General features: G+C 44.6%; 54 protein-coding genes (2 of these 54 running past the window's edge). 19 read left to right on the top strand and 35 right to left on the bottom strand.

What is annotated here, in order from left to right; genetic code table 11:
* From GVN16_RS05430 to GVN16_RS05455, 6 genes are all read left to right on the top strand, one after another.
* On the top strand, positions 1 to 213 hold the 3' end of the coding sequence (locus GVN16_RS05430; protein ID WP_166562830.1) for a sialidase family protein. The gene continues 972 nt to the left of window position 1, outside the view; 213 of the gene's 1,185 nt are visible here — the last part of the coding sequence; its start codon lies off the left edge, out of view; it ends in the stop codon at positions 211 to 213.
* Positions 214 to 336: 123 nt separating this feature from the next.
* The gene (locus tag GVN16_RS05435; protein WP_166562831.1) at positions 337 to 1,839 is read left to right on the top strand and encodes a sulfatase; all 1,503 of its coding nucleotides are present in this window, start codon (positions 337 to 339) and stop codon (positions 1,837 to 1,839) included.
* A gap of 49 nt (positions 1,840 to 1,888) precedes the next feature.
* Positions 1,889 to 3,022 carry an exo-alpha-sialidase gene (locus GVN16_RS05440; protein ID WP_229244060.1) on the top strand — a complete coding sequence of 378 codons (1,134 nt, stop codon included), beginning with the start codon at positions 1,889 to 1,891 and terminating at the stop codon, positions 3,020 to 3,022.
* 123 nt (positions 3,023 to 3,145) lie between these two features.
* Complete coding sequence (locus GVN16_RS05445) at positions 3,146 to 4,411, top strand: DUF3748 domain-containing protein (RefSeq protein ID WP_166562832.1); 1,266 nt, start codon at positions 3,146 to 3,148, stop codon at positions 4,409 to 4,411.
* Positions 4,412 to 4,649: 238 nt separating this feature from the next.
* Positions 4,650 to 5,609 carry a CorA family divalent cation transporter gene (locus GVN16_RS05450; protein WP_166562833.1) on the top strand — a complete coding sequence of 320 codons (960 nt, stop codon included), beginning with the start codon at positions 4,650 to 4,652 and terminating at the stop codon, positions 5,607 to 5,609.
* A 151-nt stretch (positions 5,610 to 5,760) separates the two neighbouring features.
* Positions 5,761 to 6,075, top strand: a complete 315-nt coding sequence (locus GVN16_RS05455; protein WP_166562834.1) for a multidrug efflux SMR transporter — start codon at positions 5,761 to 5,763, stop codon at positions 6,073 to 6,075.
* A gap of 103 nt (positions 6,076 to 6,178) precedes the next feature.
* On the opposite strand, the gene GVN16_RS05460 is transcribed toward GVN16_RS05455, so the two are convergent.
* The 6 genes from GVN16_RS05460 to GVN16_RS05485 form a co-directional block, all read right to left on the bottom strand.
* The gene (locus GVN16_RS05460) at positions 6,179 to 6,895 is read right to left on the bottom strand and encodes a LytTR family DNA-binding domain-containing protein (protein WP_166562835.1); all 717 of its coding nucleotides are present in this window, start codon (positions 6,893 to 6,895) and stop codon (positions 6,179 to 6,181) included.
* Entirely contained in the window at positions 6,892 to 7,920 is a 1,029-nt protein-coding gene (locus tag GVN16_RS05465; protein WP_166562836.1) for a sensor histidine kinase, read from the bottom strand. The genes GVN16_RS05460 and GVN16_RS05465 overlap by 4 nt, the downstream gene beginning before the upstream one ends.
* 13 nt (positions 7,921 to 7,933) lie before the next feature.
* Positions 7,934 to 10,366 (bottom strand): TonB-dependent receptor domain-containing protein, encoded by a 2,433-nt coding sequence (locus GVN16_RS05470; protein ID WP_166562837.1) that lies wholly within the window; start codon positions 10,364 to 10,366, stop codon positions 7,934 to 7,936.
* 134 nt (positions 10,367 to 10,500) lie between these two features.
* Positions 10,501 to 11,343, bottom strand: a complete 843-nt coding sequence (locus tag GVN16_RS05475) for a helix-turn-helix domain-containing protein (protein WP_166562838.1) — start codon at positions 11,341 to 11,343, stop codon at positions 10,501 to 10,503.
* 9 nt (positions 11,344 to 11,352) lie between these two features.
* Entirely contained in the window at positions 11,353 to 11,907 is a 555-nt protein-coding gene (locus GVN16_RS05480; protein ID WP_166562839.1) for a cupin domain-containing protein, read from the bottom strand.
* A 115-nt stretch (positions 11,908 to 12,022) separates the two neighbouring features.
* Complete coding sequence (locus tag GVN16_RS05485; protein WP_166562840.1) at positions 12,023 to 12,739, bottom strand: hypothetical protein; 717 nt, start codon at positions 12,737 to 12,739, stop codon at positions 12,023 to 12,025.
* A gap of 194 nt (positions 12,740 to 12,933) precedes the next feature.
* Here GVN16_RS05485 and GVN16_RS05490 point away from each other — a divergent pair, with 194 nt between their 5' ends.
* On the top strand, positions 12,934 to 13,290 hold the full coding sequence (locus GVN16_RS05490; protein WP_166562841.1) for a glyoxalase superfamily protein: 357 nt from the start codon (positions 12,934 to 12,936) through the stop codon (positions 13,288 to 13,290).
* A 48-nt stretch (positions 13,291 to 13,338) separates the two neighbouring features.
* On the opposite strand, the gene GVN16_RS05495 is transcribed toward GVN16_RS05490, so the two are convergent.
* From GVN16_RS05495 to GVN16_RS05525, 7 genes are all read right to left on the bottom strand, one after another.
* Entirely contained in the window at positions 13,339 to 14,868 is a 1,530-nt protein-coding gene (locus GVN16_RS05495) for a hypothetical protein (protein WP_166562842.1), read from the bottom strand.
* A 348-nt stretch (positions 14,869 to 15,216) separates the two neighbouring features.
* Positions 15,217 to 16,017 carry a lipid II flippase family protein gene (locus GVN16_RS05500; protein ID WP_166562843.1) on the bottom strand — a complete coding sequence of 267 codons (801 nt, stop codon included), beginning with the start codon at positions 16,015 to 16,017 and terminating at the stop codon, positions 15,217 to 15,219.
* Positions 16,014 to 17,153 (bottom strand): nucleotidyltransferase family protein, encoded by a 1,140-nt coding sequence (locus GVN16_RS05505; protein WP_166562844.1) that lies wholly within the window; start codon positions 17,151 to 17,153, stop codon positions 16,014 to 16,016. The genes GVN16_RS05500 and GVN16_RS05505 overlap by 4 nt, the downstream gene beginning before the upstream one ends.
* Positions 17,143 to 17,811, bottom strand: coding sequence for a glycosyltransferase family A protein (locus GVN16_RS05510; RefSeq protein WP_166562845.1), 669 nt, complete (start codon positions 17,809 to 17,811; stop codon positions 17,143 to 17,145). Before GVN16_RS05510 ends, GVN16_RS05505 begins: the two co-directional genes overlap by 11 nt.
* Entirely contained in the window at positions 17,801 to 18,799 is a 999-nt protein-coding gene (locus tag GVN16_RS05515; protein WP_166562846.1) for a hypothetical protein, read from the bottom strand. Before GVN16_RS05515 ends, GVN16_RS05510 begins: the two co-directional genes overlap by 11 nt.
* On the bottom strand, positions 18,783 to 19,220 hold the full coding sequence (locus GVN16_RS05520) for a PqqD family protein (RefSeq protein WP_166562847.1): 438 nt from the start codon (positions 19,218 to 19,220) through the stop codon (positions 18,783 to 18,785). Before GVN16_RS05520 ends, GVN16_RS05515 begins: the two co-directional genes overlap by 17 nt.
* Entirely contained in the window at positions 19,217 to 20,422 is a 1,206-nt protein-coding gene (locus tag GVN16_RS05525) for a sorbosone dehydrogenase family protein (RefSeq protein WP_166562848.1), read from the bottom strand. Before GVN16_RS05525 ends, GVN16_RS05520 begins: the two co-directional genes overlap by 4 nt.
* Positions 20,423 to 20,472: 50 nt before the next feature.
* On the opposite strand from GVN16_RS05525, the gene GVN16_RS05530 reads away from it, so the two are divergent.
* Positions 20,473 to 21,993, top strand: a complete 1,521-nt coding sequence (locus GVN16_RS05530; protein WP_166562849.1) for a DUF6734 family protein — start codon at positions 20,473 to 20,475, stop codon at positions 21,991 to 21,993.
* A gap of 55 nt (positions 21,994 to 22,048) precedes the next feature.
* On the opposite strand, the gene GVN16_RS05535 is transcribed toward GVN16_RS05530, so the two are convergent.
* The 14 genes from GVN16_RS05535 to GVN16_RS05600 form a co-directional block, all read right to left on the bottom strand.
* Complete coding sequence (locus GVN16_RS05535; RefSeq protein ID WP_166562850.1) at positions 22,049 to 22,498, bottom strand: hypothetical protein; 450 nt, start codon at positions 22,496 to 22,498, stop codon at positions 22,049 to 22,051.
* Between the two features lie 68 nt (positions 22,499 to 22,566).
* A complete protein-coding gene (locus tag GVN16_RS05540) occupies positions 22,567 to 24,048 on the bottom strand; it encodes a glycerol kinase GlpK (protein WP_166562851.1) in 1,482 nt (493 codons plus the stop codon).
* Positions 24,049 to 24,073: 25 nt separating this feature from the next.
* Positions 24,074 to 26,425 (bottom strand): ChbG/HpnK family deacetylase, encoded by a 2,352-nt coding sequence (locus tag GVN16_RS05545; protein ID WP_166562852.1) that lies wholly within the window; start codon positions 26,423 to 26,425, stop codon positions 24,074 to 24,076.
* Positions 26,426 to 26,549: 124 nt separating this feature from the next.
* The gene (locus GVN16_RS05550) at positions 26,550 to 27,524 is read right to left on the bottom strand and encodes an ABC transporter permease (RefSeq protein WP_166562853.1); all 975 of its coding nucleotides are present in this window, start codon (positions 27,522 to 27,524) and stop codon (positions 26,550 to 26,552) included.
* Positions 27,525 to 27,528: 4 nt separating this feature from the next.
* Positions 27,529 to 29,019 (bottom strand): sugar ABC transporter ATP-binding protein, encoded by a 1,491-nt coding sequence (locus tag GVN16_RS05555; protein WP_166562854.1) that lies wholly within the window; start codon positions 29,017 to 29,019, stop codon positions 27,529 to 27,531.
* A 2-nt stretch (positions 29,020 to 29,021) separates the two neighbouring features.
* The gene (locus GVN16_RS05560; RefSeq protein WP_166562855.1) at positions 29,022 to 29,636 is read right to left on the bottom strand and encodes a DUF2291 domain-containing protein; all 615 of its coding nucleotides are present in this window, start codon (positions 29,634 to 29,636) and stop codon (positions 29,022 to 29,024) included.
* Positions 29,629 to 30,549: a D-ribose ABC transporter substrate-binding protein gene (locus GVN16_RS05565; RefSeq protein ID WP_166562856.1), complete on the bottom strand. Its 921-nt coding sequence runs from the start codon at positions 30,547 to 30,549 to the stop codon at positions 29,629 to 29,631. Before GVN16_RS05565 ends, GVN16_RS05560 begins: the two co-directional genes overlap by 8 nt.
* An 8-nt stretch (positions 30,550 to 30,557) precedes the next feature.
* Positions 30,558 to 31,961 carry a DUF1593 domain-containing protein gene (locus tag GVN16_RS05570; RefSeq protein ID WP_166562857.1) on the bottom strand — a complete coding sequence of 468 codons (1,404 nt, stop codon included), beginning with the start codon at positions 31,959 to 31,961 and terminating at the stop codon, positions 30,558 to 30,560.
* Between the two features lie 3 nt (positions 31,962 to 31,964).
* Positions 31,965 to 32,930 carry a transketolase family protein gene (locus GVN16_RS05575; RefSeq protein ID WP_166562858.1) on the bottom strand — a complete coding sequence of 322 codons (966 nt, stop codon included), beginning with the start codon at positions 32,928 to 32,930 and terminating at the stop codon, positions 31,965 to 31,967.
* Positions 32,927 to 33,757 carry a transketolase gene (locus GVN16_RS05580; RefSeq protein ID WP_166562859.1) on the bottom strand — a complete coding sequence of 277 codons (831 nt, stop codon included), beginning with the start codon at positions 33,755 to 33,757 and terminating at the stop codon, positions 32,927 to 32,929. Before GVN16_RS05580 ends, GVN16_RS05575 begins: the two co-directional genes overlap by 4 nt.
* Positions 33,758 to 33,767: 10 nt before the next feature.
* Entirely contained in the window at positions 33,768 to 35,177 is a 1,410-nt protein-coding gene (locus GVN16_RS05585) for an L-fucose/L-arabinose isomerase family protein (protein ID WP_166562860.1), read from the bottom strand.
* A 15-nt stretch (positions 35,178 to 35,192) separates the two neighbouring features.
* Entirely contained in the window at positions 35,193 to 35,789 is a 597-nt protein-coding gene (locus GVN16_RS05590) for an HD family hydrolase (protein WP_166562861.1), read from the bottom strand.
* On the bottom strand, positions 35,786 to 36,550 hold the full coding sequence (locus GVN16_RS05595) for a DeoR/GlpR family DNA-binding transcription regulator (RefSeq protein ID WP_166562862.1): 765 nt from the start codon (positions 36,548 to 36,550) through the stop codon (positions 35,786 to 35,788). The genes GVN16_RS05590 and GVN16_RS05595 overlap by 4 nt, the downstream gene beginning before the upstream one ends.
* A 121-nt stretch (positions 36,551 to 36,671) precedes the next feature.
* Positions 36,672 to 37,847, bottom strand: coding sequence for an alpha/beta hydrolase-fold protein (locus GVN16_RS05600; protein WP_166562863.1), 1,176 nt, complete (start codon positions 37,845 to 37,847; stop codon positions 36,672 to 36,674).
* A 206-nt stretch (positions 37,848 to 38,053) separates the two neighbouring features.
* Between GVN16_RS05600 and GVN16_RS05605 the strand changes: the two genes are divergently transcribed.
* Together GVN16_RS05605 and GVN16_RS05610 are read left to right on the top strand one after the other, a co-directional pair.
* Complete coding sequence (locus GVN16_RS05605; protein WP_166562864.1) at positions 38,054 to 39,565, top strand: DUF1593 domain-containing protein; 1,512 nt, start codon at positions 38,054 to 38,056, stop codon at positions 39,563 to 39,565.
* A gap of 36 nt (positions 39,566 to 39,601) precedes the next feature.
* The gene (locus tag GVN16_RS05610; protein ID WP_166562865.1) at positions 39,602 to 41,014 is read left to right on the top strand and encodes a DUF1593 domain-containing protein; all 1,413 of its coding nucleotides are present in this window, start codon (positions 39,602 to 39,604) and stop codon (positions 41,012 to 41,014) included.
* Positions 41,015 to 41,084: 70 nt separating this feature from the next.
* On the opposite strand, the gene GVN16_RS05615 is transcribed toward GVN16_RS05610, so the two are convergent.
* From GVN16_RS05615 to GVN16_RS05625, 3 genes are all read right to left on the bottom strand, one after another.
* Positions 41,085 to 43,538: a TonB-dependent receptor domain-containing protein gene (locus GVN16_RS05615; RefSeq protein ID WP_166562866.1), complete on the bottom strand. Its 2,454-nt coding sequence runs from the start codon at positions 43,536 to 43,538 to the stop codon at positions 41,085 to 41,087.
* Between the two features lie 79 nt (positions 43,539 to 43,617).
* Positions 43,618 to 44,331 carry a LytTR family DNA-binding domain-containing protein gene (locus GVN16_RS26285; RefSeq protein ID WP_166562867.1) on the bottom strand — a complete coding sequence of 238 codons (714 nt, stop codon included), beginning with the start codon at positions 44,329 to 44,331 and terminating at the stop codon, positions 43,618 to 43,620.
* On the bottom strand, positions 44,315 to 45,436 hold the full coding sequence (locus tag GVN16_RS05625; RefSeq protein WP_166562868.1) for a sensor histidine kinase: 1,122 nt from the start codon (positions 45,434 to 45,436) through the stop codon (positions 44,315 to 44,317). Before GVN16_RS05625 ends, GVN16_RS26285 begins: the two co-directional genes overlap by 17 nt.
* Positions 45,437 to 45,689: 253 nt before the next feature.
* Here GVN16_RS05625 and GVN16_RS05630 point away from each other — a divergent pair, with 253 nt between their 5' ends.
* From GVN16_RS05630 to GVN16_RS05655, 6 genes are all read left to right on the top strand, one after another.
* Positions 45,690 to 45,926 carry a hypothetical protein gene (locus GVN16_RS05630; RefSeq protein WP_166562869.1) on the top strand — a complete coding sequence of 79 codons (237 nt, stop codon included), beginning with the start codon at positions 45,690 to 45,692 and terminating at the stop codon, positions 45,924 to 45,926.
* Between the two features lie 226 nt (positions 45,927 to 46,152).
* On the top strand, positions 46,153 to 46,644 hold the full coding sequence (locus GVN16_RS05635; protein ID WP_166562870.1) for a Crp/Fnr family transcriptional regulator: 492 nt from the start codon (positions 46,153 to 46,155) through the stop codon (positions 46,642 to 46,644).
* A gap of 79 nt (positions 46,645 to 46,723) precedes the next feature.
* Complete coding sequence (locus tag GVN16_RS05640) at positions 46,724 to 47,356, top strand: hypothetical protein (protein ID WP_166562871.1); 633 nt, start codon at positions 46,724 to 46,726, stop codon at positions 47,354 to 47,356.
* Between the two features lie 11 nt (positions 47,357 to 47,367).
* Positions 47,368 to 47,928 (top strand): GrpB family protein, encoded by a 561-nt coding sequence (locus tag GVN16_RS05645; RefSeq protein WP_166562872.1) that lies wholly within the window; start codon positions 47,368 to 47,370, stop codon positions 47,926 to 47,928.
* A gap of 376 nt (positions 47,929 to 48,304) precedes the next feature.
* Complete coding sequence (locus GVN16_RS05650; protein ID WP_166562873.1) at positions 48,305 to 50,860, top strand: TonB-dependent receptor domain-containing protein; 2,556 nt, start codon at positions 48,305 to 48,307, stop codon at positions 50,858 to 50,860.
* A gap of 33 nt (positions 50,861 to 50,893) precedes the next feature.
* Positions 50,894 to 51,604: a DUF4292 domain-containing protein gene (locus GVN16_RS05655; RefSeq protein ID WP_166562874.1), complete on the top strand. Its 711-nt coding sequence runs from the start codon at positions 50,894 to 50,896 to the stop codon at positions 51,602 to 51,604.
* 69 nt (positions 51,605 to 51,673) lie between these two features.
* Here the strand turns inward: GVN16_RS05655 and GVN16_RS05660 are convergent, their stop codons facing one another.
* Together GVN16_RS05660 and GVN16_RS05665 are read right to left on the bottom strand one after the other, a co-directional pair.
* The gene (locus tag GVN16_RS05660; protein ID WP_166562875.1) at positions 51,674 to 52,636 is read right to left on the bottom strand and encodes a hypothetical protein; all 963 of its coding nucleotides are present in this window, start codon (positions 52,634 to 52,636) and stop codon (positions 51,674 to 51,676) included.
* Positions 52,629 to 53,093 (bottom strand): DUF6932 family protein, encoded by a 465-nt coding sequence (locus GVN16_RS05665; RefSeq protein ID WP_166562876.1) that lies wholly within the window; start codon positions 53,091 to 53,093, stop codon positions 52,629 to 52,631. The genes GVN16_RS05660 and GVN16_RS05665 overlap by 8 nt, the downstream gene beginning before the upstream one ends.
* A 144-nt stretch (positions 53,094 to 53,237) precedes the next feature.
* On the opposite strand from GVN16_RS05665, the gene GVN16_RS05670 reads away from it, so the two are divergent.
* The gene (locus tag GVN16_RS05670; protein WP_166562877.1) at positions 53,238 to 53,816 is read left to right on the top strand and encodes a DUF4202 domain-containing protein; all 579 of its coding nucleotides are present in this window, start codon (positions 53,238 to 53,240) and stop codon (positions 53,814 to 53,816) included.
* Here GVN16_RS05670 and GVN16_RS05675 read toward each other — a convergent pair whose 3' ends face one another.
* Positions 53,817 to 54,695: an AraC family transcriptional regulator gene (locus GVN16_RS05675; RefSeq protein ID WP_166562878.1), complete on the bottom strand. Its 879-nt coding sequence runs from the start codon at positions 54,693 to 54,695 to the stop codon at positions 53,817 to 53,819.
* Between the two features lie 87 nt (positions 54,696 to 54,782).
* Between GVN16_RS05675 and GVN16_RS05680 the strand changes: the two genes are divergently transcribed.
* Complete coding sequence (locus GVN16_RS05680) at positions 54,783 to 55,124, top strand: DUF983 domain-containing protein (RefSeq protein WP_166562879.1); 342 nt, start codon at positions 54,783 to 54,785, stop codon at positions 55,122 to 55,124.
* Between the two features lie 85 nt (positions 55,125 to 55,209).
* Positions 55,210 to 56,220: a DUF6624 domain-containing protein gene (locus GVN16_RS05685; protein ID WP_166562880.1), complete on the top strand. Its 1,011-nt coding sequence runs from the start codon at positions 55,210 to 55,212 to the stop codon at positions 56,218 to 56,220.
* Between the two features lie 6 nt (positions 56,221 to 56,226).
* Here GVN16_RS05685 and GVN16_RS05690 read toward each other — a convergent pair whose 3' ends face one another.
* Together GVN16_RS05690 and GVN16_RS05695 are read right to left on the bottom strand one after the other, a co-directional pair.
* Positions 56,227 to 56,871 carry a carbohydrate-binding protein gene (locus tag GVN16_RS05690; RefSeq protein WP_166562881.1) on the bottom strand — a complete coding sequence of 215 codons (645 nt, stop codon included), beginning with the start codon at positions 56,869 to 56,871 and terminating at the stop codon, positions 56,227 to 56,229.
* A 202-nt stretch (positions 56,872 to 57,073) separates the two neighbouring features.
* A protein-coding gene (locus tag GVN16_RS05695) for a hypothetical protein (RefSeq protein ID WP_166562882.1) crosses the window boundary here: on the bottom strand, positions 57,074 to 57,671 show its 3' portion. The gene runs 146 nt beyond the window's last position; 598 of the gene's 744 nt are visible here — the last part of the coding sequence; its start codon lies off the right edge, out of view — the gene reads right to left on this strand; the stop codon is at positions 57,074 to 57,076.

Consider the following 57,671-nt stretch of genomic DNA (forward strand, 5'->3'; position numbering starts at 1 on the left):
AAATGGGATGACGTGAAGGTAATTCTGGAGCATGATGATGTGCTTAATCATGGGTTTCAATATGTAGACTGGCAATTTGAAGGCAATGACATCGTGGTACTTTCAAGAACCGCCTATTTTGACGGTAAATCAAATGCCAAAAATAACCATGATGCAAACTATCTCACGTTTCACAGAATCGAGCACTTCAGAAATATAAAAAACAGGAAGTAGATTTTCTGAAAATTTACCCTGATATCATTGGAACAGACCTGATTGCTGCAAACAAGCAGCAATCAGGCTGACCATTGGCAAGGATTAATATGGCTTAAGCTTAATTCAACACTGACAACTGTAATGAATCATTCTGTTTTTTTCAGATCCGGGTTTTGGAGAAGCCTGTTTTTCATTTTTGCAAGCGGCTTGACGGGTTTATATGCCACGGCTCAGACCAAATCCAAAACCAGGCCTAACATTATATTTATTTATGTCGATGACCTGGGATACTCTGATATAGGCTGTTACGGAAACAAATATGGTGCGGATTTTATCGAAACACCGAACATTGACAAGCTGGCAAAGGAATCCATGCTTTTTACTGAGGCTTATGCTGCTGCCCCTTTGTGTTCTCCGTCAAGAGCCGCCTTGCTTACGGGCAAATCTCCGGCCAGGTTGAAGTTTGAGTTTGTAACAAAATACCCCACAGATAGTTTTCGCTGGGATGAAAGTGCCTGGCAGGAAAAATTCAAAGAGTTTCCGTTACTTCCACCACCTTACACATTAAACCTCCCGCTCGAAGAAACCACCATAGCCGAAATGCTGAAATCATTCGGATACGAAACGGGTATGGCCGGAAAATGGCATGTGTCAGCCCACAACAAGGTTTATAACGGATGGGATGAAACCTATGGCCCGAAACAACAGGGTTTTGACTGGGCTGAAGAAACCTTTGGCTCCTGGAAAGAAGTTCCCGGGAATGAAAAACCAGGAAAATTCATTTCGGATGACCTTACCGACAAAGCCATTTCATATATAAAATCAAAACACAGTAGTCCTTTTTTCTTATATCTGAGTCATTATTATGTACATACGCCGCTCAATACGGCTGTGAACTGGCTGGTTGAAAAATACAAAGCCAAATCTGACAAATCAGGTCTGGGATATAGTGAAAAGCGGATCAGGTATGCCGCGTTCGTAGAGACCCTGGATCATTATGTAGGTGAGGTACTTGAAGCTGTAGATCAGGCCGGACTAAGGGAAAATACCATGATTCTATTTACTTCCGACAATGGCGGTATGCCGGAAGTGGCCTTTAACAGACCGTTCAGAGGCAGTAAATGGAATTTGTATGAAGGTGGACTCAGGGTGCCTTTGCTGATCAGGTATCCCGGCGTGATAAAGGAAAACTCTCGGAATGATACTCCGGTAATACAGACAGATTTCTTTCCGACGTTTTATGAGTTGGCCTCGGGCAAGAAGTTTACTCAGCAAGGCATGGATGGTAAATCCATGCTTCCGGTGCTGAACTCAGGTAATGTCAGAGATTTTAAAAACCGTACATTGTACTGGCATTTTCCATATTATCATCCTGAAGGAAACATTGAAAAAGTAAAAAACCTGCCGATAGGCATGGAGGATCAATACATCAGCTTCACAAAACCTCAGGCGGCCATACGCAAAAACAACCATAAACTGATATATTTCTTTGAAGATGAAAGCGTAGAATTGTATAACTTAGCCAAAGACACCGGTGAAAAGACAGATCTGAGTAAAACTGACCCTAAGCTTGCAGAAACATTGAAAAAAGAATTACTGGCCTGTTTAAACAAAGCAGATGCCCGGTTACCCCTGAGGAAATAACCGGCATTCAGATGGCCGTATCGACAATAGCCTGAACCTTAAACAGCAAATGATGAGATATATGTTTAATTTTAATTATGCCGGAAAATGGCTTTTGCTCATTTTCCTGGCCCTGGAAAGCGGAATTATTTCGGCTCAGCAATTTATCATTCCGGAACTTGCCACTACCGGAAAACAAGGGGTGGTGAGTTCAGAACTCGTGTACAGCCTGGAGCAGAAACCTACCGCCCAATGCCATGCTTCCACGATCATTGAAACAAAAGATGGTTTGATGTGTGCCTTTTTTGCCGGAACCAAAGAAAAACACCAGGATGTGGGTATCCGGGTGGCTCATTACAAAAACGGGGCGTGGAGCTGGCCGGTAGAAGTAGCCAATGGCTTCGTTTCTGATTCTGTTAAATATCCGGCATGGAATCCGGTTTTATTCCGGCCGAAGGGCGGCCCGGTTTACCTGTTTTATAAAGTGGGTCCTAATGTAGATACCTGGTGGGGGACTTATATGACCTCTTCCGACGAAGGAAAAAGCTGGTCGAAACCTGTCGTCATGGGCAAACATGCACTGGTGGGTGACTTGTTGGGTCCGGTCAAAAACAAGGCCGTTCAGCTGGCCGACGGAACCATTATCTCACCCACAAGTTTTGAAAGAAGAGGCACCCCGAACGGACGTGACTGGCGGATTTATTTTGAGATCAGCAAAGACAACGGCAAAAGCTGGAGGGTCGTACCACCGATAAATGACGGCGTTGAATATGATGCCATCCAGCCGAGTATCCTTACCCATAAAAACGGAGACCTGCAGATTCTGGCCAGAACTTTACAGGATGTACTGGTGACGAGCTGGTCTAAAGACAAGGGTGAAACATGGTCGCCGCTGCAGCCATCCGGGTTACCAAACCCTAATTCCGGTACGGATGCCGTTACGCTCAAAGACGGAAGACATCTGCTGGTGTATAATCATTCCACAAAACAGGGCCCGGAACCCAAAGACAGGAATATCCTCAACCTCGCCATCTCTGAGGACGGTAAAAAGTGGAGGGTGGTCACCACTTTAGAAAATAAACCTACCTGGGCGGGATATTCTTACCCGGCAATCATTCAGACTTCAGACGGGCTGGTACATATTACCTACACTTACGGCAGACAAACGATCAAACATGTAGTGATAGCCCCTTCGAAGTTGTAGAACCGGACACTGAACTACCGGAAGTTCGAATACCAGGGCCTGAGATGGTTAATGATGAAAAAGAAAAAAAGTGCGTGTATGAAATGGTTTTACGGCATCGGTCTTATTTTGTTAAACAGTTGTATGATATCAAACAAAAATAGCCTGACGGTTTCGCCCGCAGGCCACACATTGCACCATAGCGGTGTATTTTCGAAAGACGGACAATGGTTGGTTTTTGACGGAAGAAATGATGACACCAAAATCGGAGAAACCTCCACGATCGGCATTGTCAACGTTGAAACCGGTGAAGAAAAGATCATTTACAAAACCAAAAACCAGACCGTTTATGGCCCGGGTGTGGGGGCTGTGTCCTTCAGTCCGGCAGAGGATAAAGTCATTTTTATCCACGGGCTGCCGGATGCCAATAAAGAGAAACCCTATGCCATGTCCCGGAGAACAGGTGTGGGCATTGACCTGAGCCATCCACAAAGTCCTTTCTTTTATGATGCCCGGGATATCCGTTTTCCTTATACCCCCGGATCGCTCCGTGGAGGTACACATTCCCATGGCTGGAGTCCGGACGGTCAACTCATCAGTTTTACCTATAACGATGAATTGACAGAAGCCGACCTGAGGGTAGTCGGTGTAATGATTCCCTCCCCGAAAATCACGGTAGAGCCTGCCGCGGGTAACAATGAGGGCTCCATGTTTTCAGCCATTGTCACCGACGTAGTGAAAAATCCCGCACCCGGTTCTGACGAAATCAATAAGGCATTTGACGAATGCTGGGTAGGAAAAAACGGGTACATGCTGAAATCAGGGGAACATGTCCCCTATTCGATAGCTTTTCAGGGCAATGTCTTAAACAAAGAGGGCAAACAGATTACTGAAGTTTTCGTGGTGGATATTGATCCGGAAAAGATTCTGACGGATCCGGAAGCCGTCGGGAAAGCAGGCGAAAGGCCGCATGTGCCAAAAGGTATACAACAAAAAAGGATTACTTTTTCTGAAAAAGGGCTTTCAGATACGCGGCACTGGTTGCGTTCAAGTCCTGACGGAAAATTCATTTACGCTCTGGCAAAAGACCAGGAAGGACACAATCAGATTATTCAGATTGAGATCGCTACAGGAACGATCACCTTGCTTACCCACAATGATTTTTCAATCGATTACTCATTTAACCTGAACAAGGAAGGCAATAAAATAGCCTATGTAGCTCAGAATTCGGTTTACGTTCTTGATCTGACAAAAGGCATTTCTTCGAAAATCGGGAACGAAGAGAAAGGGAAAATCGTAGGGGCTCCTTCTTTTTCACCCCGAGATCCGCTGCTGGTCTTTAATCAATATATGAAAGACAAAAACGGTGAAGATTATTTACAGATCCGGAAATTCACCCTGCCTGAGTAGAAAAAATATTTGTCACTAAATTTTTCAATAAATTGTAAATAAGCACCTTCTGACACTGACTTATCGTTCAGCTTCCAAGTTTAAAGAATCCCATTCCTACAGGACGGGATTCTTTGCTTTTACATGCTCATGAAACCCTACTGAATATAAAATGCCCCGGTTTCAGTTTTCCAGGGCTGCGGTCTCGCCGGAAGCGAATAAATTAATTAAATTGCACCCCATAGCAAGGCAAACAACAATGGATATTGAATTAATCTACAGGGATAAAACGGTGGTACGGGCTAAAAGTCTTGATGAATTGACTTTTACACCTGACGACATTGTCCATATTCAGTTTATCAATTATACGCAAAGTGATATCCGGGAGATCGAAAAGAGGTTTGACCTTAATACTTCTATCCTTCACAGCGGCGATGACATAGAGATCAGTTCTCATTACCTCGAAAACGAAAAGCAGATTGCGATCAACTTCTCCGTACCCTACTTTAACGCCGACGGCCGGATTACGGAAGAACTGGTTTACAACATACTTAAGGATAACGCAGTGTTTTCGTTCATCGCCGTTGATTTTGAAGCCTTCATTCCTGAAAAACAGCGTCAGTCTTATATGGAGAAATTCAATAACTTCAGGTTTCCGACGGATTCGTACCTTCTGATTGTGGTCGGTTTTTTCTCAGATTACTTTGCAGACCTGACTGAAGTGGTCTCAAAAAAGATAAAAGTGCAATATTCTGAGGTACTGAAGGGCAACAAACTCTCGGAAGAAGGATTAGACAAAATAACGATTTTCAGCTTCAACAATCTCATTGTAAAAGAATCTGTAAATGAATACAGAAGGGTGTTGCACCTTTTGAGGAAAAGCAGCAAACTCAGCAGCGACACTAAGGAGGCATTGTATTCCGAACTGAATGACCTGGTGGTTATAAATGAATACATCCAGAACAATTTCGAAAGAATTGACGACCTCAAAGAGAATATCTCAAGTAAGATAGAGCTTGAACAAAACAGGATTTTCAAAATCCTCACCATCGTAACCATGTGCATTGCACTGCCGACCCTGGTGGCCGGAATCTACGGAATGAACTTTAAGTACATCCCCGAACTGGAATGGAAATGGGGTTACTTTTTCGCCCTCATTCTGATCATCCTGAGTTTTTCACTGCCGCTGATCTGGTTTAAAAGAAAGAAGTGGCTTTAAAACCGTTTGTTGTTAAACTACCGGCCAGAACCAGGAAAAAATCAATCTGGAGGAATCTTTACCGTATGTCCTGCGTTTAAATAAAAACTGGAGGACGACCTCCCCCCTTTCGGGAAATTCAACGGGACGACCCGGCTAAATATCAAAATTTATGCCTTGGTTATTTTTGTTCTTCGCCGGTCTTCTTGAAATCTTGTGGGCCTATTCCATGAAATTGTCTGAAGGTTTCTCCAAACCCATTCCATCTCTTGTGACGATCGTGGCCATGATAGCCAGCTTCGGCCTGCTTTCACTGGCTTTAAAAACATTGCCTATCGGTACGGCCTACACCATCTGGACGGGTATCGGAGCCGTAGGTGCTTTCGTGATCGGAATCCTGGTTTTCGGAGAAGCACTTACTGTAAGCCGGGCGGTTGCCGCCTTGCTGATCATCAGCGGAATTGTATTGATGAAGGTTTCAGGATAAGCAAATGCCCTTCAGGTTTCTGGAAAATCTTAAGAGAACTCCTGTCTTTGATAAAGCGGGAGTCCTTGTTTATTTAATCTTTCAACACTGGCTGACTATATCCTTATTTGTTCTCATTCTTCCTGGAGATCAGCTTTCCCGCAATAAAATCATTAAAAATCTTATCTCTCAGATTCCGGGCAACGGGCACTTTATGCTGGCCTATCTCAAGGGTATTGCCCTCTATGGCCTGGATATGCTCTGTGTTAACGATGTAGGAACGATGCGTCTGCACAAACCTATCTGAAGGCAGACTCTCTTCCACCATTTTCAGGGTGCTGTATACCACCTCCCTTGAAGTGAGTGTATGTATCAGCACATAGTTTTCCATACTCTCCACAAACAGGATGTCTTTCAGAAACAGTTTTCTGGTCTTTTTGTCACTTTTGATAAAAATATAATCTGCAGCAATACTCCGGTCTTTCACAAGCTGGTCATGAAGTTTATTCACTGACTTAAGGAAACGCTCGTAGGAGACAGGCTTCAGTAAATAATCAAACACGTCGAGTTCATAACCTTTCAGGGCATACTGTTCGTAAGCAGATACGATGATCACTTTCGGAGGATTTACGACTATGGAAAGAAACTCAATTCCCGTCAGATCGGGCATTTCTATGTCGAGGAAAATAAGGTCGGCAGGAGTATCTTTAAGGAGGGCATTGAGTTCTACAGCACTCTCGCATTCTCCCGCCAATGAAAGGAACCCGGTTTTTTCGACATAGCTCTTCAGCCCTTTCCGTGCTACGGGTTCGTCGTCGGTGATGATGCACTTTATATTCATATCAGATGCAGGCTTAATTCTGCTTCAAAAATACCATTCTCTTCATTAACAGTTAAACTATGCCTGTCAGGATACAGCAATTCCAGCCTGCGTTTCAGATTCTCCAGGCCTATGCCACTTTCTTTCAGCCTGTCTGAAATTCCTGTTTCTGATATGGTGTTTCTTACTACACACCGGACTGTATTTCCGACGAGTTTCAATGATAAACTGATTTCGTAATGCCCTCCCAGGTACTTAAACGCATTTTCTATCAGCGGCTGAAACAACAAGGGGTGTATTTGATGGTCGCTGAGTAAAGGATCAATATCCAGGTTAACTATCAGCCTTTCACTTTTCCGCAGCTGTTGAAACGCAATGTAAGACCGAAGGTACCGGATTTCCTGGCTGAATGTCACTTCTTTACTGACGTCATAGAGTTGATACCTGAGCAGGTCAGACAGTTTTTCAATACTCTGTCTGGCCTCCGCATTGCTTTCTTCCACCTGGAAATAAATGGTGTTCAGGGCATTGAAAAGAAAATGAGGATGATACTGAGACCTCAGAAAACTCAGCTCGGCCTCATTTTTTTCCGCTTTCAGTTTTTCCACAATCAAGGTCTTCTCCAGAATATTTTTGCCGGTGATGTTGTTTCGTATCAAAGTATAAAATATAAGCAAAAGAGGTACGTAAGTGACATTTATCAGCATATAATCCACCCATCCGGATCCCATTAGCAGTATTCCGGTATGCTGACCCACCACCATAATGATATTCAGGGATATCAGTAATTCAGCGAGTATGTACAGGTATTCCATGGCAGACGAACTGCTCCCGTCAGACAATCGCAGGCGTTTCCGCCAGATGAAGCTGAAAACATAACATATCAGTATTGTCAGTGACAAGGCAATGATGTGCAGTTTCAACTCTCCATCCCAGAACATCCCGTTGCGTTTCAGGTCGGTAACAGCCCGCAGTACATTGAACATCACCATACCCCAGAGAGCGGGATAAATCCAGGCCAATGATGTGTTTTTAAAGGCTGCCATAGTATTTACTTTTTTACAAATTTACACGTTTACTTTCCTCTGTACTTTCCTGTTTCCGGAATTCTCTGAACATCTTTCCTGAACTGAAACGATACATTAACGTTACACCGGCCATCCTGCTGTCCCTGCGTTCATTATAAGAGCCTGCTATAAAGCCGTTGCGTAAGTCAATGCGGGGACGGTTGGTCAGAAAAATATCGTTGGCGTAAATGTACAAACTCAGTTTATTTTCCCATAAATTTTTTCTGACTCCCATGGACACTGCTCCGAAAGGGTCGATTCTGGCCTGACCTTCGGCCATGCGTCCGTTGTAATACCCTGTCACCTCAAGTGCCCACTTATGTGGCAATGAAATCTGGTTGCTGACCTGCATTGTCGGGGCAAAGAGCCGGTTGGTTTCCTTTTTATCAGATTCCAGCCAGTGAAATTCCTTATAAGTCAGGGTCAGGTTGATATGGGTCGTCCACCAGGTAGCGGGTTCGAGGCTGTTTAAGCTGGCTCTGAAGCCGGCCGAATGGTTGACGGATAAGTTCAACGGCATCACAATAGTAGTTTTCGTCCCGGGACCCACCAGGTAGCTCTGGGCTATAGGACTTTTGCGGTTGGCATAAAATACGCTGAAAGCATACTGAGAATGCAGTAACCAGCTTCCTTCAAAGTGGTCTGTCAATTCAGGATTCAGCCTCGTGTTCCCCTTTATCTGCAAAAAACGGTCATTCACTTCAGTAAAAGGATTCAGGTCCCTGTAGTTGGGTCGGATTATCCGTCTGCCATACCGGAAGGAGATAACATGGTTGTTATTGAGGGCATACCTTGTGCTGAATGTCGGGAATAAATTGGGATAAGACCGGTGAAGTACAGAATCCCGGCTGCCTGAAGTAAAATCAGACCTGGTGCCGGTGTGCTCAAAACGCAAACCAGCCTCCGTTGATAATTTTGAAGACCACTTCCTGTCTACCTGGGCGTACGCTGCCCGGATGTTTTCCCGGTAAACAAAACCATTGCTCAACTGATCAACCACCTGCCACCCCTCTGACTGCAGAGCCTGATACAAGGCATTGTTATTGATCCATACCCATGATGATTTCAGCCCGGCACTCAGCGTAAGGTTTTCAGAAGCCTCATATTTCCAGTTGGACTGTACATTATAGATGTTAATCTGCCCGACCATTAATCCCAATAAAGTATCAGGTCTGGTAAATCCGTCCGGTTTGTGTAACCGGCTGCTTTGATCAAGATCATCATGCTGGTCAAAAATGAGGAAATTAAAGACCGTTTCCCATTTAAATTTCTTTGCAGGTTTATACAGGAGATTGACTCCTCCCGACAGGTTCTGATGCCTGGTCGTCTGGATATTGCCGGTGCTGAGTGTAGAATCGCTTGCCTCAGGACGATAAAAGAAATCGGAGATAGCCAGTTCCGCTTTTTCCCTCCTGAACCAGTTGGAATACAAGTGCCCCCCGGCACTCAGTTTCTCTGAAAATTCATAGTCAACACCCGACTTAAAGTAATGAGAACGGCTGTTAAACTGCCGGTCGGCACGCATATCCAGCCTAAGGCCACTTGAATCTGCCAGCCCTCTGTCAAAATATTGGCGGGAAGAATTAAGCAGCATGAAGTCTTTGCCCTGGTAAAACGAATAATCAGCATAAAGGCTCATTTTTTTATGATGAAAACTGAGCGAAGCACTTTGATTCTGACGCAGACGTCTGCCGGTTTCCATGTTGGAGGAAACCGTTAAATTCAGGCCGTGGTCTGCTTTTTTCTTTCGCTGGATATTGATAAAACCGGACGTTCCGTTGGCATCATAGCGGGCTGACGGCTGCGAAACCAGCTCTATTTTATCCACGGCACTTGTTGGAATAGACCGCAGCAGGTTCACCAGGTTTTCACCTGTAAGATAGGTCAGTTTATCGTCTATCATGACATTGGCCCCTGCCTGCCCGTTCAGCAGCACAGTCCCGTCATTCAGAATCAGCACACCGGGAATCTTACTTAATACATTCAGCAAGGAGCCATCCGACCCCAGGGCAGCCGAAGACACATTGACCGTGGTTTTGCCTGCTTCCAGTTCAAAGGGCGGACGCCGGCCCTTAACCGTTACAGCATTCATCATCAGAAGCTCCTCTTCCAGTACCAGATCGGTAAGCAGAACATCGGAGTTTCCGTTAACTTCCTGAGTCAGGGATTTTTTACTGTACCCTATCATGGAAAACAAAAACTGGTAAGTACCCGCATTCAGTCCCCGGACGGAAAACACACCGGAAGAATCTGTCAGGACTCCGGAAACATAAGTGGAATCCATGCTTTTCAGCACCACTACCGACACGCCCTCAAGAGGCATTTTACCATCTGTCACCCTGCCGGACACGTTCACCTGGGCAAAAACTGAAATTGAAAAAATACAGATAATTATAAAACTATACGCCAATTTTCTGAGACACATATTTACTTTCGTTGATTACAACGTAAAGCTATCTCCGCCTGAAAGGCTGTAAAAACTATCTTGACCGGTGGTGGTAAATCCTTGACGGATGGATGTGAATGCTGTGGTAATAATATCTTTTATTCAGCCTGGTCTTACGTCTCAGTCACCCCAAATACCCGCTCCGGTGACCTGGTATCGGCTTCAAAGAAGGCATTGGGAGTCAATTGAGTGAATTCCTTAAAATCACGAACGAGGTGCTGATAGTCGTAATAGCCCAACTCAATGGCTACACTCAGCCAGTCCAGAGCAGGCCGGGAGTTTTTGAGTTTCATCGCATTTTCGAAACGGGCAATGCGGGTATACAATTTGGGACTGACGCCTTCCCGCTCCACAAACTGGCGATAAAACTGACGCTGTGACAAACAGGCCTGATCCGCCAGCCGGTCCAGTGAAACTACCGAAGGGTGTTGTAGCAACAAATGACTTATTTTGTCCACCGGGCGTTGTGGCTTTCGCTTTGCCCTGCTGACCAGGTAAAACAGGAAGTTTTCTACGACCGGGATCATCTCCATGTAATGCCTAGCATAGCTCAATCGCTCATTTACACGATTGATTTCAGCAGAGAATACCGTTTCTGCATCTATAAAGGAATTCGTCAGTTCAGAAACCGGGATGCCTGTCAGGCGGAATAAAGCTCCGGGTTGAAACTGGACCTGGAACACCATAAAATCGCGGCCGACGTGGCGGTTGGTCACAATGGAATACTGGCCGTTCAAAGTAGAGCGGGGTTTGTCAAGTAAGTTGCCGCTAAAGCCGTATTCATGTTTTTCAGGGTCTTTCGGATAAAATGCCAGGGAGTTCTCTGCCCTGGGCCAGTAAGATTTAACCGGTAATACGGCCATCGACGAAGGAAAAGAACAGCCCACGATCTGCAAGGTCCGCACGTATTCGCGGAGAGCGGGGCTGGGAAGTCGATAGTCATAAACAGCGTCCATCGGCGTATTTCATTTATCCTGTTTCAAGGTCAGCGGCGGGCCGACAACGGTCATGCCGTGAGATTTGTGCATCTTCTGAATCAGTTCTTCGGTTGGCGGCCCCTTCAGTTCATTCAGTTTGAGAAAAAACTCCTCCAGTTTTCCTGCGGGTTGTACCATATATACCTGTTTGCCCTCTTCAGACAACTGGATCCAGGTATGCGGCACACCCATCGGAGCAAAAACCGTATCTCCTGCCTTTACAGTAAACTTATTGTCCCCCACCTGGAAAAGATATTCCCCTTCGATAATGGAAAATATTTCGTCCTGATCATGATGAACGTGCAGCACCGGACCTGTTTTTTCTTTGCCAATATACTCAAAAACAGCCAATTGGCCATTGGTATCCTTGCCCGATATTTTCATATCGTTAACGTTAATCCCTCTGAAAGGTGTATGAATACCAAAGCGGGCCTCCCCGGCTTTTACTGTGAAAGGCTTCGGAGTTGTTGTAAGAGCTTCGGCCTTTAATGCCAGTAACGAAACGGTGGCCGTGGTCTGAATCAAAAATTTTCTGCGTTGCATAACAAATCGGTTTTAATTGTATTATGCAAATTTTTGACTAATTACTTTCTGTCTGGTGGTAAGAATCGGACATTTTAAGTATTCGCTTCGGCCACCATTTACTTTATCCGTAAAATCATTCTGCCGGAGGCGAAGCAGGCAAAACCTTATTCTCTACCGAAACTTTGGTCGCCCCTGCCCTGGCAGATATTACCTGCTTACCCAGGTCTTCCAGGCCTTTGCTTTTGTATATTTTCATGGCTGTGCTGACGTCGATAGCCTGCCTGGTCTGTTCATCCGGATCGAAAGTAAGTGTAATGAAATTTAAATGGACACCCAGTGGCTCCAGCACTTTGTTTGATTCCTGCAGCAGTTTATTCTCCAGGTCCTGCTGGTCCATCTCAATGATGTCTTCATTGATAAATAAAGCCTTGGCGACGTCCTTGATTCTTTTGTCAATCACAATGTTCTCAGCTCCCTCAAAAGCCGACGGGTCAAGGGCTGCATTGTCGTCAGCGTCTTTATTGGCTTTACCTAAAAATTTGGCTTGCTTTATGAACTGGATAGCCCCGGTAATTGAATAATCATAGTCTATCAAGGTCTTTACCCTCACTTTTTCAGCCAGATTGGCCACAAAATCCATGTCACCCTGCATCGGGAAGTTAGGGATGACCACTTTCATGTAGCAGTAGTTCAGTCCGCCTTTGGGCACGGACTCCCCTGCATTGATCTGTGTCCAGCTCACGCCGCAGTCAGAAGAAACCAGAACCTGTTGATTAGATTTCGAATAGCTGCAACTTTCTATCACGATCAATAAAAAACAAAAGCCAAGCAGTTTAAAAAAAGTTTTCATGTAAAAGGGTTTTATAAGGCCGCCCAGGCACATTTTAGTCAATGTACAAAGTTAGGGGTCATTTCAAATATCATGAGAAGAATCTTATGTTTATTGCTAAGGTTAAGTGCAATTATGAATTGTCATTAAATTTTTACAAACTAAAAGCAAATTTGATAACTTTACCTAGCTCATCAAATAAACCTTTTACCCTCATGAAATTCCTGAAATCAGTCACCGTCCTTTACTCGGAAGATATCAGCAGATCGCTTGATTATTATATGAATGTACTGGGATTCAAAGACCAATGGACCTGGGGTGATTCGCCTGATTTTGCAGGTATTTCAAAAGATGAGGTAGAGATATTCTTCTGTCTAAGAGGACAAGGTAACCCCGGCACCTGGCTCAGCATCATGGTGGATAATGTAGATGAGTATTACGAAAGTATCAAGTCAAAAGGAGCTAAGATCCTCTCTGCCCCGGAAACCTACGAATGGAATATGCGAGAGATGCTGGTAGAAGATCCCGATGGCCACAAGATCAGGTTCGGGCATAACACCGATTGTGATTAAACAGCCCTCTTCAGAAGCATAAAAGGGCTGTTTAAATCAAGGTTTGTTTTACTCCGGTCTGATACCGCTGACCAACCCTGCCTTGTACTCATTAAGAGCAACAGCTATTTCGGTGAGGGCATTGTCATAAAAATCATTCTGAGCTACCGTCAAAGGCTTCAGGCTTTTAATATCGTCTGCTTTTTCCAGTAACAGGCGGTAAGATTCCAGGTCTGTCCGCGGCTTGGTGGCATAAAGCGGGGTGGTACACTTGTTTGTGCCTTTTACAGCCCTGGCAATGCCGTCAGGAACTCCCGTAGGTGTAAGCTGCAACTGCAGTTTTACCATTTCTTTACTATCGTTGTTTTCTGAAAGCAGCTTTTTGACAGCCTTCGTGACCACATTTTTATCATAAGAAACATAGTCATCACCATAGGTATCGGCCGTATCCGGGCCTTCTTCCCTGTACAGAATAATCAGGCGTTCATGAGTATCCAGCAATGTCCTGATACTTTTATTAAATGAGGCCTTGCTGCCAATTTTTATACCCGAACCAAGTAAGGGTTGTATCTCCGCTTCGAGCTCGGCTTTGGAAGGAACATCCACGATTTTGACTTTCTTGCCATTTACCTTTTGTCCTTCAATAATCACATCGACAGGGAGGTCGGGCACCTCAAAATCTCTCAGGATACCCGAATCCGCAATATTGATCACGACAATTTCTTCCTTGTTTTTCTCGAGGAAAGAAACCGTTTCCCTGATAAAGTCATAATAAGATTCTCCCGGAATCACCGCATGAATATGACTCGTCTTACCCACTTTAGATTGAAAAAGAGGCACGAGGTCATTGATCTTACCATCCAGAAACCAGTCAAGAATAAAACCAAGGCCTGCTGTAATGAAAGCCAGAGGACCCAAAATCTTACTCTTATGTTTCTTTACCTCATGAAGAAGCGGAACCACTTCTTTACGGAGTTTACCTGGTCTGAAATCAAAATACCTGGCCCCAAGTTCCAGCTGTTTACTGATATTGTCATGCTGTGTATTCGCCATGTTTGCGGCCTCCGTCAACATATCTGTATACATGCCGGCATCATGAGAACCCGGCAGGAAGATATCCTTCAAAAAAACATCGCTGAGCGTTTTTTTCTGACTGTTGCTCACTGCCCTGAAGAAGTCCGACTGCCAGGTCTTTCTGTTGGGCGTTAAGGTGGCATAAATCTGATGGGCATTGGGATTGGAAGAATCGGCATCGTACAGTCCGAACGAAAGACAATAGTCGTTTTCCACACGTGCGGGGATCCTGATATTACCGATATCCTCGTTGTCGATATTACCGGTGTTTGCATTGATCCTCAACGACCTTTCATACAGCTCCCGGCCGTCTTTCCTGGCTATAAACTGAAATCTCCCCTCGTATTTTAAACCAAAGACATTCGTATTAATCTCATAATGATCTGAGAAAAACCGCAATACTGAATTACTGCTAATGTGTTGTACCACATCCGGCTTGTCCTTATTTCCGGCATCAGCCTTACGGATTTCCAATTCAAATCCTTTGGCTACAAAACCATAAAAATCTACTCCTTTTGACGGCATCTGAAAAAAAATAAAGTAATTTCTCCCTACTCTTGGAAGGCTTTTCGGGTTACGCCTGTGTATCAAAAATCATGTGAGATACAGGTGCCTGATATCAGATCAGCTCTTAGAGAAGAAATAACCGTTAAGTACATATGCATCACCCCGGCCAATTATGAAACTGACGAGGTTAGGTTTCTTCCTGACAAATCAAGCAATATCACCCGTTAAAGTGATGATATTATTCTTTTAGTTGACGAATTAAACAGAAGAATTTCATCTTTCCAAGAAAAAATAAGAAAATTACATATATACATGAAAATACAAAGCCGGCATTGACCTGGTGATTTAATCCTGGAAGCAATAGGGCTAAATAAAAACGGACTTTGCCAGAAAAACGACCACATGGGCCAAAGGGACAAGCAGAAAAATACCCAAAGCTGTACCAAGGCTTCTGGCGATGACCACAAAAACCAGGTATCTTCTGAAGTACGCATCTGAATATTCGCCCTGTATGACTTTGTCAGCGATGATGCCTATATGTGGCTCCACAACAATCATGAACAGCACGGTAGACAGACCCACAATAAAGCCATTTAAAGAAAGGGAAGTGGAGCGTAAATCAGGATTTAAATAACCGGCATACAAACACGATAGTACGCTGACGGTAAGCAAAGCTGAAACGACGACATTGATGGCAATGATTCCGAGCGGGATGTCTTTTATGTCACTGAGCCGGAGAAGGTTTGACCTGGAGGGAATTTTCAATGAGTCTTTAAAATGTCTGATGGTTTTGATACTGAAAGCTGCCCATAAGATATGAACGACAGAGTTTTTCTGATAGGCTTTTTCAACGGCTTTGTACATGAGCCGCTGAACCGTCGGGATAAAAAAAGCCCCGGCCAGACTACCGGCAAAAGCCACCAGGCAGACCTTCATAAAAAGGGCGTTGTCAGGACCATTCCCGGTCAGAATCGACTCTTCCACCGTTTTGGCGAGCATCGGGGCCTGCAGGGTGTAGGCAAATCTGGCAGAAAGAAAAAGGATATTATAGACAGCAAATGAAGCCGCCATTTTACCGGTACGAATCCCTACCATTCTCGCCGACAAGGCTACCATATTGATCAGATGCAGTGAGAAAGTCAGCAGAAGTACCAAATATATTTTCATCTGATTTCAGGGGATAGTTTTGCTTTCATTACACCGGTATACCAGGCGACAAAATAAGAAAACACCGAACCATGATTTTCTTTGACAAAAAGCCGGTAAAAAATAAGCCTGTTCCTGAAATTACCCCAGATCCGGGAAACGAGGTTTCCCTGGTTAAAACTCTGGGAAAAAGCCCGGTAATAAGACTCTTCCAGCTGTCCGGCCGGCATTTCCTCCAGGCTGGTCATAAATCCTTCAGGTACTTTCATGCCAAATTCTTTTACCAGGTACGGGAAAGCTCTTTTTATAAAAGGCTTAAAATGAAACCTTTGGCATAAATCCAGCATCTCGTCCCAATCCAGGTGTCCGGCATTTCTATAGACCATCATGGTGTCAGCCACCCACCTGAAAGGCGAAACCACTCCGAAATTCCGGCCATGTACCAAACTTACAAAAAATGCATGTGTATCCTGCATTCTTTTATCGATACCTATACTCGTTTTTACCTCTGTAAGTTTATCCCATATAAAATCAGAAGCCGTTGAACTGTCAGGATATTCTTTGAAAATATTCCAGTGCAGGTCTGCGTCAGCCTCCTGCCGGTCAAACCTGAGGTGGATTCCGTGCAGAAAATCTTTCATGGAATGATCATAAGCACTGATTTTAAGTCCTTTCCGTGCTATCTCCAATGCCTGACTGCGAAAAGCAAACGGCACCAGGATGTCCCCGTCACTCATGGGCCTCAGGGTATCATTGTGGTAATAACGCGTTGCCAGGTCCAGGCCTTTGATCAGGATACATGGAATCCCGTTTTGCTCCAGGGTGTTTCTTACTTTCTGAGCGTTATGTAAGATCTGTTTTGTTTTGACCCAGTAATTTTTACGGATCCCTGACAGGAATTTAAAATAAGGATGAGCATCTTCGCCCAGGTTATGAATCACCAAAGGCAACATCCGCTGGCTTCCGAGATCAAGCGTATCCATAAAATCTGACAAGAAAGTGGCAGATCCGGGCCTCAGATAAGCCAGACTGTGCGATTGCAGCCATGCTTCAAAACAGGCTGCGGCTTCGGACTTATCAAGCAAAGCGGCCTTCAGCAAAAGCGTCTGCTGGTGATCAGGGAAGTGCCCTCCGATATGTTTCAACCTATGCTTCATTTCTTTTTTCGTCCATCCTGCTCTTTAAGAATTTCAGCAGGCTCGGATAATAGTCGGGGTTCTGCGACATAGAATTTTCCCTGATTCGCCTTTGGGCCACAATATGTGTGGACTGATTGTATCGGATACCTTTATTCCTGGCACCGTCAAACCACTCGACAAATTCGCCATGCCGTACGTCGATGAATTTTCCGTAGGCGGAAAAAACCTCTTTCCTGATTAAGGCTGTGATTTTCGCAAACCCTTTCAAAGGTCCTTTGTCAAATCTGAATCTTTCAGGAGTATGGTTTAATTCGGGGCTTAAAAACTGCTCCATCTCTGCAAAAGTAGCATCAAGATCAGGATTGTCATGCATGATCCCAAGCTGCACTTCAAGTTTGTCGGCTGACCACAGATCATCTCCGTCAATAAAGGCGATGAATTCTCCGGAAGCCTCGCTTATCCCCCTGTTCAATGTTTCTGCTATTCCTGAGTTAGCCTGGTTAAAGATTTTGAGCCTGTCTCGGTATTTTTCAAGGATAGCCGGAGAGCCATCCGTTGATCCGTCATTTACTGCAATGATTTCGAAGTCCTGGCAAGTCTGGACCAGCACAGACTCTATGCTTTCGGCCAGATAATTTTCAACATTATAAACAGGCAATATGACACTAACTTTCATGGAGATGGGCTATTATTTGTTGAGGTATCTGCTCCAAATCAGTTCCGGCAAAAAGTCTGTAAGCAGGTATTCTGGCAATCAGTTTTTTCATCTTTTCAACTGACTGTACATCAGATTTCAATATCCAGACAGAGGAAGGCACCAGGGCTTTTACGGCATCAATCTTGGAGCATTTTTCTATATAAGTATCCGGTTTGCCGGTAACCGTCGGCAACAGGATAGAGGTAATCGTAAACTCATTAAGAATCTTTTCCGGGAACTCTTCATTGACGTACACATGTCCTTTTTCTTCAGGAACCTGGTGAGGATTGGCAATAAACTCTTCGAGATACCTGAATCGCTTAAACTGGTCAGCATTCAGTTTAGCTACGCCATAAAGGCTGTAGGCTCTGCCGCTTTCAGCATCCACCAATAAAAAATCATCTCCTGCCAGCTTCAGGTCGCTTTTCAGACATGACAGGGTACTCGTGGATTTTCCGGAACCACCTTTGCCGGTCAGCAACACCCCGCCATTGCTTAAACCCACGCCTGCAGCATGACACAGGAAAAAAGTGGAATGCCTGAACCAGTAAGAAAGAATGTTTCTCAGCGGGGCGGTAGTCTCGTTAACCGGAAGCTTATTAAAATCATTGGCCCAGTAAATGATCACACCGGAGCTGTAATCTATAAAAACAAACGAGAGGTCGGTAGAGTTAAAAACGGCACAGTAGCCTTCACCGAAACCCAGCAGTTCTCCATTGTAAGTATCAATATCTTCCCACTTCCACCAAGCTTCAGGAGGGGTGGAACCCGTACTTTCTGACTCGATCAGTTTAAGGGTTACGTCGGCATGATCTGCATTTATTTTCAGATGCTGCAGACTTCTTACATAAGCTTCTGCATCAAAACTACCGTACGCTTCAATTTTAAATACCTTATTTCCTATTGAATAGAACCCGGATGAAGAAAGGTGCTGAGCCAATTCGCCCTCATTAATCGGTGCTTCCATCCTTCTTCTGAGGCCATCCTTTAAAAGATTCAACATCATGTACGGGATCAAGAAGGATCAGTTCCTGCATGTCATCAAATACTTCCAGTGCAGGTATGGCATAAGCCTGTTTTACCGCGACATTTAACGGTGCTGGTTCAACTGCCGGTTCCCGGGATTCCAATACCAATGATTCGTTTTCAATATGCTGAAGAAATGCGTCCACATCAGCTGCGGCTTGTTCATGACTTACTTCATACTCTGCTGCAATGGTTTTGGTAATTTCCTCATGTGTTGCGGGTTGTTCAAGGATTTCAAGCACCCTCACTCCGGCACTTCCTCTCACGCTGTAATATTTCCCTAACGGAATATTAATCATGACTACCTCATTATCAAATACTTCCTTTGCAATATTACTACTGTCCAGTTGTATAATTTTCATCGGCTTTTAACTAGTTTATATATTTTATTCGTTGAAAGATCCGTCCATAGTATTTCGCCGGCAGAGGTCTGACAAAATGATGTAATTCCCCCGGCATTTTTCATTAATAATTTAGCATGGGATTTACGTTCTGATAAATCCAGACTCCAGATTCGGCCTGTTATAAAGTCACCGAAGATATATTTGTTCTTCAGTTCCGGAAATTTTTCACCATTGTACACCAATCCACCCGTTATGGAAAAGCCGTCGACACCATGTTCATAATGATAAACCGGGTCAGTGAGGATCGTATTGTTTTTTGTGTTTTTAAAGGTGCGGCTTCCTTCCTTAATGCTCCATCCGTAGTTTTTACCTGCCTGTACTATATCTATCTCTTCTGTGTCATCATGGCCTACATCGGCAACTACGAGGGTTTTCCCATTTTCAAGGAAAGACATTCTGAAAGGGTTTCTGAGGCCAGATGCCCAGATCTCCTTTTTTACAAATTTAGTGTCTGAAAAAGGATTATCCAACGGAATTTCGCCTGAAAGTCCATTTATTTTAAGCCGGAGAATTTTACCGGATAAACTTTTAAGGTTCTGGGCCTGGTTATGTGGATCACCACCTTCAAAATCGCCGGTGGCAATAAACAAAAAACCATCCTGGTCAAACTCCAGGCCTCCACCGAAATGATCTACCAGAGGAAACCGGTAAAGGGACTTTGAACGGGCGTAGTCCACTCCGTTTTTACCGAAAGAATACAATTCTATTACACCGGTGTTTTTCCCTTTTCTACTTTTCCTGAAGATCGTATAACAAACCACCAAAACTGAGTCTTCAGGGTGAATAGCAAAGTTGTACATCCCGTGATAATAATCATCAGACATCTTTTTTGTGCCATCAAAAAAAACCTCTGCATGACCGCCTGCCTGGTCTGTTTTCATGATTTTACCGGATTTTTCAGCCACAAAAAAAGTACCGGGGAAAAAAGGGATTTGCCGGATCATCATGGGCTGATCAAAGGTGAGATTTTCAAAAACCTGTTTCCCGGAATAGTGAAAATCACTACTCCCTGTTTTTTCACCCAGTGCCTTATAAAATTTCCATGATGCCTTGTACCGGTAGACTTCATAGTATTTGACAATTGCGTTTCTTTTCCAGATGATCAATACCAGGATAAAGCATGCAATAAAGTATTTGATAGCGGGGACTTTAGAATACATTTTTCGCTTATTTGTGCAAAGATATTTTATTTTTGCACAAATTAAAGTGAATGAAAGCTATACAAAGTTTCTGGATTTTGCCAGGTGATAAGAGTGCGGGAAGCTGGATCAGCAAAAGATACGAGTTCATCAGCTGGTCTCTCAGTTTTATTTTATTGAAAAAGAACTTCGGCCAGGTGGCACTTAATGCCAACCGGGAAGGAGCAAAAATGCTCACAGAGGTCCTGGGGCTTTCATATGATGAAGTAAAAACAGACCTGGAGGAAATAACCGGGGTCATCAAAAAAGTCTGGGGCCTTGGAAAAATGTACACTTATGCTAACCAGGATGAGCCTTTTGTGCATGCCGACGGGGATGTTTTCTGGTTCAATATTCCGGGTGAAGATTTTTTCAGATCGGAGGTGATAGCACAAAATATAGAAATGGATGAGGTGGCCTACAAAAATATCTGGCTGAACAGCCATAAGTATGCCCAGGATCTGCCGGCTTATATGCACACCCCCTACTCACGCCTTGCCATGGCGGCGAATACGGGCATTACCGGAGGAACTGACTATCAGACTTTTAAAACATTCTACAACAACGCCCTCGCATTTACAGAAACGAACTCTGACCTGTTTGCCAAGCAAAAGGAAGATTTCAGATTTATCAGCATTTACCTGGAACAGGCCCTGCTTTTAGCTTACCTGAATGCAAAAAATCAGAAACCGGCATTTTTGAAAAAACCGGTTTTCCGGACCAATTTTGAAGAAGTCACCGATTTCAATACCCTTAATCCGCAAACCGGAACACCGGATTTTATACACCTGCTGGCTACTTTCAAATACAGGGTCGAATATTGCAACCTGATGGAATTCTGGCTGTATAAAACATGGCCTGAGCAACTGGAAAAGATTGATCAACTCTGCTCTGACAACCCTGAACTTCGAAAAAATTTTCATATACTGCTGGATCCGGCCAATGAGAAGAAATTACCTGTCGCCGAAAGGATATTCACAAAACCTGAAGACGTACGGAGTCACCCATACATCAGGTTAAGTGAGTTATTGAAGACGAGCGTCAATAATCAGAATAAAGACTTTATTTCAGAGCTGATTAATGCCTGTAACTGGCCTGAAAAGGCTTCGGACTGCTATCAGTTTGAAACTTCCCGGCAGGAAGTTCTGAGTTATCTGCTGCAAAAAACAAGTCAGGAAAGCCTGTTCAGCCGGCTTGAAAAGCACCGGGTTTTCTGTGTCCAGCCTGTTGAAGAAATATGGTCTTCCAGCATCAGCATTAATCCGGGTATGTGCCTGAAGAGCACCTTCAACTGGTTTAACGACCTGGTTTACAACTCAGAATGTTACTGGTATAAGATGACCTTAAGTTCAGACGGGCTGTGTTTCCAGGAATTTCTTCTGACTGAAACGGAATGCCGTGTTCTTGATTTACTGGACAAAGAAATGACCGTCGGAACATTCCTGCAGCTGTGGTGTGACAGCCATCAGATCCAGCCTGATCAGAAAACAGTCAGCACTATACATAAGGTGCTGAAGGAATTTTTAGCCCTGGACCTGATCATCCTGACCTGATGAATATCGCTGAACCTGTCCGGGATTCAGACGGGTTTTCAGGTGTTTCTACTGCTCAGTTCGCTAGAACAAACTCCAAAGCATTTTTGACAATGGCCAGGTCGTTTACACCTTTAAAACCACTGAATCCGCAGGATATGCGGGTTTCTGCGTCCAGGTGAAGTGGCTGGCCTCCCTCCCAACCCATAAGGTCGGGTAATTCGATCCCGAAATCTTTGTAGTTCAGCACATCTGAAAAAACCAGTCTTTCATATTCGCCTGTCTTATAGCCTGTGATCCAGACCTGGGAAGCTTTGCGGTAAGCCACATCATAAAAACTGCGGCCACGGACTTTGTTGGTACCCCAGATTTTACCGTAAATATTCCCTGCATCGTCAATAATACAAACAGCCACATTGCCCTGGGAGATACTCCAATCGGGTTCGCTGGTTCTGTAATCATCGATTTTACCTGAAATATGAGCAAACATTTTGTTTACTACAGACTGTACTTGTTCCTGTGTCATTTTTCATTTTAAGGTTTGAGCAGCAAGGATACAAAATCTTTTTTTCAATTCCTTTGAATAACGCCAATTCAACCGCGAATTTTCTCTTTCCATCCCTCATAAAAAGTCAATATGGCTTTATTGTCAGAATCAGGCAAGATCGTTTCTGTATGAGACCCGTTAATTTCGGAGAGCTGGCTGAGACTCTTAAACACGCCACTTTGCAATCCTGACAAATAAGCAGCCCCCAAAGCAGATACATCCGGGGTTTGCAGTTTTCTGAGTTCAAGCCCCAACAAATCTGCCAGGAACCTGATAACGAACCGGTTCTGGGTCATTCCCCCGTTGACTGAAATGGCCCTGAGCGGTGAACCGATGTCCTGTTTCATCGCCTCTGTGACGTCCCTGATCTGATAAGGAATGCTTTCAAGGGCTGCCCGGACGATGTGGTTTTTAGTGGCTCCGAACGTCAGCCCTTCTATGGAGGCCTTCCTGCTCATTTGCCAGTGCGGAGCTCCTAGACCACTGAATGCCGGAACAAGATAAACCCCTCCGTTGTCTTCCACAGCTCCGGCCATCTGTTCTGTTTCCTTGGGATCGGTAAACAGATTCAGTTCATTTTTAAGCCATTCTATGGTGGAACCACAGGAAACAATCGCCCCTTCGAGGGCGTAGTTGACCTGGCTTCCGGTACTCCAGCAAATGGTGGTGAGCATGCCGTTGGCTGAAGCAACCGGTTTTTCGCCTGTGTTCATCATGATGGAACTTCCGGTACCCAGGGTTACTTTGGCATTCCCTTTTTCAAAGCAACCTTCGCCAAAAGTAGCAGCATGCGAATCACCGATCATGGCGGTCACAGGCATTTCATGAGAGAAGATACCTTGGAAATCGCTCTTCCCAAAATCAAAGGAAGAAGGACAGACTTCCGGCAGATGCAGCTTTTCAATCCCCCACAGTTCCAGTATTTCTTTATCCCAGCTTAAGGTATGAATATTAAAAAGCAGGGTGCGGGAAGCGTTGGTATAGTCGGTCCGGAATTGTTTACCGCCGGTTAGCCTGAACAATAACCAGGTATCCACGGTGCCGAAAAACACTTCTCCTTTTTCCAGTTTTTCCCTGAGTGCTGGGTCATGCTGAATCAGCCACAAAAGTTTCGTACCCGAAAAGTAGGGGTCTATGATCAAACCGGTAGACTGCCTGATGAGCTCTTCCTGGCCTATTGACCTTAATTCTTCACAAATCCTGATGGAACGTTTGCAGGCCCAGACCACCGCCGGGCTTAATGGTTCGCCCTTCTCATCCCACAGCACGAAGGTTTCCCGCTGGTTACTGATGCCGCAGGAAACAATATCCGACAGATCAAAGCCCCCGGTTGAGAAGTTATCAATGCACTCCCTGACCGACTCCAGTACATTCTGAAAAATATCCTCAGGTACCTGCTCTACGAAACCGTTCCCGGAATAATTGGTTTTTAAGTCAACCGAGCCTTTGGCTACAGCCTGACCATTTTCATCAAAAACAATGGTTTTGGTACTGCTCGTCCCCTGATCTATGGCAAGAATGTAATTCATTTTATGTAATTGTCCGGTGATAATCCTATTTTTTGAGGCCTTTCAGAACCTCTCCGTAGCTCACCAGTTTTATTCCTTTCTGATTGATTGCTTCTTTTACTTTTTCACTTGTAAAAATGGTGGTGACGTCCTGTCTGCCCTGGGCCACGTCTTCATACCCAATGTGCGAGATGGCCCTCAGTTCATCATTGTCAAGACCGGGATGCTCCACGTACACATAGGTTTTGCCTTCTTCAAGCTTATCCAGCATGGCAATAAATGCCTGTATTTTTTCTTCCGTAGTTTTGTTCTTTGCATCAAACCCGACATACGACACCTGTATGTCTTTCATGGCATCCACATCCACCATCGGCAGTTTGTATTCTTTCCCGAGTCGGTGTGCCAGCTCTTTGATTTCCGGCGAAAACCCGATACTGTTCATGTGGCCGGAAACATGGCTTAGCCTCGGAATGTATTTCAAAGCCATTTCAATCTGGGCCCTGAACTCTTTTTCCACCTCTTCTATCTTCCAGGCATTATCTGTTACGGCCTGTTTCGGATAGTTTTTGTTGGGATACAACATCGGATAGAAATAGCCGTCGGCATTTCTCAGGCTCGGGCTGTTGGTCAGGGGTCTCCATTTCACATTGTCCCACTCACTGGTGATGGCAAAATGCAGTCCCACATCCACACCCGGGTTTTGCTGCAGTAATTTAACGGCTTCAGGAAACCACGGCGAAGGCACAATCACCTCTATGGAAGTTTCGATGCCTTCCCTGTAAGATTTCACCAGAGCCTCATTGGCTGAATGTGAAAAACCCATGTCATCTCCCCTGATAATCAATCTCGGAGGATTGGCCAGGGATTTTACCAGAACCCCTTTGGTGAGTTCTCTTTTGGCAGTTTTATTGAAAATGTTCTCAAAATCAACAGATATCTTGTCTCCTTCAAAACTGCAGGTGATGGTTTCAGTATGCGGACTTTCTATGTATCGCAGGGTCAACTCGCGCGTTTTGTCGTCTTTCCAGGTGTAACTTCCCTTAACCTTAAATGCCGGCAATCCGACACGGTTCCCTCTGGCTCCGGCCACCAGGTAGGGGCCATATTTCGTGGTTTCGCCGGATTCCCACTTACCCGCCCCAAATGACAAACGGTGCTCAACAGAGTCTGTTTTCAGATTCAGCTGCAATGTCCCGTTCTTAAATTCAAATCCGATGCTTTCAAGACTTCTGCTTTTGGAAACCACTCCGTAGGTTTTACCGGATATCTTTGCTTCCAGCTCAGAAGATACGTTTTTTGAGGGTACAGGCAATGCCAGTGAAGCGGCTTTCTCTTTCAGCTGGGCCAGCACTTTAGGATTAGCCGGTAATTTCTTTGGTTTGAAGGCCGGTAATAAATATTTCCAGATCAGGTTAAATTCTCCCTGCATATCAGGTGCTTCAGCGGTGACGATGATGACGGCATCCTGATCAGGCAGGACAATGATAAACTGGCCATTGGCCCCATCTCCGCGATAGGCGTTGTTGCGGCTACGCCACATCTGGTATCCGTATCCCTGAAGCCAGTCGCTCGAATCCTTTTTGGCTTGTGATGCGTTCGGATCCTGCATGATTTTCATGGTACTGGCCTCTTCCACCCAGGCAGCCGGCAAAATCTGTTTACCCTGCCACACACCTTTCTGAAGAAACAACTGACCGAATTTGGCCATATCTTCTGTTTTCAGTCTTAATCCCCAGCCTCCGGTGTTGATGTCCTGCGGGTTGGTCTCCCAATCAATGCCTTCGATACCCAGCGGTTTGAATAACCGCGGAGTCAGATAATCCATTATCTTCTGGCCCGTCACTTTCTGAACAATGGCAGACAGCATAAATGTAGCCACAGAATTGTAGACAAACTTAGTACCGGGCTGATGCGGCACAGGTGTTTTCAGAAATGCTTTTATCCAGTTATCGGTCTGACTTGCCACCGTAAAAGTAGGGTCTGTCTGATGCCCTACGCTCATACTCAGTAAATCCCTGACCCGTAGTGCCGCCAGGTTCGGACTAACCTGATCGGGCAGATCGTCCGGAAAAAATGAGATTACTTTATCCTCTACACTCAACTTCTTTTCTGCCACAGCAAAACCTACGGCTGTTGCCGTAAAACTTTTGCTGACGGAATACATCGTATGCTTTAAGTCATTCCGGTATGGATTCCACCAGGCTTCAGCCACCACTTTTCCATGCCTGAGCATCATAAAACTATGGAACTCATGTTTGCTTTTGGAAGCGGCATCCAGAAAACTGACGATCGCTTCAGAAGAAACGCCTTCGGCTTCGGGCGTACTCCGCGGAAGTGAACTGTTTTTCTGTGCGGTGAGCTGAAAGCTTAAAAAAAGAAGAAGGAATATTTTTCTCATGACTGATTATGATATAAGTTAAACTTTATCTTCAAATTTAAACATTTTATGGAGATATGGAGAAAGGAAAGAAGGAAAAAGGGAAACGGAGTTAACCTTTCTTCCCGCGTAACCATCTGTTTAATCAATCTTTTTTCTGGTTTATTTTATCGATGATCACTGCCACGAGGATTACCAGGCCCTTGACCACCTGTTGCCAGAATGGAGAAACATTCAGCAAGACCAGGCCGTTATTGAGCACACCGATAATCGCAGCCCCGATCACGGTTCCGGTGACAGAACCAACTCCCCCTGACAGCGAAGTGCCGCCAATCACTACTGCGGCAATGGAGTCAAGTTCATAGCTGGCACCCGCATTGGGCTGGGCAGAATTTAACCTGGAAGTCACCAGTATTCCGGCCACAGACGCCATCATCCCGGCAATGCCGTATACGATTAATTTGACCCGGTTGATATTAATACCGGATAGAAATGCTGCTTTCTCATTGCCTCCGATGGCATAAATGTATCGGCCGAAGGTTGTCTTCTTACTCAAAAATAAAACGATCAAAACAAAGAATGCAGAAATCCAGACCGGAACGGGTATCCCAAGAAACCATCCCGAACCGATGAACTCAAAACTGCTGCCCAAATTGGAAATGGGCATGCCCTGGGTGTACAGCATGGTCAAACCCCGGGCAATGGTCAGCATCGCCAGGGTGGCGACAAAAGGGGGTATGGAAAACTTAGTAATGAACCATCCATTCAGAAAGCCCAGAAAAAGGCCCACCAGCATAGCCACCAGAACACCACCCAGTACCGTAAAGCCGACAAACAGATCAAGGGACTCAAAACCCAGGCCATTTTTAAGCAGGCCTGCACTCAATGCCGCAGTCAGGCCTAACACTGAGCCTACGGAAAGGTCGATACCGGCCATCAGAACGACCAGGGTCATCCCTACAGAAATACAGACATTGACCGAAATCTGCCTGAGTACATTCCAGAGATTGGTGCCGGTCAGGAATTTATCTGACAAGAGGCTCAGCACCAGGCACAGCAGAAACAAGGCAATCAGCGACTGCGATTTTTTCAGGAATTCTTTATTGAATGAAACTGTCATTGTTTTAATGGGGTAAGGCTGCTTTTAACAATTTATCTTCTGTGGCTTCAGAGGCTGAAAAAGAGGCTTTGATCTGACCTTCCGCCATGACCAGGATCCTGTCGGAGAGGGTCAGTATCTCGGGAATTTCAGAAGAGACCAGCAAGATACTCATCTGGTCTGCTGCCAGTTTTTTAACCAACTCATATATCTCATTCTTGGCATTGATGTCGATTCCCCTGGTTGGTTCGTCCAGCATCAGTATCTCTGGATGAATGGCCAGCCATTTCGACAAAATCACTTTCTGCTGGTTTCCTCCGCTCAGGTTTTTACAATATTGATTTTCAGAAGGGGTTTTGATGCCCAGTTGCTGAATATAAGCCCTGGCAAGTGATTTTTCTTTCGAAGGGTTGATAAAATCATTGCCCGGTGAAGCATTCAGGCTGATATTGGAGGTGATGTCCATTCCCAGGACCAAGCCTTCATTTTTCCGGTCTTCCGTCAGAAAAGCCAGGCCGCTCCGGATGGCTTCCTTTGGTGTTTTCAAGTGCTTTTCTTTGCCGTTTATCTCCACTGAGCCCTCACTTGAGGAAGGATTCATACCAAAGATCGTTTCCAGCAGCTCTGTCCGTCCGGCTCCCATCAGTCCGAAAATTCCCAGAATTTCTCCCTTTTTCAATTCCAGGGATATATCCGTCAATAACTTCCTGTGTTTTACGGAAGGGTGTCTGAGGTTAAGATTTTTTATTTTCAAGACGGTTTCTTCCGACGTGCTGCCTGCTTCCTTTTTTGAAATCAGGACCTGCCTCCCCACCATCTGTTCTATTAATTCCTGTTCAGTCGTCTGGCTCATTTCTCCTTCAGCCACACTGCAGCCATCCCTCATGACCGTATAATAGTCGGCAATACGAAAGAGCTCATTCATTTTGTGGGAAATATACACGATGGTTTTCCCCTCTTCCTTGAGCCCACGCACAATCCGGTGCAGATTATCTATTTCTTTATCAGTGATGGCCGAAGTAGGCTCATCCATCATGATGATCTCTGCATTCACCAGCAGGGCTTTTGCTATCTCCACCAGTTGCTGCTCTCCCACTTTGAGTTGCTTAACCAGGGATCGTGGGGCAGCATCCAGCTGCAGTTTCTCCAGCAACTCCCGGGCTTTTTCATCCATTTTCTTTTCATCCAGAAAACCCACAGAAGTGAGCAGCTCCCTTCCCAGAAACAGGTTTTCGGTAATGCTCAGTTCAGGAATAAGGTTGAGTTCCTGGTGTATAATGGCGATTCCGGCATTCTGGGCCTCTTTCACATTTCTGAACCGGACCCCTTCATTTTTTAAGATGATTTCTCCGTCATATTGTGTATATACCCCTGTCAATATCTTCAGCAAAGTAGATTTTCCGGCCCCGTTTTCGCCTAAAACAGCGTTGACTTTGCCAGGGTAAAATTTCAGGTTGACCTGTCTGAGGGCTTTTACCCCCGGAAACTCTTTCGATATATTGACGGCTTCTAACAAGGCTATTGCAAGGTTATTTGAGCTGGTATAATCATAAATTCAATATCAGACAGATGCTTTCTATTCAACTTCAGGGCTCCCATAAAACTGATTTTGTCTCCTTCCCTCAGCCTCTGCACCGTCGGGGCAATCACTTTTTCACGGACCAGCGTATTCAAAGCCTCGGAGACCTTGTTAAACTCCGCATTGGTTTTAAAGTCGGTCAGTTTCACCAGCCGGGAAGCGTCCCGGAGGTCATTCCCGAAGATGTACTTGCTATCCAGGGTAACCGACTCTCCTTTTTCAGTGAGTATCTTCAGGCTACCGTCCTGAACAGCAGAAATCCTGCCGTTGCCTTTGACCATAAAATAGGCCGAATTCCCTATTCCCAGCCTGTTTCCGTAGATACTGAATGCTGAATCGGGTTTGGTCTGAATCATGAACATAAGCTCATCCAGCCCCACACCCATGTCTTCACTGAGAATGCCCTTGTTATACAGCGTGTCGGCATAAGCATCATAGTCAAATCCTGATTTGTCCAGCTGTTTTACCTCACTCAGTTTCTTGAAATAGATAGACTTATAGCCCAGGAACAAGACCAGAACAGCGGCAATGATATATCTGTAGATTTTATTCATAGTCTTTCACATTTGCTGCGTTTACCAGTTCAACCTCCACAGGAACCCTTTGAGGAAAAATCCTTCTTCCCCCGAAATACTCATGGGCATATTGAGCGGCCGTTTTGGCCATCACTTTCGGGTATTGCATTCCGGTGGCCACGATCTTCTTTTCCCTGATTTTTTCGATGACATCAGATGCTCCGTCAAATCCGAACACTTTCACTTTATCCGCTTTGCCTGCCGCCTGCAGGGCCTGGTATGCTCCCATGGCCATCGCATCATTGCCACAAAAAACAGCGTCGATGTCGGGATGGGCCTGCATCAGGGTTTCCAGCACTTCCATGGCTTTGTTCCTGTCGAAGTCGCCGCTTTGCTGGGCCACCATTTTCAAACCGGGAAACTTATCCACCACCGAGTGGAACCCTCCTGACCTGGCCCAGGTATTATTATCACCCACCAGCCCAATGATTTCCACATAATTTCCTTTTTCTTTCAATGCCCTGACAAAGGATATTCCTATGGAGACACACCCGGCATAATTATCAGAAAGTATCTGGCTTGTGGCTGCATCATCCGCATTGACTTCCCTGTCCATACAAAAAACCGGAATTCCTGCCTCCTTGGCTTTTAAAATATTTACTACAGAGCCATCCGCATCGGTAGGATTAAAGAGGATGGCATCAAAACCTGAGGATATGAGGTTTTCAAAGTTGTCCGATTCTGTGGCCGGGTTGTTCTGGGAATCAAAGATCTTGGCTTCATAACCCAAAGCTTCGGCATCTTTGACGGCCGACTCTGCCAGCACCACAAACCAGGGGTTGTTCAGGGTCGAAATCACCACCGCCACTTTAGGTTTTTCTGTGCCGGTTTTGTTCTGACATGAAAAACAAAATGACACAATCAGGCATAAAAGACTGGCTATTTTTTTCATACACATCATCACTTTGGGATTACATTTACAATGACCCGCTGGTACCGGGTAAGGCTGGGGGTACCATTATCGCTTACTTCTAAAATAAAATGCATCGTTCTAGCTTCAGTTACCGGCGGTGCCGTAAATTTCACCTCTTTGTCAACCGAATTTTTGAGGACAAACCTGCTGGCAGCCAAACTTCCCGGTTCTTTATAATGCATCCAGCTATACTGAAGTGTGTTATTGTCGGGATCCGTGCCAAGACCGGAAAGTACTACTTCCTCACCCGATTTTGCGGTTATCTCGTTAGGGTGGTTTAGGCTGACTTTTGGCGGGTGATTAGCTTCCGAATACTTTTTGGCCACACACCAATCCATCCGGGCAAAAAAATCATGCTGAAACGCTTTTCTCCAACGCCATATCGTAGCGTGGTTACTGGTATGATAGCTTTTGGTGATATCGCTATAGACCTCGTCCTGTGTATCTGTCCAGATCGGGCGGGTTTCCGGTTCATACATGTATTTCCTGAAGGGTGGAATATATAGTTCATAACGTCCGCCCCAGCTGCCATAATCCGGGTGTTCAGGGTCGTTTAAACCATTGTTGATAAGCCCCAAGAACGCAGGGCTGTCACCTTCCATCAGAAAATCTATTTTAGGGTACTTATCACCCAACGCCCCGTGATTCTGCCGGACATGCTGATCCAGGGATTTATTTCTCACAATACTGGTATCGGCTCCTGAAAAGCGTCCGTGGTAAATATCACCCGAAATACCCGACCAGGTGGCATAATGATACTGCCCACCTCCGTTTTCTTCAAAACCCGGGCTCACCACATAAAACAAACCAGGGAAATTTTTACGGATCCAGGGGCCTGTGTCATCCTGATCGGAAATGGTGTAAACCCGCAACCTCGTAATTACCCGGGCAAGCTCACTTTCTTTTATGGTTCGCCTCAGTTTCCAAAGGGCTTGTGCCAATACATTCGTCCCTCCCCAGGCCTGGATATACAAAGGCCGGGTATCGTTTTTAAGCATGCTTTGGATCAGCCATTCAGACCCTTCCGAGTCTTTCCCTTCGCCCAAGCCCTCTTTTCCGAACACCGGCAATCCTTTTTTTATAATAGAATGAATGAATTTCTCTGTCGGATACCCTCCTTCGTGTATTTCAAGATTATCCCGCACTTTGCCGTAGGCCTCTGTGATATCGTGCAAACGCCATTCAGCTGTTTTCGTCCGCTGCCAGCAGGAAGTAGTGGCTACAATACCCTCGGTGTCAAACTGGTTGGCATAGGTCAGAAAACGGACGTACGACATGGCATCATCGGGCTCGTTTTCAATATCGGTCAACACAAACACACGAGGTTTCTGTGCCAGGGAAATCCGGCAGAACAACACTAAAAACAAGTTAAGGATAAGGTATTTTTTCATCTTTTATGGCTGTATAAGGCTGAGTGCTGTTTGTACAAGTCCTTTTTCCGATATACCGTAATGTTCGAAAATCTCAGTCTGAGACCCAGACACGGTATGTTCATCAGGCAAGGCCACAATTTTAAACGAATTACGAAACCCTTTCTGAAAAAGGAAGGACGCCACCGCTTCTCCCAGGCCACCGTTGACAGAATGTTCTTCGACAGTAATGATGGGCTGATTATTGCCTGCTGTTTCAAACAACAGGGCTTCGTCCAGGGGCTTAATGGTATGCATACTGATGACTTTGCATCTGACATTGTAAGTTTGCTCGAGTAAATCTGCAGCTTTCACACAAGGCAATACGGCCTCACCGGTAGCCACAAAAGTCAGGTCTCCCCCTTCTCTGACTACCCGGCCCTTACCTATCCGGAATTCAGAAATCTGACGGCTCAGATTATCCGGCATGCCCTTTTTCCCAAAACGGATGTAGACAGGGCTTTCCGTCTCAGCAGCTTGCCTGATGGCTTCTGCAGTCTCGAAATTATCTGCCGGGGCAATAATGGTTATGTTGTTAATGGCTCTTAATACGGCATAATCATGCAAGCTGTGATGGGTAGTGCCCAGGGCACCATAACTTACCCCGGCACTGATCCCGATCAGTTTAACGGGGTTGTCGGAATAAGCCACATCGTTTTTGATCTGTTCTAAAGAGCGGGCGGTCAGAAAACAGGCCGGCGAAACGGCGAAGGCCTTTTTACCCATGCTTGCCAGTCCGGCAGCAACGCCCACCAGGTTTTGTTCTGCAATGCCCACTTCAATGATCTGGTCAGGGAACTTCACGCCGAAAGGGCCGAGTTTACCGGACCCGCGTGAATCACTCGTAACCACCAGGATGTCGCGGTCATGTGCCGCCAGCTCCTGCAGGGTGGCTGAGAAAACCTCAAGGTTTGCTGTTTCAGCTGTTTTTATTACTTCCGTTGCCATCATTCCAAAATTTTAGTTCTGATACCTTCCAGCTCCTCCATGGCCGCGGCATATTGTTCTTTGTCCGGAACCCCATGATGCCATTTCAGGGTATTCTCCATATAACTCACTCCCTTGCCTTTTGTGGTATGGGCTATGATAAATGAGGGCTTTCCAGTCTCAAAAGGCAGGCTTTCCAGCGTCGAAGTCAGTTCTTCGAAATTGTGTCCGTCCACATGTCTGACGGCCCAGCCGAATGCTTCCAGTTTTTTATCAATGGGCTCCAGTCCCATTACCTCGGTATTGGTCCCTGAAATCTGTAATTTATTATAGTCCAGGATGGCACAGAGATTATCTAATTTATAATGTGAAGCGAGCATAAATGCCTCCCAGTTGGAGCCTTCCGCCAGCTCACCATCACCCATAATCGTAAAAACCTTCAGCGGCAGCCCGTCTTTTTTAGCCGCAATGGCATTGCCGGCACAAATAGCCAGACCATGGCCCAAACCTCCTGTATTTTGTTCTACTCCTTTGATTTTTTTTGTCGGGTGGCCGATATAAGGGGACTGATAACGGCAAAGCGTCAGCAGGTCTTCTTCAGGAAAGAAACCCTGGTCGGCCAGTACTACATACAGAGCCTCCACACAATGCCCCTTGCTCTGGACATACCGGTCACGCTCGTTCAGATGAAAGTTTTCCGGAGACACATTCATGATCCGGTTATACAGGACATTGAGAATGTCAACGACAGACAAACTCCCTCCTGTATGCCCGGCCTTAGCGTTGTAGATATACCTGAGGATTTTCTCCCTGTATTCTACCGATTTGAGTTCCAGTTCCTGAATGGTCATACTTTTACTGTTATTTCTCATGCACATACACTTCCCATCCCATGTAATTTTCGAGAGCCTCCTCCAGGATAGCTGCCGTTTTTGAAGCATTCATGACCACGTGGTGTTCAAAGCCATTGCGGCAAATGTGCTTCATCAGGTTTTGCAGCTGCGGTATCTGGGCCACGGCCCGGTTGCCAAAAGTATTCAGGGCATCATTGGTCAGTTCTCCTTCACCGATATAAGCTTTGATAATCCCCTTGGGATCATCTGTACTGATGCGGCCGTAGGTCAGCGGCATAGCCGGAGTCCGGCCGTCAAGAGCCCCGTAGGTATTTTCAACGCCGACGGTGGTTCCGAGAATCGGGGCATTGCTGATCTGGATGTCGGGCAAAAACGACTTGGCCCAGTTGCCGCAATGAAACAACACACATTTATCCGGATCGTCCGCATAGTTATTGTTCCAGTCTACCAAAGCCGAGGGCGAATAAGAAGCCAGCTGCATGGCGTACATTGTTAAAGTACCTGTCACATCGACCTCACAGGCACTCGGCAGCATGTTTTCGCTCATGATGCTCATGCTGGTGCACACATTACAGCCGTAGTTTTGCTGCAGCGAGGTCCAGCATTGAATAGCGGTAGCATCCAGGGCATATTCTTCCATGAATTCTTTCAGCACCACATCCAGTTTGGCAATCTGTATCATGGCTTCATTCGGCGTTCGTCCCTGCGGGGCGTAAGCCAGGATGCTGTCCAGGTGTTGTTTTACAGAAGCGTCTTCTTTGGTGAGTTTGTTGGCTTTGCCCAGGATTTCCGACAGATCGACCGTGGTAACGGTGATCCCGTTTCTTTGAAGTATTTTTTCACTGTACCTCACGGTGTTGAATGCTCCGGGACGTGCCCCGACGGCTCCTATCCGGACATTTCTCAGCCCTTTCACCACCCTGCAAATGGCCGTAAAATCAAGCAGGTCACGGTGAAAAACCGGATCTGAAGGATTCATGACATGCTGGCTTGTCAGCGAATATTTGATTCCGTACTGATAGAGGTTATTGCAAACAGATATCTTGCCACACCAGGAATCACGCCTGTTGGCTACATTCAGCTTATTCAGTTCGTCCGGATAAGCCTGGATAAGAACCGGCACATTAAGTGCGGCAAGTTTAAGGGTATCAGCCACTCCTTTCTCGTCTCCGAAATTGGGCAGTAGCACCAGGATGCCCACGATCTCCTCTCTGTGTTTTTTGAATAATTCGGCACACTTCTGTGCTTCCTTATAGGTTTCCACACCTCCCAGTTTGGTATCCACACTGTCTAAAAGCACAGGGGTGAGATTCAGTTTTGCAAATACCTCAATAATTTCAACGCGGGCCCTTTCTACCAGGCTGTCAGGGAAAAAATCGCGGTTTCCGATAATTACACCCAAAGTAAGATTCTTCATATTTATACCCATTTTTTAGTCTCTGCTGTACAAGCCGTTTTCAACACTTTTTTCGATGAGGTCCCTGGTCAGTTCCCACAACTCCTCTGAAACTTCCTGAATAAATGCCTTTTTGTCCAATACCTTAGCCCTGGTCATCTGATACGGGTTGGAGTCTTTCTCAGCCGTAATGAGGTGATTCAATAAAGGTTGTATCGCATCAATACTCGCTGCATACCGGGCTTCCGGACTTTGCCTTTCTTCAAACTCTCTCCAGAGCCCGATAAATTCTTCATTATACTTTTTCGGCAGAAGACCGAATATCCTGACTGCCGATAACTTTTCTTTTTCAGCAGCGAGGTTTTTTCCTTCTTCATCATACAGAAAAGTATCCCCGGCGTCTATTTCCACGATGTCGTGAATAAGCAACATTTTAATAACCCTCAATATATCAAGGTCAGGCAATGAGGCATGATCCAGAAGCAAAACAGCCATCAGGGTGACGTGCCAGGAATGCTCCGCACTGTTTTCAGACCTGCTTTTATCGAAAACCCCGTTTTGACGGTAGACAATCTTCAGCTTTTCGATTTCAGCGATGAAAGCCATCTTCTCAGTCAGGTCCTGGTTTTTCATAGGGCTACGATCACCTCGATTTCATTGTCCTTGAAAACCTCTTTATGCTTTTCTTCGATGCCCGCATCTGTGATGATGTAGTCAATCAGGGACAAAGCCCCCAAACTGGCCAGTGCACTTTTGCCTATTTTGGTACTGTCGGCCACCAGGTAAGTCACATCAGCAGAATCAATCATCGCTTTTTTCACGACCAGATCGCTGATGGACGGGTAAGTCAGGCCTGATTTCAGCGAGATGCCGGCAGTAGCCAGGAACAGTTTCTGAACATTGAGCCCCTTGAAAAAATCTGCGGCCTTTTGTCCGGTCAGCGAAAGTGTAGGCGGCTTAAACTCCCCACCGGTCATGATCACTTCGATACCGGGTTCCGTACCCAGCAGCAAGGCAATGTTCAGGGCATTGGTGATCACCGTCAGGTCTTTTAGGCCTTTTAGCTTTTTGGCGATCTCCGTGGTCGTCGATCCTGAATCCAGGATGATCGTGTCACCACTTTCAATGAACTCAAGACACTTCTGGGCTATTACCGCTTTTTTATCCAGGTTTTCCTGGTGCACCAGCGAGAAACTCCTGACTTGGTCTTCCACGTTTTTCAGAAAAGCTCCTCCGTGTTCTTTGATGATAAAGCCTTCTGTTTCCAACTTTTCCAGGTCCTGCCGGATGGTGACTTCTGTGACTTTAAAAAGCCTCGCCAGGTCCACCACCTTAGCCGAACCGTCTTCTTTTAACAACTCTAATATTTTATCTCTTCTCTGATTGGGTAACATGATGCTTTTAATAAAAAAGTAATTGAAAACAAACACAAACAAAACGAAGGTATTAAAAAGAATTTGTTTGCGTTAATTTTCCTCATGACAAATTAACCAGCTACCGGGGCAATCAGCCTGCTTACCTGAAAAGCATCGGTGTAAATTCAGAAAGGTAGAGCCTCCAGTCGTTCCAGTCATGGCGTCCGCCCGTTTCCCGGTAAGTATACGGGAAGCCTATTTCATCATACAAAGCCCTGAGTTTTACAGCAGTGCCATATAAAAAATCTTCCGTACCGATAGCGACCCAATAAACTTTCGGCTTGCTCGCTTTCAGTGCGTTCAATTGCCTGATGTGAGATTCCTTGTTATAATCGGGCAGATTGGGGCCGTTAAAAAGTCCCATACTCATGACCCCGATGTAATCGAATTTACCCGGATTGGCGTTGGTAATCATCTGGGTATGAAACCCACCCATTGAAAACCCGGTAATGGCCCGATGAGCCGGATCGGCAATCACCCTGTAATTCTGCTCTACATAAGGTATGATATCTTTGATCAGGCTTTCTTCAAATTTACCTTTCAGCATGCTTTCAAAGCCCCCGGTATCTACTGTTTTCCTTACCACATTGTGACGGTCAAGCGGAGCTCCGGCATTATCCGGCACACCATTGGTAATCACGACAATCATCGGCACGGCCTTGCCGGAAGCAATCAGGTTATCCAGGATGTAATTCGCCCGCCCGCGGCTTACCCACACATCCTCATCCCCGCCTGCACCATGAAGAAGATACATAACAGGGTATTTCTGCGTATTTTTTTCATATCCGGGAGGCGTATACACCATCATCCGGCGTTCAGTCCCGATCGTCGGCGAAGGATACCAGACAGCTGTCAGTCGACCATGCGGAACAGGATTTACTTCATATACATCGGCCTGACCACCAGGCACCATCAGACGATTCATAATGTAAGGTCCGTCGCGGGTAACCACCTTATTCTGAGGATCAAGGATATTCACTCCGTTCAGCAAAAATTCATATTCATACATATTACCGGGAAGCGGCCCGATTTTTACCTCGAACAAACTCGAGTCTTTCTCTGTCATCGGAATTTTGCTCTTAAATTCTGACGGCCATGAACCATACACCTCCACGGTTTTGGCCCCGGGGGCTTTCAGGCGAAAAATGACGGAATTGTCCGGTAAAACTTCAGGAGAAAGAACAGTGGTTCTGCCCCTCTGGGCATATGAATCATAAAAACCCGGCAAAAGCACCATCAACACTAAAATCAGTTTCCCGCTTTTAAACTTCTTCATGTCTGCTTATTTCTTTTAAGGTTGATTATCTGTCGCTTTCTTTCTTTTTGCAAATCCTTTCAAAAAGCAACAAAACAAAAGTAAAAGAAAGAAATAGAAAATAAAAATAAATAAAAGAAAATTTTTGAAAGCAATTTTATTCTTTTTACTTTCGCAAACCTAATTAAATTAAACTTCTTCTTGGAATCAGATAAAAAGAATACAAAATGAAAATAAAAGCGAAAGTTATCCTGTTCTCAGTATCCTTCCTGCTTCTGAATGGCTGGGAGACATTGGCCCAGCCCGCTCCCGTTAAAGCCAGAACGATCGTCACTACCGACGGAGAGATTGACGATGTGGACTCCTTTATCAGGATGCTGTTGTATACCAATGAATTCAAACTGGAAGGACTTATCTACAGCAGTTCGCAATGGCACTACAAAGGAAACCTCAAAGGCACTAAATTCACTTCTGAACTGGAGTCAACTGCCAAACGATACGGAGAAAGGACCGAACTGAGGTGGTCAGGCACCAACTGGATGGAGGAAATCCTGGATGAGTATAAAAAAGTACAGCCGAATCTTGCCCTGCATGCAGAAGGATATCCCACTGCCGCAGAGTTAAAAAAGCTGGTCAAGGTCGGCAATATAGATTTTGAAGGCGAAATGGAAAAAGTAACCGACGGATCAGAGTGGATCAAAAAAGTATTACTCGATGAAAACCCTCAGCCGGTGTACCTGCAGATCTGGGGCGGCACAAACACGGTGGCCAGGGCCCTGAAATCCATTGAAGAAGAATACAAAGGAAAAAGCAACTGGGATAAGATTTACGAAAAAGTATCTAAAAAAGCCATTATCTACACCGTTCTGGACCAGGATGCCACTTACAAAAAATACATAGCCCCTAACTGGCCCAAAGTAAGGGTATTTTATAACTCCAACCAGTTCTGGTGCCTCGCCTACCCCTGGACGCGGGTGGTTCCGGCGGAACTTCAGCCCTATTTAAGGGGAGAGTTTATGGCTAAAAACATCATTCAAAACCACGGCCCTTTACTGGCCATGTATTACTCCTGGGGCGACGGACAGAAAATCAACGGGGATCCCGAGCATAATCACGGCACCAGGGAAGAAATGGAGAAGGCTAAAATGACACCTTATGATTTTATTTCCGAAGGCGACTCCCCGGCATATTTCCAGCTGCTTGACGTAGGTCTGATGAACCGCGACAACCCGGAATACGGTGGCTGGGGCGGAAGAATGGTTCAGTCTCCCACCAATCCATACCGCTGGGAAGATGCCAGGACATTGACTGATTTTAACCATTTCACCAAAAAACAGGACGCCTCCTTCCCTCAGACCCGCTGGATAGACGCCCTGCAGCTCGATTTTGCAGCACGTGCCGACTGGTGCATAAAACCTTATAAAGAAGCCAACCATGCTCCCAAAATCATGGTAGAAGGAGGGAACATCAGGAAAGCAAAGCCCAGCGAAACCATTCAGATCAAAGCCTCCGCTAAAGACCCCGACGGCAATAAAGTGGCTTTTACTTTCTGGCAGTATGCAGAAGCAGGAAATTCTTCTGAAAAAGTAAAAATAGAGCCCGTTCAGAATCCAACAGCCTCGGTTACCCTGCCTGCGAATGCCAAAGCCGGTGATACCTTTCATATCATCGTTGAAGGGAAAGACAACGGTACTCCGGAACTGATCCGGTACCAAAGGGTAATTTTAGAAATTAAATAATGATGATTCAGCTAAACAGTAAACCTTAATCTTATCATGAAAACGATCTTTTCTTTCTTTTTACTTCTGTTGTTATCATACGTCAACGGCTTTTCGCAGCAAGCTGCCAAATCCAGGGTGCTGGTCCTTACAGACATAGAAGCCGATCCGGATGACTCTCAGTCACTGGTGCGGTTCCTGACTTATGCCAACCAATGGGATACTGAAGGACTGATTGCAACGACTTCTGTTCACCAGAGAAACTGGGTAGCCGTTGAAAGCATCTACCCGATGCTCGACGCCTATGCCAAAGTACAGCCTAATCTTCTGAAACATGAAAAAGGCTACCCTACAGCAGAAGAACTGAGAAGCAAGGTCAAAAAAGGACTCCCGAAATATGGAATGGATGGTGTGGGAGAAGGAAAAGACTCGGAAGGTTCTGACTGGATCATCAGGGTGCTCGAAAAACCGGATGCCCGCCCCTTGTGGGTTTGCGTATGGGGCGGAGCCAACTGCCTGGCCCAGGCTCTGTTTAAAATCCAGAAAACCAAACCGGCCGACCACGCAGCGAAATTATATAAAAAACTGAGGGTGTACACCATCTCCGACCAGGATGACTCAGGCCCGTGGATCAGGAAAAACTTCCCCGGCATTTTCTATATCGTCACACCAGGCTACCTGTACCCGAAAGCCACCTGGAGAGGCATCAACATGGTCACTGAAGGAGCCAACAACGTAGTCATTTCAAACGACTGGCTGACCCAGAATATCCAGCAGAAGCACAGCGTACTGGGCACCATGTATCCGGACGTGGCTTATGGTGTAGAGGGCGACACCCCTACTTTCCTGGGGCTTATCCCCAACGGACTCAATGAGCCTGAGCGGCCTGATTACGGAGGCTGGGGCGGAAGATACGAGCTCAAAATCCCGGAATTTGAAGATACCCATGCAGAAAGAATTCTGAAAATAACCCATAAGGAATATCCCGAAACCAGGCCGATCTGGACTAACACCAGCGATTCCATTTACATAGCCGCCACCAAAAAATCCTATACCGGGAATTTCGAGACCCTGTATCGCTGGAGAGAAGAATTTCAGAATGATTTTGCGGCCAGAATGGACTGGACTTTTAAAAACTTCAGCGAAGCCAATCACCCGCCGGTGCCCCGCTTTAATCATACCGACAAAATCACCATCAAATCAGGAGAGCAGTTTTTCCTAAACGCCAACGGCACTACCGACCCTGATGGTGATGCCTTGAGTTACGTGTGGTTTCAATACCGCGAGGCAGGCACGTATAACGGCAACATCAGTTTCAGGCCTTATGCGGCCAATATGTACCGGGTACCCTTTACCGCTCCTGAAGTTGACTCCCCGAAAACCGTCCATTTTATATTGAAAGTAACAGATAAAGGCACCCCCGCTCTGACAAGATATAAACGACTGATTGTTACTGTAGTTCCCAAATAACCTGTGATTAACCTGATCCATCTCTCTGCTTGTCACCAGGCAGAGAGATTTTTTTTGTCAGCCTCCGGAGTTACCTTACTTCTCCTCCCATCCGGTTTTTTTCTGCTTCGTTGCCAAGGCTCCTGTTTTTTGCCTGCTTCACGGTTTTCTTACCAAAATTGTAAGAAAATGCCAGTCGGATACGCTGGTTATCAGAATAACTCTGGTAGCTTGAGTATACAGAGCCATACGAAGTGATGTATCGGTAAACCTGGCTTCTGAAAACATCTTGAAGAGACAACTTGATATTCCCCTCTTTGAATACCGTCTTGTTTACCCCAATCCAGGCAAAAAACACCTGCCTGCTCTTTTGAATAGCATAGCTGGAAGGGGAGTTATAGACCAGGAGCAATTCAAATTTATACCCCTTAGGCAATGAGAAAATGCTGTTGCTATATGAATTAGCCCCATAACCGTTGCGTCTGATTTCTGAAACAGTTCCTACGGGTGACTTTATCTGAGAGGCATTGAGGGCCAGGTAACAACTGGTGTACCACCATTTAAACAACTGTTTTCCCCACGAAAGACCTGCATAGGCGGCGTATGAATTTTCCAGGTTATCTGCAAAATCTGTGTATACCTTGGTAGTTTCGTCAAAAAGAACCGTATTAAAAATATCATCACGGGTGCTGGTATAATTGGCGAATACCGTCAGGCCTTTTACGGTAAAATAAGCATCCAGGGTATGGGCAAAAGACGGCTTCAAAAGCGGGTTACCCACCGAAATTAAATAGGGATCGGACTGAAACCTGTAGGGCACCAGGGACATCAGAGAAGGCCTTGATATTTTACGGGAGTAAGAAATACTGAAATTATTTCCGTTTTTCAGTTCTTTGTTCAGCCCGAGACTCGGAAACAATCCCGAATAAGTTCTTTCCAGGTCTGAGCTTGCCAGCTCCTGACGGGTCCTTTCATAACGCAGTCCGGTATTTAACGACCATCCTTTTGAGAATTTCGTGGAATATGCCACATAGGCGGCATATGAAAACTCCTTATACAGTCCCGAATTGCTGAACGAAGAATCAATCACATAATTCCCGTCCGTAGTTTCATTTTCCTGATCAAGCGTATTGTTATTGCTGACGGTCGCAAACCTCAGCCCCGACTCCCAGCGGCCGTTTTTAACAGGGAGTGTCAGGTCTGTCTGTGCAACCAGGCCTCCTTCATTCTTAGGGTTGCGGATTCTCGCTCTGGTCGGATCCCCATCCCATTCTCCTGCTACATTCTGATACCTGTATTGCAGAAATTGGGTGTTGGCCTTGTCAAAAAAACTTTGGGTAATGTTAAAAGACAGTTCTTTTCCGGCACTGTCAAGCTTCCCCGTATAATTAAAATTGACGTCATAGTTTTGGGTTTTATCTTTGGCCACCCTGTCTGTGTAGAGCAAAGAATCCAGTATCGCCGGATATCTTTTAAATGCCGTCGTCATAGCTGTTGTGTAGTTGCTTTTCTTTAAACCCGTATTGACCCTGACACCCAGCGTGTTGTTCTTATTTGGCGAAAAATCAACGCCGTTAAAAGAAGAAAAACCATCTGTTTTAAAATTGGTGAAAGACCGGCTATCCATAAAACCTTCTGCATATTTACGAAGGTGAACCCCATCAGACCCTACGTTCTCAAGGGTTCCGCTCAAAGACGTGAAGAGATTCCATTTTTCAGACCTGAAATTAAGGGTGGCGTCCGGATAAAACTTACCGTATTTCCCCTGTGAATAAATGATGCTGGTTCTGCCGTTTACTCCTCTTTCGAGACTCTTTTTTGTAATAATATTAATGACCGCCCCGAAACTGGCATCATACCTGGCAGATGGATTCGTAATGACTTCTATTTTCAGGATATCCTCTGCAGAAAAAGTCTGCAGAAAGTTGGTCAGGGATCCCTGGCTCGTCTGGCGGCCATCCACAAGGATCAGGACGTTGCTCTTATTTCCCACTTTTATGCCCATGGGTGTAGAAGAAACCATCGGGGCATATTTCAGCAGATCTTCTACCTTATTTCCTTTGGCTATCACACTATTTTCGACGTTCAGCACCATACGATCTCCCTTGTTTTCAACCAGGCTCCTGTTGGCTTTGACCACTACCTCCGACAGGTTTTCTATCTTTTCATTCAGTGCGATAGTCCCAAAGTCCTTTTGCGGTGAAGTTTCATTCAATACAAAAACCGGCAGCCATTTTTTCTGAAACCCGACATACTGGATATTGAGAAGATACTCTCCCCCGCTGATATTTTCCAGGAGAAAAAACCCTTTATCGTCTGTAACAGCTCCTTTGACAATACTTGAATCTTTGGCTGATAACAACGAAATAGTGGCATAAGAGGCTTCAACACCTGCATTTTCGATCACTTTACCTTTTACCAGGAACCTGCCATTTCCTGCCGGGGTCACTGTCTGGCTGAAAACCCGGAAACTGATAAAAATCAGTGCAAAAAGTACGACCCATTTATAGATTTTAAAAAGTTGAACATTGTCCGTTTTTATCATTGTTGTAATTTTTCATCAATGATAAAACCGCCCGCTTTTTTGCAGAAATTATTTCGACCAATGCCCGCTTCCGGTTCGACTAATTGACAATCTGAAGCCTGCTGAATACAGCATCACGGTAGGTAACCCCTATGTCCACTTTCCGCTTGTTTACCAGATCTATCTGATTACCTTCAACTACCCTGACAGAATCAATATGTATAATAAATGACCTATTGATCCTGATAAAACTACTCACCGGAAGCAGACTTTCCATACTTTTCATCGTCTGGTGCACCACATAAACCTCGTCTGCGGTATGCACTTTGAGATAATCTTTCATGCCTTCTACCAGGATAATCTCATCAAACCTGACTTTCACATTCGCCTTGCCGATCTTCAGATAGGTAAACCCGGTTTCTTCCCTAGCAGCCTGAGTTGTTTGCAGTGCCCGGCGTTCTCTTACTTTCTCTACAGATCTCAGCAAACGGTCAAACGGAATAGGTTTTAAAAGGTAATCAACCACATCGAAAGAATAGCTGTCTACTGCAAAATCCGGATAGCCGGTAGTAATTATGATAGCAGGTTTGTGAATTCCCAAAGCACTCAGCAACTCCATTCCAGTCATTTCGGGCATATTTATATCCAGAAAAACAATATCCGGCTTTTCGTTTTTAATAAAAGTAAAACTATCAATGGCGTTTTCACACACCCCGCTCAGCACCACGTCAGGTATCCTGCTGATGTATTTCCGGATAAGGTCCTGGGCCAAAGGTTCGTCTTCAACAATAAGTACTTTAAGCTGACTGGTCACGGTTTAAGGTTATTTTGAGTTGTACAAGATAAACAGCCTCTGTCACGAGGATATCGAGCGTATATTTTTTATGATAGTAAAGTTCCAGTCTTTTTTTTGCATTTTCCAGCCCTATGCCGCCAGCTTTGTTCAGGCTGGTAATCACTGCATTTTTCGGCAAACTGTTTTCGACCACAAATGAAAGCGTATCTTTTTCCACCGAAAGGTTTATCTTAACCCAGGCCGCCTCTGTAGTAGAGTGAATGCTGTGTTTGAAGGCATTTTCAACAAAAGTCAGCAAAATAAGAGGCGGAATCCGCAAACCATGCCCTTCGGTATTTTTCTCAAATTCAACAGAAGCCCTTTTCGTCAACCTGATCCGCTCCAGCTCTATATAATCATTTAAGAAAGTGATCTCCCTGCTCAAAGCAATCTTTTCCTGGTTCGACTCATACAGTGTGTACCTCATCAGGTCCGACAACTTGACGATGGCATTGGCTACACGCTCATCAGTATCCACAGCCATTGAAGTAATGTTATTGAGGGTATTAAAAAGAAAATGTGGGTTAACCTGAGACCTGAGAAAATTCAGTTCCAGCTGTAAATTCTCTTTTTCCAGCCTGGCGTTATTTCTTACATAGCCTAATAATGTATAAATACTGTAAATCGAAAAAGGGATGATCAGATAGAAGAAATGAAACGACATCGTTCTGTAGATCACTTTTCTGTCAAAAAAAACTTTCCACCATACGTTGTCGTCCGTCTGCAGAAGCGATATAAAATCAGTGGCATTTTTGTCCGGAGTCCTGTAGTACCTGATAAACAGGAAATAATAATGGATAAAATACTCACTGGCTATAAAAGTGATGATAAACGCAATAAAGAAAATATAGAACCGGTTCGGAAAACTTTTCTTAAGACTGATAGAGAGTGCATAAAAACAAACAATGATAAAGGCGAAATTACCCAGTAAAGGCAAGCTGGTAGCGTCAAAAGCGAAAAGATTGACCGTAAAATAATCGAAAAAAAACCAGCCGCCAATGATAACCCAAAACAAAACATGAATCAGTATCCTTCCGGAAATGCTTTGTTTAAGCTTGTTGAAAATAGTTGTTATCTTATCCATTCCGTTCGTCTTACCCTTTAAAAGCCAGGCTGCAATTTAGAGAAAATTTGACGGAGTTAACAACAACACCTGTAATGCACCAAGCCTTTCTCCGGACACCCCACTGTGTATTTTTAACATCAGTCCTGTGTGATGGCAACATGCATTACCCGGTTTTCCTCAGAAAATACACACAAATACCTTAGGAACAAGATTTTATTAGATTAATGTAGCCATAAATACAATTTCTCTATTCTTTTAAATCTTAAAAGCCATGACATACTACAACACACTTAACCCGGGCTATCCACAAGGTACCAGAAAATACTCCTTATACGAAAAGATCGTTGTCCTGATTTTGAAGGTTCTACATTTTTTACCAGGTCGCAAATCAACCAGGGTCCGAAAATTCACGAAAGATGAGATCAAAAGAATTGTAGAATGTCGCGACTCCAGGCTGTATGGCAAGAGCAGCCAGCCTCATTCCAGATTTGTAAGCAAGAAAAGATAACCCGCAGATACTGAAGACTGCCGGGTGAAATAATAGTAATCAAAATTTACTGTTATGACCCAAGGCACCGTCTTTTTTTTTGCCACGAACACCCATCATTTGGTTAAACTTGATCAATTACCTATATTTAAAGTTGACAGTCAATGACGATCGGCTATATGAATACACAAAAATGATTAACCAGGTTTTAGAGAAAATAGGGAGATTTTCTGAGGAAGAATTAAATTTGATACATAAACATTGTATCCCAAGGACAATAAAAAAGAATGAAATACTACTGGAGGCGGGGCAGGTCTGCCGTTCGGTTTACTTCACCGTATCAGGAGCATTCTATCAATACAGGATGCATGATATCGATGAAAACATCATTGACTTGCATATTGAAAACGAGTGGTTTTTAAATTACACAAGTTTCATTTCCCAAAAACCGTCCGTTGATACACTCAGAGCCTACAGCGACAGTGAAATCCTGGAGTTGACCGTCGATTCCCTTCATCATTTAATCGGGCTTTCTCCCGTTTTTTTTCAGTTGGCTAAACTCATGCAGGCACCCGCTTTACGGTCACAGTTTTTTGACGAAGCCATGACACCCACTGAAAAATACAACCATGTTTTAGAACACAGGCCACAGTTACTTCAAAAGTTTCCATTAAAGTACATCGCCTCTTACCTGAAAATCACCCCCGAAACTTTGAGCAGGGTAAGAGCCGTTTACTGACTGTTTCTTGATTTCAATCAAGATACCATCCGGAATAAAAGTCTGAGTTTTGCAGCTCATACTTAACAAATCAAAAAAGATGGAAACAGCATTTAAAAAACTCTCCGGCATAAGCCTTATCTTCGGATCACTACTAATGGTAGCCACTATGGTCCTTCATCCGAGCGGTGGAAACATCGAACACATCCTTAAAATAAAGACCATCCTTATTGTCTCTCATTCATTAGCTATTTTTAGTTTACCTTTTATCGGTTTTGGTTTCTGGGGGCTTTCAGGCTCTCTTTTAACCAAAAGCAGAATCTCGGTCCTTGCCTTTATCATATCATGTTTCGGGCTTATTGCCGCTATGATCGCCGCCACCATCAACGGGCTTACCCTGCCTTTGTTCCTGACCAGGGCAGCTTCTCAGCATGATGCGGTTAACCTTGTTGTTACCTATGGCTACTACATCAACAAGCCCATGGACTACATCCTGCTTTCAGCATTTGGCCTCTCCATCAGCATCTGGTCGGCACTTATCATCCGGAGTGAACAATTTCCTGAATGGATAGGTTATTATGGATTATTGCTTGTTCTTGCCGGCTTACTGGCAGTTTTTAACCAACACAATATCACAGGCTTACATGGATTCAGAATAATTGTTTCAGGAATTATCAGCTGGATAATTATTGCGGGCATTAAAATACTCCTGAGCAATACACAAAAGAATTAAAAAACCGGATCATGCTTATCGTTGAATACCGTGCTGAGTGGGTCAGTCAATTTGAGAAAATCAAAGAAAAGCTATCAGAGGGAATGAGCGGGCTGCCTGTCCATATTGAACATGTGGGCAGCACAGCCGTACCGGGGCTTGCCGCGAAACCCATCATAGACATTGACATTGTTTACCATGAAGCTACTGATTTTAAACGAATTAAAGATGGCCTTCTGACTCTTGGATATGCCCACAAAGGCAACCAGGGAATAAAAGGCCGGGAAGTTTTTAAAAGAACCGGACAAAAAGAAGATGAAATCCTGAACAAAACCGCTCACCACTTGTATGTGTGCAGCTATGATTGTGAGGAATTACAGAGACATATTTTATTCAGAGATTATTTAAGGAATCATGAAATAGCCAGGATTTTTTATCAGAACCTCAAATATGACATTGCCAGGGAAGCCGGAAACGACAGGAAAACCTATGCGGGCATTAAAGAGTTAAAAGCCGGTTCATTTATCTATTATATTGCTGAATTATCAAAACGAGATAAATCAGGGATAAGCTCGTTGCCCGGAATTCATTAAAAAACTCAAGCTTTTTGAAAATTTATCGAAAAAGATGCTTTATTTATTGATAAATAATAAATAATTATCTATATTTGATTCTTCAAATCAATTTAAACAAAAAACTGCCTCATGCCTGTTGAAGTCAAAACAAAACTATCCGGCTTTTGTCTTTCCAAAAGTCAGCCGGAATGTTAAAAACCTCCGCTTTTTCCCTTTTAACTACAAAAAAGTTCTCTCATCATAAAATCGTAGTTCTGAACCGGAACAGCATATAATTTTGAATCATAATCAAACTATAATTAGATCTGTGCTGTCAGTCAGCGTTTTAAGTGGCCCACCAGTTCTCATTAAAGTGTATCTAAAAAACATCTATTAATTTTCAGCAAATTTTCTCATGAAAAAGCTTTTACTTTTTACGTTTATTTTGTCCGCTTCTTTCATTACTCCTGCGATGGCTCAGTTTCCCGTAGGAGGTGGCACACCCGCTCAAAAAGCGTTGCCGGGCACAGCCGGTGACACTACCCCCAAAGGAAATTCGAAGATCTCAGGCTCTGTTACTGATTCAACTACCAATAAAGCTGTTGAATTTGCCAGCATCGCCTTACTTGACAAAGCTACCAACAAGGTCCTTGACGGAACGATGGCTGACGAAAACGGTAAATTTACCCTTAACAAAGTAATAGCCGGCTCATTCAAAGTGCAGGTTACATTTATCGGCTACAATGCCAAAACCATTGAGGTGACTTTATCCAAATCACAGGAACTTGACCTGGGCGTCGTCAAAATCAGCAACAATGCCAAAATGCTGAACGAGATCGTCGTAACAGGACAGGCGGCGTTGATCGAAGAAAAAGTAGACCGTCTGGTTTACAACGCAGACAAGGATATCGCTGCCAAAGGTGGTGACGCTACCGACGTATTGCGTAAAGTACCTTTGCTTACTGTTGACCTGGACGGAAACGTGTCTTTGAGAGGCAGTCAGAACATCAAGGTCCTGATCAATAATAAACCGAGTACCATCATTGCCAACAGCATTTCAGATGCCTTGAAGCAGATTCCTGCCGATCAGATCAAAACAGTGGAAGTAATCACCAGCCCTTCAGCCAAATACGATGCGGAAGGATCAGGAGGTATCATCAACATCATCACCAAGAAAAACAGCCTGCAGGGTATTAACCTGAACGTAGACGGTGGTGTGGGCAACAGGGGATCAAGTCTTTCACTGAACGGTGGCTACCGTAAAGGGAAAGGTGGCGTAACCCTGGGAGGTTTCGGCCGTGCCAACTACAATACGATCACGAAAACAACGCTTGAACAAAGCAGCATGATAAACAATGTCCTGAGTCGCACGCTTCAATCCGGAGACGGTTACAGCCAGGGCATTTTCGGACAATATAATTTAGGTTTTGACTACGACCTTGCCAAAAACCAGAGTTTGACCGCCGGTGTGCGTTATGGCGTACGTAACTTCAGCTTCCAGCAGGATTTCGGCACAAAAATCTTCAATGACGGTAACTTAAGCAGTTCGTCAAACAGGGAAGTGGATTCGAAAAACCTTTCAGGAACAGTAGATATCAACGTGGATTACCTGCATACTTTCAAACCTCAGCAGGAATGGAGCATCTCGACGCTTTACAGCCGCAACGACCTGGACAACAATTTCGATGCCAACCTGCTGAACGGCAGCGGCGAGTTGATCAACCGTCAGCGTAACCTTAACACCAACCTGAACCAGGAATTCACTTTTCAGACTGACTATCAGACACCTATCAAGAAAAATCAGCTGATCGAATTCGGTGCCAAAGGTATTTTCCGTGAAGTAACCAGTGATTACCGTTTCTTACTGGCAGGCCCCACCGGTGGATATTCCACAGAAGTAGGACAGCCTTCAGGTGCCCTGACATACCATCAGAATATCGCAGCAGCCTATACTTCTTATACTTATACTACCAAGAAAAGATATACCATCAAAGGTGGTCTGCGTTATGAGCATACATTCATCGATGCCAGCACAGCAGAAGGCGGCCCGATCGGTATCGGCAACTACCCGGTGGTGGTGCCCAGCATCAATGCTTCGAAAACCATCAAAGGAACAACCGTTAAACTGGCCTACAACAGACGTATCCAGCGTCCGGGTCTTCAGCAGCTGAACCCGAACTTTAACTCGGCCAACCCTCAGAACATTACTGTGGGTGACCCTTCGCTGAAGCCTGAACTGACCAATAACTTTGAACTGGCCCTGAGCAGAAACATCAAGAAGCTGTTTGTCAACTCATCGTTCTTCGGAAGGGTAACCAACAACGCGATTTCGCAGGTACGTATTCCTTCAGATACGCTGGAAGGAGCCATCATTACGACTTACAAAAACATCGGTCGTCAGCATGCTTACGGTACCAACATTTTTGCCAACCTGGCCGCAACTTCGAAAATCAACGTAGGACTATTCTTCAACGCCTTCTATACCACACTTGAAGGACAGGTGCTGGGTGAAAACAATGTGACTGAAAACATCACCAACTCAGGCTTTAACGTGAGCGGGGGTATGTTTTCTCAGGCAACCTTCAAAAACGGCTGGGGAGCCCAGGCCTTCGGTTTCCTTCAGGGCTCACAGGTGCAGTTGCAGGGACAACAGGGAGGATTCGGATTTTATACCATCGGTATCAAGAAAGAGTTTAAAAACAAGAAAGGAAGTATCGGTTTGGCAGGTGAAAACTTCCTGAATAAAAGATTTAATATTCACACCGAATTAAAATCCAAGCAATTTAACCAGGTAAATGACGTATACTTGTATAACAGAGGCGTTCGTCTGACGTTTACTTACAAAATCGGTAAGATGACCATGGACGCTCCCAAGAAAAAAGCCAAGGGTGTCAACAATGACGACGTGAAAAGCGACGGTACAGGTGGCGGACAAGGTACTCAGGGTTCGGGAACAGGTACACCAAGATAATTTCAATACTTAAACTTAATAAATTGATTTAAAATGAAAAACAACAGATTATTCGCAACAGCGGCGGCCTTATTTATTTCACTGGGCAGTTTTGCCCAGACAGCAGAGGAAATCGTGGAAAAACACGTAGCAGCTCTCGGATCTCCTGATAAGATTCAGTCGGTCAAAACCATCGTCACTGACCTTTCCCTGTCGATCCAGGGCAATGAAGTGCCTATTAAAACCCAACTGATTGTAGGCAAATCGGTTCGTTCCGAATCTACCATCATGGGCAATGCCATGGTACAGGTGCTTGACGGCACGACTTCATGGATGATCAGGCCGGCGATGATGGGTGGCACTGGCGATCCTGAAGATATGCCTGCAGATCAGATCAAGCAACTTCAGGGACAACTGGACCCGTTTGGCCCTTTGTATAACTACAAACAAAAAGAAAACAAGGTTGAGCTGATCGGTAAGGAGAAAGTGGACAAAAAAGATGCTTTCCACCTGAAAATCACCACCAAAGACGGCACTACGATTGATCAGTATATTGACGCAGCCACTTACATGGTGGTAAAATCAACGGTAGCGGCCAATGGCCAGAACGTAGAGGTCAGTTACTCTGATTTCAAAGAGGTGGAAGGATTGAAGTTTCCGCATACCCTGGAAATGTCAAGCCCGATGGGAGCTCTGGCGATCATCACGAACAAAATCAAAATCAACCCTACCATCGACGAAGCGGTCTTCAAAAGACCCAAGTGATTTTAAGGGATAACAAAAAAGCAGAGGAGTGATTCTCTGCTTTTTTTGTTTTGATTTTTTCTCAACAATCTAAATCAAAATATCAACGGGATATGTATCGTTCAGACGGATATCCTTCAGTTCATAAGAAATCTTTTCTTGTCCGGTCACTTTATTATTCAATATGGTTTTTACCGCCACACCGTAGCATGCATCTCCAATCTGAATCTGCCTGACGTTATCTAACATTGCAAGTGGGAAAAGCATCATCATTGACTTATTACCCTCCTCCCTGACCTCAAGCTGTCCCTTTAAACTCAGCATATGTAAGATACCATTGAATTCTATTTCTTCAGGATCATTAATACTGATCTGGGCCAGGGAACTGTGCAGTTGATTTATTTTTGAAGATGTACCTTCCCACTTAAAATTAGCATTACCCGGAGATGTCCACTCCAAATCAAACTCCAGTTTGTTTTTAATACTCAAATTAAGTAAGTGATCTATTTTTTTTACCCCCTTACCTCCATATCTTTCAGATTGCAGAAATAATTCATCTCCATTTTCTGCATTTAAAATATTGAAAGTATTTTTCAGTGCGTCTTCGATCATACTGTTACCAAACAAATCCGGGGCCGTCTGGCCGGTAATCAAAATGTGCGTTGAGCCAGGAATCAACCTGTCAAAACGCAAATCAATCGTATTTTTTATATGATCCAGAACTTTTGGGGTTGCTCTGTTACCGTACGCTATTTTCCTGGATGCCTCAACGATACAGTCAGATAAAGATTTGGTAAACTGACCCAGCAAGTCCAGAGGTAAAGTGCCCAATCTTGCCAAATGACCTTTAAGCCTTAAATCAATAATTTCTTTCTCCCGCTTATTTTTCTCAAACACAAGATTAGAACGAAGTTCTGAGATATGTTCAACGGTATTTTTAACCATACCCCTGTTAAACAAACTATCAGGGTCACTTTTCAGTAAAGCCTCATAATTGGTCAAAGTTTCCTGGGCACCAGCTAGCAGGGATTCTATTCTCGCTATTTTATACATTCTTAAGAATATTAATCTGATAAATACCTTTTGTATTCAGATGGCTGGCATCAAAACCGTAAGTCTCTATCCATTTTTCTTTTTCAGTCTCGTTATTCCTGTCAATAAAATAAACATCTATTCCGTATCTTACGATTACCTCATCCCTCTGCATGAGTAAAGATTCAAAAATAATTTTTCCCCTTTCGTCCAAACTATCAATTTCATTGCGATCAATCAAAAAGACTACGTCAATATCTTTAGGTTCAGGTTTCCGGGTACAAAAAGAGCCATCGATCCAGATTTCAGCAGATAAATTTAAGACTTCGAACTCGCTTATGAAAGCTTTAAAACGATCTATGAGGTATTTCCTGTGTTGATTTTCACCAAAAGGTTCAAGAAATACACTGTCAAGTTGCCAGATTTTAATTTCTTTGAATCCTTCGGATAAGAGGGGCGGATATTCTTTTTTATACATAAGCAATTGGGTAGTTAGTAACTTATGATACAAATATAAACTCTTTTTTCTGAACAAAACTGACCTCAATCTCTTTTTCATTAATCCCCAAACCCTTTGAAAACCGCAACCATTTTTACTACCTTGCCGCAAAATTGAACGGACATGAAAACAGAACAGGCTTTCGAACTTTTTGACCAGTATAACCGGCAGTCTCCGGAAAAGATCAGCTACCAGGGAACCGAATACCCTTCGGAATATTTTTATGCCTTCAGGCTGCATGAGTGGGTCAGAAAACTGGAACCTGAAGCCAGCGAAGCCCTGCTCCTGGCCTCCAGGGCTCAGCACATAGGCCGCTGGGAAATTGCCCGGAACAGCTATCCGGATGGCCGCGTAGGCTATCTGAAATGGCGGAGCGACCTCTCAAAATTTCATGCCGCCAAAGCTTCCGAAATCATGGCTTCTGTGGGGTATGACCAGGAAATGACTGATAGAGTCAGTGAGATTATTCAGAAGAAGAAACTCAAACATGACCACGAAGTGCAGACCATTGAAAATGCCCTGTGCCTGGTATTTCTTGAGTTTCAGTATGACGACCTGATCAGCAAACATTCTGAAGAAAAAATCATTGATATCCTGAGAAAAACCTGGGGTAAAATGAGTGAGCCCGGCCAGAAAGCAGCCTTCACCCTTACCTACAGCGAAAAGGGAACGGAGCTACTGAACAAGGCTCTGAACGGCTGATCATTCAGGTGTGGTGTTTTGCCTGTTGAGCCGGAATTGCTTCGGGCTTATTCCCGTTTTCTTTCTGAAAAACCGGATAAAATAAGAAACATCGTCATAACCCAGTTCGTAGGCGATCAGCGAAATAGAATCAGGGCCGTGTATCAACAGCCTTTTAGCCTCCAGCAATATCCGGTCATGAATCAGGTCTGAAGTGGTTCTCCCGGTGACTTCATGGCAGATCCTGCTCAGGTGCCGGGTGGTCATGCTAAGCATTTCTGCATAATCATTCGGTAATTTTTTATCCTTGTAATGCCCGTCAATGAGTTGGTATAATTTCCTGATCCGTACCTGGTTTTCATTTTCTTCCCTGACCACCTCATGTCTGTACTTTCTCGATAAACCGATGTATACCAGATTGATCAGGCTGATCATTCTGAAATCTTTCCGGGGATATTCCTGCCGGTATTCTTTATAAAGCTGAGTAAACCAGTTCTCAGTTTCACGCAATTCCTCCCCCAGTTGAACCAAAGGATAATTATGAGAGAGAAAGAAAAAAGGAAAATGGTCAATTTTCTGATCCTGAAAAAAGGAATTGTAATAGGCTTCCGTATGAAAAAAAATAAAGCCGTCTGTATCCGGTGAAAGCGACCAGGAATGGACCTGGCCCGGACTCAACAAAAAAACATCTCCAGGTGAAACAGGATAAGATTTAAAATCGATCTGGTGTATGCCATGCCCTTGAGTAAACAAAACAGTGATGTAAGTTTCGTGACTGTGCGGCACGTTAATGAACTTATGGCTGGCCAGGTGTATCTTCAGACTGTTGACATAAACAGCCGAATGCTGATGATGATCCGGCTGAAAAGACTTAAGATCAAACAAAGGTATTTTACTCATGTCCTGATTGTCCTGTTTTTTGACACAAATGTACTTAGAATTATTTATCCTATGACTTTAAATTTGTATCATTAAACAGATCAAATTATGGTAGTTTCAAATATAATCAACAACAAATGCCCTCATTGTAAATCAGGAAAGGTATTTCAACGTTCCAGCCTGCTCACTTTCCAAACCACCAAAATGCATCACAAATGTCCTGAATGCGGTTTTAACTTTGAAAGAGAATCGGGTTTTTACTGGGGAGCTATGTATGTCAGTTATGGCCTGGCGGTGATTGAATGTTTCCTTACTTATTTTGTTTGCCGTCTACTGGGTGTTCCTTCTTTTGATTTTACAATTTTATGGGCCATCATGGGAGTAATTGTCCTGTCGTTTCCGTTCAATTACCGCTTCTCCAGGCTGACCTGGCTTTATATTTTTGCGTAAAAAACGGACGTGTTTTATCAACCTTTGCCGGAGAAGAAAATGAAGTCTATATTTGCAGCCATATTCAAACTCAACTGCAAATTTAATGATGAAACACGTCCACACTATTCTTGTATTTCTGACCGTTTTTACCTTTCTTTCCTGCGAAAACAGGAAGAACAAAATACTCAGTGAAAAAGAACAGCAGCAATATGACTCACTGACGACCTTAGCGGTTTCCAACTATCAGTCTAAAAATTTCGCTCCCTCCTTTCAGTTCTACAAAGAAGCATTTGCCATTACCGACACCGCCAAATCAGACCTGTACGGGGCAGCTTGTTCGGCAGCTTTAGCCGGCAATAAAGCCGAAGCTTTTAAATACCTGGACCTTGCCCTTGAAAACGGCTGGCATAACATTACCCATCTTAAAATCGACAAAGACCTCAACGGTCTACACAATACCGAAAAATGGAAGGCCTACCTGGAAAAAATGACCCGGAAACTGGAAGTGGTAGAAGCTGGTTACAACAAACCTGTGCAGAAAGAATTGCTTCAGATTTATGAAGATGACCAGCTTACCAGGCGTGAATTTGTTGAAGCCGTCGACAAATATCAGGGCACCGGACAAGCTTACAAAATTGATTCCCTCGGTACGCTCATGGTAAGCATCGATGAAAAGAACATGAAAAAACTGGCCGGCATTCTGGACAAATACGGATGGCTGGGTCCGGAGCAGGTAGGTGAAATGGCCAATACGACTATCTTCCTGGTCATTCAGCATGCAGACCATGCCACCCAGATGAAATACCTGCCCAGGATGAGGGAAGCCGTCAAAAAAGGTTATGCCAAACCCGCACAACTGGCCATGCTGGAAGACCGGACGGCTCTGGGTGAAGGCAAAAAGCAAATATACGGCAGCCAGCTCTACACTGATGACAAAAACGAACAATACCTGGCCCCGATGATCGACCCTGACCACGCAGACCAGAGAAGAAAACAGGCCGGATTGGAACCCCTGTCCAAGTACCTCCTCAGGTTTGGCCTGACCTGGGACGTCAATCAATACAAAAAAGACCTGCCTAGGCTGGAGAAGCTGGCGAAAGAAGAGCAGGAATAAGTAACTTTACTTAGTCAGGGTAAACTCCAGGTAATCATAATTCATCTGTCCATGGGCAACTGTGTGAAGGGTCAATACATGCACTCCTTTTTTGAGTTTTACTGCGGCTAAAGACTGTGCCTTATTCCAATGGTGCCATTGCCTCCAGGCGATGGGTTCGTCAGGATGATTAGTGGAGACTACTTTAAGGTCAGATGTCGCTCTTTTACCATCAACATCCAGAGCGATCAACCCGTCGCCATTGCCTGTGTACATCAATGCAAGGTTATATGTTCCTGTCTGGTTCACTTTTACCGTGTAATTGATCCACTCGCCCGGCTCAGTCCAGCCGACATAGAGCTGGTCCATTTCAGGGCTTACTTTATTGTAAGGAGAAATATCTATGTCCTTAGCCTTGGTATAGGAAATATCCACAGCCTCTTTCATCCTGAACTCATTCAGAAAAGTACCATCAGCCGGATTAAGCTTCCCGCTTCCGCTATTGACGCTGTCAGCATCATGAAAGGCGATACCCTCCCCACCGAGATCATATAATTCACATTGCAGCCTGCCCGGTATCTCCTGGATTTTATTCATCCATGGCTTCCCTTCCCTGGAAGGTATAAATGCAAAAAGAATAAGCGACAACAGAATTGAGAGGCAAAATTTCATTTTTCAGGCTGTTAAGGTTGAAGAACAAAATAAGCGAAATTACATGAGTTTCTGAAACATTAACCCGCACTACCTTCTGGTCAACGAACAAAATACAGGTTTTGATAATTCACCCGGAGTTCCACTCAGGTTTTGACGAAAAAACCTTCGGATTTGAGAATGAAAGACTTTATTTATCCTCCAGACCTGGCAATTATAAATCTTAATCGTTAAGTGCCCCTTTTCCTATCCAGTTTTTGATGGCTGTAAGTTCACAATCGCTGAGTTTTCCGGCTTCCGGCATCGGGCTATAACCGGCAACATGATTAACTGCCCCCCAGAGTTTACCGTTATCAACCTGTACTTTAACCATGGCATAGGTATTCAGCAATATCCCTCCGGAAACACTCCCCGGCTGATGACAGCCAAGACAATTTACATCTATCATAGGTTTAATCACTTTAGCAAAAGTAGGATTGATACTGTTCACAGATATACCACATGCCGTATACTTTGCCCCCTGCTTTATCCAATTCAGTACCATCTCCGCCTGAAAAGTTGATACGGCAGCCATTGGGGCAGGCGGCATTCTGTATCTTCCTGTCTCAAGTAATACTTTATACAACTTACTACCCGCCGGATTGGATAAACTGATGCCTTTTCTGATAATGCTTTCATAGGTACTCAGATCGTACCCCTCTTCTCTGGACTTGGTATCATGACAACTGCTCATAGCACAATTGGTCTGAAAAAAAGGCAATATCTGTGTGTCAAAGCAAATGCTTCCAGCTGGTAAATTAACTACCCCCAATGAATCATCA

Origin of the sequence: Emticicia sp. CRIBPO (assembly GCF_009905725.1) — a bacterium.
In the GTDB taxonomy this organism is placed as follows: domain Bacteria; phylum Bacteroidota; class Bacteroidia; order Cytophagales; family Spirosomataceae; genus Leadbetterella.

Excerpts from the sequence above, each read along its gene's own strand:
- GVN16_RS05435 (WP_166562831.1), top strand. The coding sequence starts at position 337 with ATGAATCATTCTGTTTTTTTCAGATCCGGGTTTTGGAGAAGCCTGTTT.
- GVN16_RS05440 (WP_229244060.1), top strand. The coding sequence starts at position 1,889 with ATGATGAGATATATGTTTAATTTTAATTATGCCGGAAAATGGCTTTTG.
- GVN16_RS05445 (WP_166562832.1), top strand. The coding sequence starts at position 3,146 with ATGATATCAAACAAAAATAGCCTGACGGTTTCGCCCGCAGGCCACACA.
- GVN16_RS05450 (WP_166562833.1), top strand. The coding sequence starts at position 4,650 with ATGGATATTGAATTAATCTACAGGGATAAAACGGTGGTACGGGCTAAA.
- GVN16_RS05455 (WP_166562834.1), top strand. The coding sequence starts at position 5,761 with ATGCCTTGGTTATTTTTGTTCTTCGCCGGTCTTCTTGAAATCTTGTGG.
- GVN16_RS05460 (WP_166562835.1), bottom strand. The coding sequence starts at position 6,895 with ATGAATATAAAGTGCATCATCACCGACGACGAACCCGTAGCACGGAAA.
- GVN16_RS05465 (WP_166562836.1), bottom strand. The coding sequence starts at position 7,920 with ATGGCAGCCTTTAAAAACACATCATTGGCCTGGATTTATCCCGCTCTC.
- GVN16_RS05470 (WP_166562837.1), bottom strand. The coding sequence starts at position 10,366 with ATGTGTCTCAGAAAATTGGCGTATAGTTTTATAATTATCTGTATTTTT.
- GVN16_RS05475 (WP_166562838.1), bottom strand. The coding sequence starts at position 11,343 with ATGGACGCTGTTTATGACTATCGACTTCCCAGCCCCGCTCTCCGCGAA.
- GVN16_RS05480 (WP_166562839.1), bottom strand. The coding sequence starts at position 11,907 with ATGCAACGCAGAAAATTTTTGATTCAGACCACGGCCACCGTTTCGTTA.
- GVN16_RS05485 (WP_166562840.1), bottom strand. The coding sequence starts at position 12,739 with ATGAAAACTTTTTTTAAACTGCTTGGCTTTTGTTTTTTATTGATCGTG.
- GVN16_RS05490 (WP_166562841.1), top strand. The coding sequence starts at position 12,934 with ATGAAATTCCTGAAATCAGTCACCGTCCTTTACTCGGAAGATATCAGC.
- GVN16_RS05495 (WP_166562842.1), bottom strand. The coding sequence starts at position 14,868 with ATGCCGTCAAAAGGAGTAGATTTTTATGGTTTTGTAGCCAAAGGATTT.
- GVN16_RS05500 (WP_166562843.1), bottom strand. The coding sequence starts at position 16,017 with ATGAAAATATATTTGGTACTTCTGCTGACTTTCTCACTGCATCTGATC.
- GVN16_RS05505 (WP_166562844.1), bottom strand. The coding sequence starts at position 17,153 with ATGAAGCATAGGTTGAAACATATCGGAGGGCACTTCCCTGATCACCAG.
- GVN16_RS05510 (WP_166562845.1), bottom strand. The coding sequence starts at position 17,811 with ATGAAAGTTAGTGTCATATTGCCTGTTTATAATGTTGAAAATTATCTG.
- GVN16_RS05515 (WP_166562846.1), bottom strand. The coding sequence starts at position 18,799 with ATGGAAGCACCGATTAATGAGGGCGAATTGGCTCAGCACCTTTCTTCA.
- GVN16_RS05520 (WP_166562847.1), bottom strand. The coding sequence starts at position 19,220 with ATGAAAATTATACAACTGGACAGTAGTAATATTGCAAAGGAAGTATTT.
- GVN16_RS05525 (WP_166562848.1), bottom strand. The coding sequence starts at position 20,422 with ATGTATTCTAAAGTCCCCGCTATCAAATACTTTATTGCATGCTTTATC.
- GVN16_RS05530 (WP_166562849.1), top strand. The coding sequence starts at position 20,473 with ATGAAAGCTATACAAAGTTTCTGGATTTTGCCAGGTGATAAGAGTGCG.
- GVN16_RS05535 (WP_166562850.1), bottom strand. The coding sequence starts at position 22,498 with ATGACACAGGAACAAGTACAGTCTGTAGTAAACAAAATGTTTGCTCAT.
- GVN16_RS05540 (WP_166562851.1), bottom strand. The coding sequence starts at position 24,048 with ATGAATTACATTCTTGCCATAGATCAGGGGACGAGCAGTACCAAAACC.
- GVN16_RS05545 (WP_166562852.1), bottom strand. The coding sequence starts at position 26,425 with ATGAGAAAAATATTCCTTCTTCTTTTTTTAAGCTTTCAGCTCACCGCA.
- GVN16_RS05550 (WP_166562853.1), bottom strand. The coding sequence starts at position 27,524 with ATGACAGTTTCATTCAATAAAGAATTCCTGAAAAAATCGCAGTCGCTG.
- GVN16_RS05560 (WP_166562855.1), bottom strand. The coding sequence starts at position 29,636 with ATGAATAAAATCTACAGATATATCATTGCCGCTGTTCTGGTCTTGTTC.
- GVN16_RS05565 (WP_166562856.1), bottom strand. The coding sequence starts at position 30,549 with ATGAAAAAAATAGCCAGTCTTTTATGCCTGATTGTGTCATTTTGTTTT.
- GVN16_RS05570 (WP_166562857.1), bottom strand. The coding sequence starts at position 31,961 with ATGAAAAAATACCTTATCCTTAACTTGTTTTTAGTGTTGTTCTGCCGG.
- GVN16_RS05575 (WP_166562858.1), bottom strand. The coding sequence starts at position 32,930 with ATGATGGCAACGGAAGTAATAAAAACAGCTGAAACAGCAAACCTTGAG.
- GVN16_RS05580 (WP_166562859.1), bottom strand. The coding sequence starts at position 33,757 with ATGACCATTCAGGAACTGGAACTCAAATCGGTAGAATACAGGGAGAAA.
- GVN16_RS05585 (WP_166562860.1), bottom strand. The coding sequence starts at position 35,177 with ATGAAGAATCTTACTTTGGGTGTAATTATCGGAAACCGCGATTTTTTC.
- GVN16_RS05590 (WP_166562861.1), bottom strand. The coding sequence starts at position 35,789 with ATGAAAAACCAGGACCTGACTGAGAAGATGGCTTTCATCGCTGAAATC.
- GVN16_RS05595 (WP_166562862.1), bottom strand. The coding sequence starts at position 36,550 with ATGTTACCCAATCAGAGAAGAGATAAAATATTAGAGTTGTTAAAAGAA.
- GVN16_RS05600 (WP_166562863.1), bottom strand. The coding sequence starts at position 37,847 with ATGAAGAAGTTTAAAAGCGGGAAACTGATTTTAGTGTTGATGGTGCTT.
- GVN16_RS05605 (WP_166562864.1), top strand. The coding sequence starts at position 38,054 with ATGAAAATAAAAGCGAAAGTTATCCTGTTCTCAGTATCCTTCCTGCTT.
- GVN16_RS05610 (WP_166562865.1), top strand. The coding sequence starts at position 39,602 with ATGAAAACGATCTTTTCTTTCTTTTTACTTCTGTTGTTATCATACGTC.
- GVN16_RS05615 (WP_166562866.1), bottom strand. The coding sequence starts at position 43,538 with ATGATAAAAACGGACAATGTTCAACTTTTTAAAATCTATAAATGGGTC.
- GVN16_RS05625 (WP_166562868.1), bottom strand. The coding sequence starts at position 45,436 with ATGGATAAGATAACAACTATTTTCAACAAGCTTAAACAAAGCATTTCC.
- GVN16_RS05630 (WP_166562869.1), top strand. The coding sequence starts at position 45,690 with ATGACATACTACAACACACTTAACCCGGGCTATCCACAAGGTACCAGA.
- GVN16_RS05640 (WP_166562871.1), top strand. The coding sequence starts at position 46,724 with ATGGAAACAGCATTTAAAAAACTCTCCGGCATAAGCCTTATCTTCGGA.
- GVN16_RS05645 (WP_166562872.1), top strand. The coding sequence starts at position 47,368 with ATGCTTATCGTTGAATACCGTGCTGAGTGGGTCAGTCAATTTGAGAAA.
- GVN16_RS05650 (WP_166562873.1), top strand. The coding sequence starts at position 48,305 with ATGAAAAAGCTTTTACTTTTTACGTTTATTTTGTCCGCTTCTTTCATT.
- GVN16_RS05655 (WP_166562874.1), top strand. The coding sequence starts at position 50,894 with ATGAAAAACAACAGATTATTCGCAACAGCGGCGGCCTTATTTATTTCA.
- GVN16_RS05660 (WP_166562875.1), bottom strand. The coding sequence starts at position 52,636 with ATGTATAAAATAGCGAGAATAGAATCCCTGCTAGCTGGTGCCCAGGAA.
- GVN16_RS05665 (WP_166562876.1), bottom strand. The coding sequence starts at position 53,093 with ATGTATAAAAAAGAATATCCGCCCCTCTTATCCGAAGGATTCAAAGAA.
- GVN16_RS05670 (WP_166562877.1), top strand. The coding sequence starts at position 53,238 with ATGAAAACAGAACAGGCTTTCGAACTTTTTGACCAGTATAACCGGCAG.
- GVN16_RS05675 (WP_166562878.1), bottom strand. The coding sequence starts at position 54,695 with ATGAGTAAAATACCTTTGTTTGATCTTAAGTCTTTTCAGCCGGATCAT.
- GVN16_RS05680 (WP_166562879.1), top strand. The coding sequence starts at position 54,783 with ATGGTAGTTTCAAATATAATCAACAACAAATGCCCTCATTGTAAATCA.
- GVN16_RS05685 (WP_166562880.1), top strand. The coding sequence starts at position 55,210 with ATGATGAAACACGTCCACACTATTCTTGTATTTCTGACCGTTTTTACC.
- GVN16_RS05690 (WP_166562881.1), bottom strand. The coding sequence starts at position 56,871 with ATGAAATTTTGCCTCTCAATTCTGTTGTCGCTTATTCTTTTTGCATTT.